50 protein-coding genes (1 of these 50 running past the window's edge) are annotated in these 57,671 nt (G+C 61.1%); 23 read left to right on the plus strand and 27 right to left on the minus strand.

Translation table 11 applies throughout. From position 1 onward, the window contains the following. Positions 1-459 precede the first annotated feature (459 nt). The 5 genes from ACTJLA_RS07455 to ACTJLA_RS07475 all read right to left on the minus strand — a co-directional run bounded on the left by ACTJLA_RS07455 (position 460) and on the right by ACTJLA_RS07475 (position 6,177). Positions 460-942 carry a CS1 type fimbrial major subunit gene (locus ACTJLA_RS07455; protein ID WP_054922516.1) on the minus strand — a complete coding sequence of 161 codons (483 nt, stop codon included), beginning with the start codon at positions 940-942 and terminating at the stop codon, positions 460-462. A 5-nt stretch (positions 943-947) separates the two neighbouring features. After that, the gene (locus ACTJLA_RS07460; protein ID WP_054922506.1) at positions 948-1,706 is read right to left on the minus strand and encodes a hypothetical protein; all 759 of its coding nucleotides are present in this window, start codon (positions 1,704-1,706) and stop codon (positions 948-950) included. A gap of 66 nt (positions 1,707-1,772) precedes the next feature. Further along, positions 1,773-3,020: a hypothetical protein gene (locus tag ACTJLA_RS07465; RefSeq protein ID WP_440840921.1), complete on the minus strand. Its 1,248-nt coding sequence runs from the start codon at positions 3,018-3,020 to the stop codon at positions 1,773-1,775. Between the two features lie 21 nt (positions 3,021-3,041). Further along, a complete protein-coding gene (locus tag ACTJLA_RS07470; protein WP_314548195.1) occupies positions 3,042-5,564 on the minus strand; it encodes a CS1-pili formation C-terminal domain-containing protein in 2,523 nt (840 codons plus the stop codon). 112 nt (positions 5,565-5,676) lie between these two features. Continuing rightward, a complete protein-coding gene (locus tag ACTJLA_RS07475) occupies positions 5,677-6,177 on the minus strand; it encodes a CS1 type fimbrial major subunit (protein ID WP_054897684.1) in 501 nt (166 codons plus the stop codon). Positions 6,178-6,639: 462 nt separating this feature from the next. On the opposite strand from ACTJLA_RS07475, the gene ACTJLA_RS07480 reads away from it, so the two are divergent. Next, positions 6,640-7,149 (plus strand): PadR family transcriptional regulator, encoded by a 510-nt coding sequence (locus ACTJLA_RS07480; RefSeq protein ID WP_034127994.1) that lies wholly within the window; start codon positions 6,640-6,642, stop codon positions 7,147-7,149. After that, a complete protein-coding gene (locus ACTJLA_RS07485; RefSeq protein ID WP_072447586.1) occupies positions 7,146-7,913 on the plus strand; it encodes a siderophore-interacting protein in 768 nt (255 codons plus the stop codon). Before ACTJLA_RS07480 ends, ACTJLA_RS07485 begins: the two co-directional genes overlap by 4 nt. A gap of 47 nt (positions 7,914-7,960) precedes the next feature. On the opposite strand, the gene ACTJLA_RS07490 is transcribed toward ACTJLA_RS07485, so the two are convergent. Further along, the gene (locus ACTJLA_RS07490) at positions 7,961-8,587 is read right to left on the minus strand and encodes a Pr6Pr family membrane protein (protein WP_054897682.1); all 627 of its coding nucleotides are present in this window, start codon (positions 8,585-8,587) and stop codon (positions 7,961-7,963) included. 4 nt (positions 8,588-8,591) lie between these two features. Further along, positions 8,592-8,825: a VF530 family DNA-binding protein gene (locus ACTJLA_RS07495; protein ID WP_054897681.1), complete on the minus strand. Its 234-nt coding sequence runs from the start codon at positions 8,823-8,825 to the stop codon at positions 8,592-8,594. A 169-nt stretch (positions 8,826-8,994) separates the two neighbouring features. Between ACTJLA_RS07495 and ACTJLA_RS07500 the strand changes: the two genes are divergently transcribed. The 4 genes from ACTJLA_RS07500 to ACTJLA_RS07515 all read left to right on the plus strand — a co-directional run bounded on the left by ACTJLA_RS07500 (position 8,995) and on the right by ACTJLA_RS07515 (position 16,371). Next, positions 8,995-11,013, plus strand: coding sequence for a TonB-dependent receptor (locus tag ACTJLA_RS07500; protein ID WP_314548203.1), 2,019 nt, complete (start codon positions 8,995-8,997; stop codon positions 11,011-11,013). A 467-nt stretch (positions 11,014-11,480) separates the two neighbouring features. Next, positions 11,481-13,898 carry a glucose/quinate/shikimate family membrane-bound PQQ-dependent dehydrogenase gene (locus ACTJLA_RS07505; RefSeq protein ID WP_014717088.1) on the plus strand — a complete coding sequence of 806 codons (2,418 nt, stop codon included), beginning with the start codon at positions 11,481-11,483 and terminating at the stop codon, positions 13,896-13,898. 168 nt (positions 13,899-14,066) lie between these two features. Further along, positions 14,067-14,912 (plus strand): 2OG-Fe(II) oxygenase, encoded by an 846-nt coding sequence (locus tag ACTJLA_RS07510; RefSeq protein WP_314548206.1) that lies wholly within the window; start codon positions 14,067-14,069, stop codon positions 14,910-14,912. Positions 14,913-14,946: 34 nt separating this feature from the next. Beyond that, a complete protein-coding gene (locus ACTJLA_RS07515) occupies positions 14,947-16,371 on the plus strand; it encodes a pyridoxal phosphate-dependent decarboxylase family protein (protein ID WP_314548208.1) in 1,425 nt (474 codons plus the stop codon). A 111-nt stretch (positions 16,372-16,482) separates the two neighbouring features. Here ACTJLA_RS07515 and ACTJLA_RS07520 read toward each other — a convergent pair whose 3' ends face one another. After that, the gene (locus ACTJLA_RS07520) at positions 16,483-18,819 is read right to left on the minus strand and encodes a putative bifunctional diguanylate cyclase/phosphodiesterase (RefSeq protein ID WP_200582744.1); all 2,337 of its coding nucleotides are present in this window, start codon (positions 18,817-18,819) and stop codon (positions 16,483-16,485) included. A gap of 332 nt (positions 18,820-19,151) precedes the next feature. Here ACTJLA_RS07520 and lon point away from each other — a divergent pair, with 332 nt between their 5' ends. The 5 genes from lon (at position 19,152) to cmoB (ending at position 24,550) form a co-directional block, all read left to right on the plus strand. Then, positions 19,152-21,572, plus strand: coding sequence for an endopeptidase La (lon, locus tag ACTJLA_RS07525; RefSeq protein WP_105225874.1), 2,421 nt, complete (start codon positions 19,152-19,154; stop codon positions 21,570-21,572). Positions 21,573-21,769: 197 nt separating this feature from the next. Further along, positions 21,770-22,159 (plus strand): protease inhibitor I42 family protein, encoded by a 390-nt coding sequence (locus tag ACTJLA_RS07530; protein ID WP_314548213.1) that lies wholly within the window; start codon positions 21,770-21,772, stop codon positions 22,157-22,159. A 1-nt stretch (position 22,160) separates the two neighbouring features. Continuing rightward, positions 22,161-22,817 carry a lysoplasmalogenase gene (locus tag ACTJLA_RS07535; RefSeq protein ID WP_197883761.1) on the plus strand — a complete coding sequence of 219 codons (657 nt, stop codon included), beginning with the start codon at positions 22,161-22,163 and terminating at the stop codon, positions 22,815-22,817. Between the two features lie 36 nt (positions 22,818-22,853). Further along, on the plus strand, positions 22,854-23,597 hold the full coding sequence (cmoA, locus tag ACTJLA_RS07540; protein ID WP_127880869.1) for a carboxy-S-adenosyl-L-methionine synthase CmoA: 744 nt from the start codon (positions 22,854-22,856) through the stop codon (positions 23,595-23,597). Continuing rightward, positions 23,594-24,550, plus strand: coding sequence for a tRNA 5-methoxyuridine(34)/uridine 5-oxyacetic acid(34) synthase CmoB (cmoB, locus tag ACTJLA_RS07545; protein ID WP_314548217.1), 957 nt, complete (start codon positions 23,594-23,596; stop codon positions 24,548-24,550). Before cmoA ends, cmoB begins: the two co-directional genes overlap by 4 nt. Positions 24,551-24,667: 117 nt before the next feature. Here the strand turns inward: cmoB and tadA are convergent, their stop codons facing one another. From tadA to lptF, 10 genes are all read right to left on the minus strand, one after another. Then, a complete protein-coding gene (gene tadA / locus ACTJLA_RS07550; protein WP_034128654.1) occupies positions 24,668-25,159 on the minus strand; it encodes a tRNA adenosine(34) deaminase TadA in 492 nt (163 codons plus the stop codon). After that, a complete protein-coding gene (locus tag ACTJLA_RS07555) occupies positions 25,159-26,541 on the minus strand; it encodes a multicopper oxidase family protein (protein WP_314548221.1) in 1,383 nt (460 codons plus the stop codon). The genes tadA and ACTJLA_RS07555 overlap by 1 nt, the downstream gene beginning before the upstream one ends. A gap of 229 nt (positions 26,542-26,770) precedes the next feature. Beyond that, positions 26,771-27,514 (minus strand): pyridoxine 5'-phosphate synthase, encoded by a 744-nt coding sequence (gene pdxJ / locus ACTJLA_RS07560; protein WP_034128655.1) that lies wholly within the window; start codon positions 27,512-27,514, stop codon positions 26,771-26,773. Between the two features lie 51 nt (positions 27,515-27,565). Beyond that, the gene (recO, locus tag ACTJLA_RS07565; RefSeq protein WP_116667267.1) at positions 27,566-28,255 is read right to left on the minus strand and encodes a DNA repair protein RecO; all 690 of its coding nucleotides are present in this window, start codon (positions 28,253-28,255) and stop codon (positions 27,566-27,568) included. A gap of 195 nt (positions 28,256-28,450) precedes the next feature. After that, positions 28,451-29,353: a GTPase Era gene (gene era / locus ACTJLA_RS07570; RefSeq protein WP_005785147.1), complete on the minus strand. Its 903-nt coding sequence runs from the start codon at positions 29,351-29,353 to the stop codon at positions 28,451-28,453. Continuing rightward, positions 29,346-30,035 carry a ribonuclease III gene (rnc, locus tag ACTJLA_RS07575; RefSeq protein WP_003188856.1) on the minus strand — a complete coding sequence of 230 codons (690 nt, stop codon included), beginning with the start codon at positions 30,033-30,035 and terminating at the stop codon, positions 29,346-29,348. The genes era and rnc overlap by 8 nt, the downstream gene beginning before the upstream one ends. A gap of 144 nt (positions 30,036-30,179) precedes the next feature. Next, positions 30,180-31,034, minus strand: coding sequence for a signal peptidase I (lepB, locus tag ACTJLA_RS07580; protein ID WP_003188855.1), 855 nt, complete (start codon positions 31,032-31,034; stop codon positions 30,180-30,182). 5 nt (positions 31,035-31,039) lie between these two features. Continuing rightward, entirely contained in the window at positions 31,040-32,839 is a 1,800-nt protein-coding gene (gene lepA / locus ACTJLA_RS07585; RefSeq protein WP_032877619.1) for a translation elongation factor 4, read from the minus strand. 257 nt (positions 32,840-33,096) lie between these two features. Then, positions 33,097-34,176, minus strand: coding sequence for an LPS export ABC transporter permease LptG (gene lptG, locus ACTJLA_RS07590; protein WP_089041327.1), 1,080 nt, complete (start codon positions 34,174-34,176; stop codon positions 33,097-33,099). Next, positions 34,169-35,287: an LPS export ABC transporter permease LptF gene (gene lptF, locus ACTJLA_RS07595; RefSeq protein WP_034128657.1), complete on the minus strand. Its 1,119-nt coding sequence runs from the start codon at positions 35,285-35,287 to the stop codon at positions 34,169-34,171. The genes lptG and lptF overlap by 8 nt, the downstream gene beginning before the upstream one ends. A 284-nt stretch (positions 35,288-35,571) precedes the next feature. On the opposite strand from lptF, the gene ACTJLA_RS07600 reads away from it, so the two are divergent. From ACTJLA_RS07600 to rlmF, 5 genes are all read left to right on the plus strand, one after another. Continuing rightward, a complete protein-coding gene (locus tag ACTJLA_RS07600; RefSeq protein WP_072447568.1) occupies positions 35,572-37,062 on the plus strand; it encodes a leucyl aminopeptidase in 1,491 nt (496 codons plus the stop codon). Positions 37,063-37,240: 178 nt separating this feature from the next. Next, positions 37,241-37,669, plus strand: coding sequence for a DNA polymerase III subunit chi (locus ACTJLA_RS07605; protein ID WP_034128659.1), 429 nt, complete (start codon positions 37,241-37,243; stop codon positions 37,667-37,669). Between the two features lie 7 nt (positions 37,670-37,676). After that, a complete protein-coding gene (locus ACTJLA_RS07610; RefSeq protein ID WP_034128660.1) occupies positions 37,677-38,051 on the plus strand; it encodes a hypothetical protein in 375 nt (124 codons plus the stop codon). Positions 38,052-38,245: 194 nt separating this feature from the next. Further along, entirely contained in the window at positions 38,246-41,092 is a 2,847-nt protein-coding gene (locus ACTJLA_RS07615) for a valine--tRNA ligase (RefSeq protein WP_054897749.1), read from the plus strand. Between the two features lie 238 nt (positions 41,093-41,330). Beyond that, positions 41,331-42,347 carry a 23S rRNA (adenine(1618)-N(6))-methyltransferase RlmF gene (gene rlmF, locus ACTJLA_RS07620; protein ID WP_034128662.1) on the plus strand — a complete coding sequence of 339 codons (1,017 nt, stop codon included), beginning with the start codon at positions 41,331-41,333 and terminating at the stop codon, positions 42,345-42,347. A gap of 168 nt (positions 42,348-42,515) precedes the next feature. Here the strand turns inward: rlmF and ACTJLA_RS07625 are convergent, their stop codons facing one another. Then, on the minus strand, positions 42,516-42,797 hold the full coding sequence (locus ACTJLA_RS07625; RefSeq protein ID WP_003188840.1) for an HU family DNA-binding protein: 282 nt from the start codon (positions 42,795-42,797) through the stop codon (positions 42,516-42,518). Between the two features lie 396 nt (positions 42,798-43,193). On the opposite strand from ACTJLA_RS07625, the gene yejK reads away from it, so the two are divergent. Further along, positions 43,194-44,198 carry a nucleoid-associated protein YejK gene (yejK, locus tag ACTJLA_RS07630; RefSeq protein ID WP_003171997.1) on the plus strand — a complete coding sequence of 335 codons (1,005 nt, stop codon included), beginning with the start codon at positions 43,194-43,196 and terminating at the stop codon, positions 44,196-44,198. Continuing rightward, on the plus strand, positions 44,198-44,548 hold the full coding sequence (locus ACTJLA_RS07635) for a glutaredoxin family protein (protein ID WP_252950670.1): 351 nt from the start codon (positions 44,198-44,200) through the stop codon (positions 44,546-44,548). The genes yejK and ACTJLA_RS07635 overlap by 1 nt, the downstream gene beginning before the upstream one ends. A gap of 205 nt (positions 44,549-44,753) precedes the next feature. Here the strand turns inward: ACTJLA_RS07635 and ACTJLA_RS07640 are convergent, their stop codons facing one another. From ACTJLA_RS07640 to ACTJLA_RS07660, 5 genes are read right to left on the minus strand one after another with little or no spacing between them, the layout of a single operon-like run. After that, positions 44,754-45,731, minus strand: coding sequence for a FecR family protein (locus ACTJLA_RS07640; RefSeq protein WP_314548241.1), 978 nt, complete (start codon positions 45,729-45,731; stop codon positions 44,754-44,756). After that, positions 45,728-46,306 (minus strand): RNA polymerase sigma factor, encoded by a 579-nt coding sequence (locus ACTJLA_RS07645; protein ID WP_089041331.1) that lies wholly within the window; start codon positions 46,304-46,306, stop codon positions 45,728-45,730. Before ACTJLA_RS07645 ends, ACTJLA_RS07640 begins: the two co-directional genes overlap by 4 nt. Before the next feature lie 7 nt (positions 46,307-46,313). After that, a complete protein-coding gene (locus tag ACTJLA_RS07650; protein ID WP_034128665.1) occupies positions 46,314-46,640 on the minus strand; it encodes a DUF3325 domain-containing protein in 327 nt (108 codons plus the stop codon). Next, positions 46,640-48,214, minus strand: coding sequence for a PepSY-associated TM helix domain-containing protein (locus ACTJLA_RS07655; protein WP_314548245.1), 1,575 nt, complete (start codon positions 48,212-48,214; stop codon positions 46,640-46,642). Before ACTJLA_RS07655 ends, ACTJLA_RS07650 begins: the two co-directional genes overlap by 1 nt. Beyond that, positions 48,211-48,513, minus strand: coding sequence for a DUF3649 domain-containing protein (locus ACTJLA_RS07660; RefSeq protein ID WP_014717062.1), 303 nt, complete (start codon positions 48,511-48,513; stop codon positions 48,211-48,213). The genes ACTJLA_RS07655 and ACTJLA_RS07660 overlap by 4 nt, the downstream gene beginning before the upstream one ends. Before the next feature lie 171 nt (positions 48,514-48,684). On the opposite strand from ACTJLA_RS07660, the gene ACTJLA_RS07665 reads away from it, so the two are divergent. From ACTJLA_RS07665 to fecA, 3 genes are all read left to right on the plus strand, one after another. Continuing rightward, complete coding sequence (locus ACTJLA_RS07665; RefSeq protein WP_014717061.1) at positions 48,685-49,173, plus strand: sigma-70 family RNA polymerase sigma factor; 489 nt, start codon at positions 48,685-48,687, stop codon at positions 49,171-49,173. Continuing rightward, complete coding sequence (locus ACTJLA_RS07670; protein ID WP_034128667.1) at positions 49,170-50,111, plus strand: FecR domain-containing protein; 942 nt, start codon at positions 49,170-49,172, stop codon at positions 50,109-50,111. The genes ACTJLA_RS07665 and ACTJLA_RS07670 overlap by 4 nt, the downstream gene beginning before the upstream one ends. Positions 50,112-50,332: 221 nt before the next feature. Beyond that, the gene (gene fecA / locus ACTJLA_RS07675; RefSeq protein ID WP_259038596.1) at positions 50,333-52,669 is read left to right on the plus strand and encodes a TonB-dependent Fe(3+) dicitrate receptor FecA; all 2,337 of its coding nucleotides are present in this window, start codon (positions 50,333-50,335) and stop codon (positions 52,667-52,669) included. 132 nt (positions 52,670-52,801) lie between these two features. Here fecA and ACTJLA_RS07680 read toward each other — a convergent pair whose 3' ends face one another. Beyond that, positions 52,802-53,674 (minus strand): LysR family transcriptional regulator, encoded by an 873-nt coding sequence (locus ACTJLA_RS07680; protein WP_054897742.1) that lies wholly within the window; start codon positions 53,672-53,674, stop codon positions 52,802-52,804. Positions 53,675-53,778: 104 nt separating this feature from the next. On the opposite strand from ACTJLA_RS07680, the gene ACTJLA_RS07685 reads away from it, so the two are divergent. Then, positions 53,779-55,290 (plus strand): MFS transporter, encoded by a 1,512-nt coding sequence (locus ACTJLA_RS07685; protein WP_314547900.1) that lies wholly within the window; start codon positions 53,779-53,781, stop codon positions 55,288-55,290. A gap of 56 nt (positions 55,291-55,346) precedes the next feature. On the opposite strand, the gene ACTJLA_RS07690 is transcribed toward ACTJLA_RS07685, so the two are convergent. Both ACTJLA_RS07690 and ACTJLA_RS07695 read right to left on the minus strand, forming a co-directional pair. Beyond that, positions 55,347-55,757, minus strand: a complete 411-nt coding sequence (locus ACTJLA_RS07690; protein WP_003188815.1) for an HPF/RaiA family ribosome-associated protein — start codon at positions 55,755-55,757, stop codon at positions 55,347-55,349. A gap of 213 nt (positions 55,758-55,970) precedes the next feature. Then, the gene (locus ACTJLA_RS07695; RefSeq protein ID WP_054897740.1) at positions 55,971-56,918 is read right to left on the minus strand and encodes a LysR substrate-binding domain-containing protein; all 948 of its coding nucleotides are present in this window, start codon (positions 56,916-56,918) and stop codon (positions 55,971-55,973) included. Positions 56,919-57,055: 137 nt separating this feature from the next. On the opposite strand from ACTJLA_RS07695, the gene ACTJLA_RS07700 reads away from it, so the two are divergent. Next, positions 57,056-57,671: the start of an L-serine ammonia-lyase gene (locus tag ACTJLA_RS07700; RefSeq protein ID WP_034128672.1), read on the plus strand. It continues 761 nt past the right edge of the window; only the first 616 of its 1,377 coding nucleotides appear in the window; it begins with the start codon at positions 57,056-57,058; the stop codon falls past the right edge of the window.

The following is a 57,671-nucleotide window of genomic DNA, read 5'->3' on the forward strand; positions in this document are numbered from 1 at the left end:
TGGGGCAAGAGCGTTTTGCTTACTTTTGCGCTTTTCAAAAGTGAGCCGCTGTAAAAGCGGAACCCTAAGTGGCCGTTACCGCAGAAATGGATATGTAGACGGATAACAGCTTCAGCTGTCAGGTCGCCTTCGCGAGCAAGCCCCCTCCCACAGGCCCGGCGTCGCACCAAAAAGTTGTGTAGATACCCATGCTTTCATGGACGTGATTAGGGTAAGTCATCTGACTTACAGACTACCCAACCCTGTTATTCGAGCCCCGCTACCCGCACGCAGCTGGACCAGCACCGGCTCACATCGGACGACGAGGCCGGTATTCATCTGGCCTCTCGCAGTACGCTGGTAGCCCGGTTGAGAAGGTTGGAAGCGTTACCTTGAGCAGCAGAACCCCACCGCCAAATGAAACAACGGCAACACCTTCGACCTGAAGTACCAGCAGCTCGATGAAATGGGCCCGAGCGGTCAAGGCGCCAGAAAATCAAACATCAGGTGCACCGTGCCGTAGTAGGACCCGCCCTGGTATCCACCCTGCGGCTCGATCGGAGCAATCTCCAGCTCGACGCGCCGGCCCATGCCCGCCTCGTCAGCGCTGAGTATCTGGGTCGAGTCCAGGGTCAGGGGCACCCGGTTGAACAGCACGCGCAAATCAATACGGTCGCGGCCGCTCAACAGATAGGGCACGTCCCCCAGCCGCGCAGCTACGCCGCCATTGAGGTTTTTCACGTCGAAGTTCTTGCGCAGGCGCCCGAGCCTGGAGGTCGCCAGGTCCCAGGCCAGCAGTTGGTCCTGCGCCATCCAGTCAGGTTCGGAGGGCAGCACATAGGCTTCGTGGATCGGAATGGTGACCGACACATCAAAACTCTGGCGCTCCTGAAACGCCTGTACCGGCCCGCCGATGAACAACGTTGCGACCAGCCCCGCCCATACCGTCAGTTGCTTGAACATTGTCATCACCCGTTGCTGTTGACCGTCATCGGTGTTTTGTCGCGGCCTTCGATCATCTGGAAGCGGTATTCACGTCCGGGCTTCTTCTCGAGCTGCCATTGGCGTCCCGGCAGGATGTGGTGTTTGGTGGTGGCTTCGCAGTCGGTTTTTTTCGCCGCTGAACAGTCCCGGAACTCATCGAGTACCACCACGCTGTTGCCGGCGTTGCGCAGTGTGTACTGGTCGGCGGTCTCGACGACCTTCGTATCGAAGCGGGTGTCCTTGGGCCGCACGAAAAACACCGTGCCGTAACCGGCCATGACGTTGACGCCGGCGGCGAGATCTTTTTTGTACTCGTCGCGCTCGGCGTCGGTCACGGCGAAGTCGTCTTCCTTCTCCGGCACCACCGGGATGAAGCGCACCCGGAAGTAACGCTCCTTGTCGCGCTCGCCCATGTACAGCAAGCGCGTCCCCTGGCGCCCGCCCGCCGGAACGATCAACCGCGCCGGGCTGGCCATCAGGCCGTCGCGGCTGGTGGCGGCGCCCTTGTCATCCGTCAGGGAGGCCACCGGGATTTCCCTGGACGTGCCGTCGGCGTTATAGACAATTTCCAGCACATTGACCTTGATAAAGGCGGTGCTGGTGCCGCCGTTGAACACCCGCTTGAGATAAGAACTGCGGTCGCCCTCCAGGTAGTCATACACCACGCCGACATTGATCGCCGGCCCGGCCTGCGCCGCCAATGACATCAGCAACAGCCCAGCCCCTAACACTGCATGTTTCATGTTTGATTACGCCTTATTGATTGAACGCGGCCCACCACAGGGAGCCGATATGCGAGCCGGGCTCGCCTAGACTTCCGAATCCCAGATCACCGTGGCCACGCCGGAATAGGTGCTGCCGGGTTTCTTGAGCATGTCGGCCACGTCATCCTTGCCCACCTCGAAATGCAACTCGCCCTCGCGGTTGTTCACGTACTGCAACGGCTGGAACAGTTCGGTGCCGACGCCGTCGAGGCGCAGGGGCAGTTTGTTCACGCCCTGGTCGTGCTGATCACGCAAGCCATAGGGCAGGCTCACGGCGACTTGAAGCGGCACTTCGTCACCGTCGTTGTTGCGCAGGCCACAGGTGTTGCCGATCACCAGCCCGCACTCCAGGGTCATCTTGAAACGTGAGCTGGCGGAGATTGCGAAGGTCTGGTCACGCCATAGCCGCGAGGGGCGCCGCCCCTGGTTGAGCCAGGCTTGCCAGCCGCCTTCGGGTAACAGCTCGATGCGATTGCCGCCCGCCGGCAGGTCAATCTTGAGCACGTGCTCCACCGACAAGATGAAGTTGAACGTCAGGGTGTTTTCGTCGGGGATCATGGTGGTGCCGAAATCCATATCGCCGCCCGGGCCCATGGTGTAAGTGATGGACCCCTCATAAGTACCAGCGTCCATACCCAGAGGGTTTGGTGTCTTGAGTTCGTAGCCGTACTCAAGCGTGCTGTAGCTCATCCGCCCGATTTCCATACCATTTGTAACGCTGCAGGCTCCGGCGTTCTCCGGAACGATCCAGAAAAAAAGCGCATACGCTTGTCCCGCCGCCATGTAATTGATCGGCAAGCACGGTGCCGGCGCCCCTCGCCAATAAGCGTTCCAGCCCACGCCTGGCGTGGCCCAGCCGGACACACCCGGTGGATAAGAGACATTCCACCGTCCCCCAATACCGGCAATGCGCATCTGTACCGTCTCCGCACGACTGGTGACGGTGTGAGTCACTTGCAGATCGCGAAATGCCGAGGGCACCTTGAAATAGGCGCTCTGGCGCGGATCCTCCGGAAACGCCGGTATCGGCCCATTGGAATAGGCCCGGAACGAACTGTTACGAATACTGAAGGTATTGACCGCCTCGCACCTGGCTGGAACGTGCCAGGGACACAAGCCACTTTGCGGCGTGGTATTGACGAATTTATTGCTCGTTGGGTTGGCCGGATCGGGGCGAAACACCGCCGTGATCTGCTCGACGATAGCCAGTGCCGGCAAGCTGTAGGTAGCGCCCAAAACCAGCGCGAATGCACAGAGCCCCAAGCGTTTTTTCATTGCGGTAATCAAGGTCATGAACTCCCGTTTCAACCGCCGTCAACCGGCGGTTTCGCCCTTGTGGTTAGCTTCGGCCAGCGTGTCCGGCGTGCAGCGCAGATCACCAATCATCAGCACGTCGTTTTCATCCGGCGCAGTGCTCGGGTCCAGGCGGAACTGGCAGAGCAACTGGTTCTGGTAGCGCACCTGCAGGGTCGGCGCGCTGGCGCTCATCTCCATGGAGAAGAACCCGTCCACTTCGCTGACCCCACGGCTGGCGTGATTGATTACGTGATGGCCTTTAAGCGGCGCGCCGCGTTCATCCAGCAGGCGGCCGAGTACGGTGACGGTTTTCATCACGGTGATCTTGCGGTAGTCCACGCCGCCCTTGTTCAGGTGGTAACTGGAGCGCGCGGGCTGGATGTTCGCCGCCGGCGGGTGGTTGCCTTCGAAGTCGAAGCTCACGCTGCTGCTCTTGTAGGCCGAGACCGGCACGTAGTTGCGCCCCGGACGCAGTACCGCGCTGCCGCCGCCCAGGTCGTCGGCGCGCAGGGCGATCTCGTCGAGGTCGGTTTCCACATCGATGATCATCCCCGCGCCGTTGCCCTGGTACTGGCTGCTGAGCAGCATTTTCCCGGCGCCCGCGACGAAGGTGCTGTTGAGGTTCAAGCCACCACTGAAATCGCCATTGAAGGAGCTGCGCTGCACAAAGCCGTCGCCGCTGACCACGTCGGTACTGAAGTTGGTCATGCCTGACAGGCCGACGCCGTAGGTATCAGTGATCGCCGTGGCCGAGACACTTTGCAGCACATGGTCGGTGAGGTTCTGCCGATACGTGATCGACGCATTGTTATCGCGGCCGCCATCACGGGCGGTGCGGGTGCCGATGCTGCCGGAAATCTGCCGGCCATCGCTGCCCAGGTTCACGCTCAGGCTCACATCCACGCCACGGTTGCGCTGGTCATTGGTGCCGGCGCTGCCGGGGCGGTCGAACACCGAGAAACGCCAGTTGGCATCACTGCCGAAAAAGCTGTCGTGACGGCTCCAGCCCAGGTCCAGCCCCGCACCTTCGACGTTGCCTTGGCTATGGGACACTCGCATGTTCAAGGTGTTTTTCGCATCAAGGCGATGGTTGACCGACAACGCCGAATTGCTGGCCTGGCCGACAAAGGTGTTGCGCCGCAGGCGCGTGCCGTCGGGCAGGGTTTCGTAGGTGTCGCGGGTGTCGAGCCAGCTGCGGTTGTGACTGAACACCAGGTTGGTCGCGCCGAAGCTGTAGAGCCCTTGCAGGTCAAGGCCCGTGCCATGTTCACGGGTTTGATAAACATTGGCATAGAGGCTGGTGTTGTCGGCAACGGTCCAGTCCACCGAGCTGCCATATTGCAGTTGCTCGCGCACCTGGCGGGCCGACAGGCCAAGAATCACCCGTGGGTGCAGCAGGTAATTGAGCGACGCGCCGGCCGTCACCACACCCGAGGCTTGCTCGTCCCAGTTGCTGAACAGCTTGGTTTCGCGCCCGGCGAACAGGTTGTAGCGCCAGCGGTCTTCGGCGTTGCGCCAGTTACCGGGTTTGTACACCAGCTCCTGGGTAGTGCTGGTGGTGAGGCCGTCTTCCACCAGGCGTACTTCCACTTCATAGATACCGCCGGGTAGTGGCCGGGTGTCCAGGGTTTGCAGGCCGGCGGCCACGGCCTGGGTGTTGATCAACAAGCCGTTGCGATAAATCTCTACCGCTGCCTGACGGTTGGCGGTGACGTAGATCGGGTACACGCTGGGCTTGGGGTTGTTGATCGCCAGGCTGTCGGAACTGCCGTACATGATGCCCAAGGCGGTGTCGGGGCTGGCGCCGAAGCTGCGCAGTTGACGGGTCAGGCCATCGGAATTGGGGGTGAAGTGGCCGAGGCGAAAAAATTGCCCTTCCAGTTCACGCTGGGTATACAGCTCATGAATCGCGTGGCGCATGGGTTGGTCATTACCGCTCTGGCGCGCCAGTTGCAGGTTGAACACCTGGCTCCAGTTGCCCACGCTGGAACTGGCTTGCAAACCATAACGGCCGCCGAGGCTGTCTTGCTGACCGCCATTTAGGTTGAGCTGGTTGTTGATGATCAACCCCAGGCTGCCGCCGTCGGGCTGGTCGTAAAAGCGCGGGGCTTCGCTACTCAGTTCAACGTCCTGCGTGAGGATCGACAACTGCGAGCTTTCCAGATTGTAGTAAGCAGAGATCATCTTTTGCGGGCAAGACTGGGTGCAGGCGCCCAACGCCACGCCTTTTTCCAGCAGGCCTTGCCAGGTGTCGCGGGTGGCAGCCGGCACCTTGCTGTCGCCGGTGTCGGTGAATTCGAGCAGGGTGACGCGGTCGTCCCGGGACAGCACGATCAGCGCTTCGCCAAGCAGTTGGTGGTCCAGGTCTACGCGCACCGCGAGGGGTACATCGAAAAAGTGATCGGCAAAGCCTGCGGGCAAGCCTTGGGCCTGAGTGATCAGGCTGCCGGGCGTGGCTGCACCGGAAGCAGCAGGTGCCGCCAGCGCACTCGTACATATCAGCAGCGCAAGCGCAGCCGCGATAGGCGTCATCGGGAACATGAACGGATACTCTGAATGCCAGGAGACCAGAATCAAAAACCAGGCCGGCGAACGGAGGAGGCATTCGCCGACCTGAAAAGTCATGCCCGCGCCAAGCGGGCATTAAGTGGCATCAAGGCGCTACTGGCAGTACCGCGTCGAAGACCACTGGCATCACGGAGGTGTACGAACCGCGCTGAGTCGCCGAAGGCTTGGCTGCGACGATGCGCATCTCCGCACCTACGCCTGGGGTGGAGTCGGCTTCGTTGACCACTTCCTGTGGGGTGCCGGTCAGGGTCACACCATTGAGGGTGGTGGTGAGCGGGATGTTCTGGCTTGGGTCACCGTTGAACAGCACGGCCGGGCCGCCTTCGATGTAGGCGTGAACCGAACCATTGGTGTTCTTGATGTCGTAGATGGCACTCAACGGCGCCAGCTCACCGCTGACCAGGTTGTAGGTCATGGTTTCATCGCGACCCCAGTTCGGGTCACGCGGCTGGGCGTGGAACACGGTAGTCGGGATGGTGGCCTTCATGTTGACGGTGTGGCTGGCTTCACCGGCAGCAAAAGCTGTTACCGAGGAGGACAGCGCCATAACAGCCAGGGGAACAGCAATCGCAAACTTCTTGAACATGGTCAATACCTGTAGTTATCAACATTGAGTGATTCGTCGCCAAGTAACCGCCTTAACAACGAACGCGCCGCCGTTAGTTGCAACGCCAAACAATGATCAACTCAAAACAACAGTAGGTATGCAGGCAACCTCTCACGCCTGCGTAGCCCTATTAATCAGGGATTGAGAGAAAAACATGGCACTTTGCCAAAACTTTTAAATTAGCTGTAAGAACAAGACTACAACACAAAAAACAGGGCCAACCAAAAGAACTTTCGCTCAGAAAAATACCACAAACAAGCTGCCGGACATAAACTTAACTGAGTTTAAACTCTAATTAAAGTTATGACTCTAAAATTAATCGTATTCCACGTATTCCAAGGTCCTCTGCCGGAAAAGGCGCCGACGACCGTTGGTCGCCAAGCTCTATCGTCACGTTAAGATATATCTTAAGTTATATCTAAACCTGTCTGGAGAGACTGCATGAGAAACGAACCTCGCGGTGAATTCGAAAAACGTGGCGGTCGCGGTCCTCGCGTCTTCGCACCGGGTGATCTGAAATTACTGCTGCTGGCGCTGATCGCCGAACAACCATGCCACGGCTACGACCTGATCCGCCGCATCGAAAGCCTGTTCGACGGCGCCTACAGTCCCAGCCCCGGCGTGATCTACCCGACCTTGACCTTCCTCGAAGAGAGCGAGCTGATCAGCGGCAATGCCGAAGGCGGGAAAAAACACTACACAATCACCGACGCCGGTCGTCTCTTTCTAAGTGAGCAGGCCGTTGCCCTGGACGGCGTGCGCATGCGCATCGATGTGAGCAAACGCTCGCTGCGCGGCCACGATCGCCCACCCGAGATTCATGAGGCGGTGCACAACCTGCGCCACGCCTTGCATTCGCACAACGGGCACTGGAGCCCGCAGGAAATCGTTCGTGTTGCGGCGCTGCTCAATCGCACCGCCCAAGCCATTGCCGACGGGACAGACCAATGAACACACAAGCTATTCACCGCGTAACCCATGAAATAAAACGCCGCCGCCTGGAAGTGCTGCGGGTGGTGGACATCACCCCGCGCATGCGCCGCATCACACTGGGCGGGCCTGAGCTGGCGGGCTTTGTCAGCCTGGGCAGCGACGATCACATCAAGCTGCTGTTCCCGCAGAACGCCGCCGAGCAAGCGGCGCTGGAAAGCCCGACGTTCGCCATCAAGGGCGACGGCCCGCAACCGGCCATGCGCGACTACACGCCACGACGCTACGACCTGAAAATCGGCGAGCTGGATATCGACTTCGTGCTACATGGCGATGGCCCTGCGTCTACCTGGGCCGAGCAGGCGCAGGTCGGTCAGCACCTGTATATCGGCGGGCCACGAGGCTCGATGATCGTGCCGGACATTTTCGACAGCTACCTGCTGATCGGCGACGAAACCGCCCTGCCCGCCATCGGTCGACGCCTGGAAGAACTGCCGGCCGGGCGCAAGGTGCTGGCGGTGATTGAAATCGCCGATGCGGCGGAGCAACAAGCGCTGCAAAGCGCGGCGGACGTCGAGATTATTTGGGTGATGCGCGGCCAGGATGACCTGCTCGACGTGGTGCGCAACCTGACGCTGCCCAGCGGCACGCTGTACAGCTTTGTCGCCACCGAAACCAAGTTGTCACGCCAGGTACGGCGGGTGCTGCTGGATACGCACAAGGTCAATGAGGAATACCTCAAGGCCGTGGGTTACTGGCGTGCTGAGGGCAGCGAAGAAGAATGAATAAGGTGGGAGCTGGCTTGCCTGCTCCCACCTTAATGGTGCTCACTTTAAATCGAGGGTGATTTGAGGCGCTTGTCCAGGCCAACGATCACCAGCCCAATGACGATAAACCCTGCCAAAATCCCTCCGGCATTCACAAACACTTGTGGATAACCGAGGCTGTCCACATCCATGAACGGGTACTGATACTGCCCGAGCATATGCCCCCGCAGCAGCACATAACCGAAGTACACCAATGGGTAGATCACCCAGCCGGCAATGTGTTTGAGCCGCAACGTACCCTTGGGCACGCACCGCCACCAATACACCACAAACAACAACGGCATGACGTCGTGCAGCAATTCATCGGCGATAAATTGAAAGCCTTGCGGGCTCCACAGATGCCGCAGCAGCAGGTTGTAGGCCAGGCTCACCACCACGATGCTCGCGGCAATCGCGCTACTGATGCGAGGCGCGAGGAAGAACCGCTTGGCGGCTGAGTCGCGCTTGACCAGTGAGTAGCTGAGCACCACGACCACCAGGGTATTGGTCAGAACGGTGAAGAAGCTGAAGAAACTGATCAGGCCGCCCAGCAAGCTCGCGCCACTGGCCCAGCGCGAATAGAGAATCAGGTATTGCTGGATAGCCAACCCCACCCAACCGGCCAAGGCTGCCGTCGCGACAAAGCGCTTCATGCTTTCAATCCAGGGGGCGCTTGGTACGCATCAGCTTGACGTACAAAGCTTCGACCTTTTCCCGCGCCCACGGGGTTTTGCGCAGGAAAGTCAGGCTCGACTTGATGCTCGGGTCACTCTTGAAGCAGCGGATATCAATGCGCTCGGCCAAGCCGCTCCACTCGTAATGTTCCACCAGGGTGGTGAGCACGTGCTGCAGGGTCACACCGTGGAGCGGGTCGTTGCTTGTCGCGGTCATGCCGGGCCTTTTGCAAAAAGAGGAACACAGCCGCGCACCTTAGCCGACGGGGCGAGCAGGTGGAAGCATCGCATTGAATATAGCCCGCCAGGAAAAGTTCCCCTTTTTCACAGAAAAGAGATGTTATATTGTAACTTAAGTTATCAGTCACTTTGCCCAGGAATATCCGATGTCGCTGCCTTCTCTCTGGCGCTTGTCGCCCCTCGCCGCCGCCCTGTTGATTGGCTCCCAGGCCCATGCCCTTGAACTGCCACCCCAAGTAGTCACCGGCAACCCGCTGGGCAGCACACAACTCGCCTCGCCCACCACCGTGCTGGAAGGCGATGACCTGACCCTGCAACAAAAAGGCAGCCTCGGTGAAACCCTGAACAAGCAGCCGGGCGTGTCGTCTTCGTACTTTGGCCCGGGGGCCAGCCGCCCAATCATTCGCGGCCAGGATGGCGACCGCATTCGCATCCTGCGCAACGGCGTGGGGGCGCTGGATGCCTCGTCGCTGTCCTACGACCACGCGGTGCCCCTGGACCCGATCAACGTTGACCGCATCGAAATCGTAAGGGGCCCGGCCGCCCTGCTGTACGGCGGCAGCGCCATCGGCGGCGTGGTCAACACCTTCGACAATCGCATCCCCACCGAGGCCATTGAAGGCATCCATGGCGCCGGCGAGTTGCGCTACGGCGGTGCCGACACCACCCGCAGCAGCGCGGGCAAGCTGGAAGCCGGCAACGGCAGCTTCGCCTTGCACCTGGATGCCAATGGCCGCGAGTTCAACGACCTGAAAATTCCAGGCTATGCCCGCAGCCGGCATGCACCGGAGAGCGAGAACGGCCCCGGCAAAAACGGGCGCCTGGGTAACAGCAATGGGCGCCAGGACGGCGGTGCGGTGGGCGGTTCCTACACTTGGGACGATGGTTATGCCGGGCTGTCCTACAGCAATTACGACAGTAACTACGGCTCACCCGCCGAGCAGGATGTGCGCATCCGCATGAAACAGGACCACTACGCCTTTGCGTCCGAGATCCGCAACCTGCAAGGGCCATTTACCTCGGTGAAAATAGACGCCGGTTACACCGACTACGAACACCGGGAAATCGAAGGCGGCGAAACCGGCACCACCTTCAAGAACAAAGGCTATGAAGCCCGCGTTGAAGCCCGACACCAGCCGATTGGCCCGTTCGATGGGGTGGTCGGTGCCCAAGTGACGCGCAACGAGTTCTCGGCCCTGGGCGAAGAAGCTTTCGTGCCACAGAGCGACACCAACGCCGGCGCGCTGTTTATCCTCGAAGAAATGCAAGCCACTGAACGCCTGAAACTCAGCCTCGGCGCACGCGTGGAACACACCAGCGTCGACCCGAACGCCAAAGGCAACGAGCGTTTTGCCAATGCCGACAAGAGCAATAACTTCACCGCCGGCAGCTTGTCGTCTGGCGCTGTCTACACCCTTACGCCGGTCTGGTCCCTGGCCGCCACCCTGGGCTACACCGAACGCGCACCGACCTTCTACGAGCTGTATGCCAACGGCGCCCACGTCGCCACCGGCACCTATGAGTTGGGCGATGCCAACCTGAAGAAAGAAAAAGCCGTGTCCAGCGACCTGGCGCTGCGCTTTGACAACGGCACCCACAAGGGCAGCTTTGGCGTGTTCTATAGCCGCTTCTCCAATTACATCGGTTTGCTCGGCACTGGCCGTACGCTAAACGACGAAGGTGAAGAGGACGCGGGCGGTATTCCCGAGTACGAATATTCTGGCGTACGAGCACGCTTCGCCGGCTTCGAAGCCCAGGATCACTGGAAGCTCGGCGAAGGCGCCTACGGCAAGTTTGCGCTGGAACTGTCGGGCGACTACACCCGCGCCACCAACCTGGACACCGGCGAAGCCTTGCCACGCATTGCGCCTCTGCGCATGAGCAGCGGCCTGCTGTGGGAACTGGATCGCTGGCAGGCGCGTATCGACGTGGAACATGCCGCAGGCCAAGGACGCGTGCCGGATAACGAAAGCGGCACCGATGGCTACACCACCCTCGGCGCCAGCGCGGGGTATCGCTTCAATGTGGGCGGCAGCCAGTGGCTGGCCTTCGTCAATGGCGAGAACCTGACCAACCAGACCGTGCGCTATGCCAGCTCGATCCTGCGCGATATCGCGCCGGCGCCAGGTAGAAGCGTGCAGTTCGGCGTTCGCACTACCTTCTAATCATCACCGAAAATCCCCTGTGGGAGCGGGCGTTGGGTCAGTCAACATCAATGTTTGCTGGGCCGACGTCTTCGCAGGCAAGCCAGCTCCCACATTTGAACGTCGTTGCGTTGAGCATTGCGTTCGCTTGACTGATCGGTATTGGGGCGACTATCTGTCACTGTTACCAAAACTGAAATGATGCATCTTGCGATTCACCCTTTCTCAAAACGCCCCGCCGCATTATCCTTCGCAACAATCTGAAACGCTTCAGCTCCCGGTCGACTCCTTTTGCCGAATCTCTTTTTGCTCAAAGACAGCGCTGTCTTAATCCGACCTGCGCTCGGGAGTTTATTGCCTGCCTGTGGATAACCCGGTTATCCACAGAAAAAATCAAAAATAACGATGAACCAAGCCCGAGCCGAATCGTCATCTACAGTGAGTGAAGCACGGGGTTACATAATTCCAACGTAACGGAGAAACACACTATGAGCACTGATGGTGCCTCAAGCCCAAGCCGCCTGTTGCCCAGGCTGCTAGGCGTCTTGCTGCTGATCATGGGGCTGGCCTTGCTGGCTGGCGGCGTCAAGCTGAGCATGCTCGGCGGGTCGCTGTACTACCTGCTCGCCGGTATCGGCATCACCCTGACCGGCGTGTTGCTGCTGGCCACCCGCCGCGCTGCGCTGGGCTTGTACGCCCTGGTGTTGTTCGCCAGCACCGTGTGGGCGCTGTGGGAAGTCGGCCTGGACTGGTGGCAGTTGGTGCCGCGCCTGGCCCTGCTGTTCGCCTTGGGCATCGTCATGCTGTTGCCGTGGTTTCGTCGTCCGTTGCTGCGTGGCCAAGCGGCCCCGCTGGGTACCGGCGCGCTGAGCGTTGCCGTGGTGCTGGCGGGCGCGACCGCCCTGGCCAGCCAATTCACCAACCCAGGTGAAATGGTCAAGACCGGCCAACTGGACCGCGACGCGGTGCCGGGTATGGCCAGCGCTGCGCCAACCCAGGCCGATGGCGACTGGAACTCCTATGGCCGCTCGGCCTTCGGTGACCGTTACTCGCCACTGGCACAGATCACCCCGGAGAACGCCCATAAACTGGTGCCGGCGTGGACTTATCGCACGGGCGACATCCCTGGCCCAGGCGATCCCGGTGAAACCACCGCGGAAAATACCCCGCTGAAAGTCAATGGCATGCTCTACGTGTGCACACCGCACAGCCAAGTGATTGCCCTGGACCCGGATACCGGCAAGGAAATCTGGCGTTTCGACCCGAAAATCACCACCCAGGGTGCTGAGAGCTTCAAAGGTTGGGCGCACATGACCTGCCGTGGCGTGTCGTACCACGATGACGCCGCCTACGCTTCCGAGCAGAGCCCGACTGGCACTGCCAGCCCGGCCGCCGCTCCGAATGCCTGCCCGAAACGCATCTTCGTGCCGACCGCCGACACCCGTCTGATCGCCCTGAACGCCGACACCGGCAAGATGTGCGAAGACTTCGGTGACAAAGGTCAGGTCGACCTGCGTGCCAACATCGGTAGCTTCGCCCCAGGCGGTTACTACTCCACGTCGCCACCGGCCGTGACCAAGAACCTGGTCGTGATCGGCGGTCACGTGACCGACAACGTTTCCATCGACGAGCCAAGCGGCGTGATCCGCGCGTTCGACGTGCACACCGGCAAGCTGGTGTGGAACTGGGACAGCGGCAACCCGGACGACACCACCCCGTTGGCCGAGGGCAAGACCTACACCCGCAACTCGCCGAACATGTGGTCCATGTTCGCCGTGGATGAAAAACTCGGCATGCTCTACCTGCCGATGGGCAACCAGATGCCCGACCAGTACGGCGGCGACCGTACCGATGAGTCCGAGAAGTACGCCGCGGGCCTGACCGCCCTGGACATCGACACCGGCCACGTGAAGTGGACCTTCCAGTTCACCCACCACGACCTGTGGGACATGGACGTGGGCGGCCAGCCTTCGCTGATCGACATCAAGACCGCTGCGGGCGTGAAGCAAGCGGTGATGGCGTCGACCAAGCAAGGCAGCATCTACGTGCTGGACCGCGCCACTGGCCAGCCAGTGGTGCCCGTCAATGAAATCCCGGTGCCACAGGGCGCAGTGGCGGGCGACCGCACCTCCCCTACCCAACCCAAGTCCGACCTGAACTTCATGCCGCCGCCGTTGAAAGAACGCGACATGTGGGGCGTGACACCGTTCGACCAGATGCTGTGCCGGATCGATTTCAAATCCATGCGCTACGACGGCCCGTTCACCCCGCCGTCCCTGCAAGGTTCGATCGTGTACCCAGGCAACTTCGGCGTGTTCGACTGGGGCGGTATCTCGGTTGACCCGGTGCGCCAGATCGCCTTCGTGAACCCAAGCTACATGGCGTTCAAATCGAAGCTGATCCCGGCTGCCGACATTGCCAAGCAAGGCCCACGCGTCAGCGAAACCGAAGGCGTGCAGCCGAACAAAGGCGCCCCGTATGGTGTGATCCTTGAAGCACTGCTGTCGCCGATGGGCCTGCCGTGCCAGGCACCGGCCTGGGGCTACGTGGCGGCGGTCGACCTGACCACCCACCAGACCATCTGGATGCACAAGAACGGCACCGTGCGTGACAGCTCGCCGGTTCCAATCCCACTGACCATGGGCGTGCCTAGCCTGGGCGGTACGTTCACCACCGCCGGTGGCGTCGCGTTCCTCAGCGGCACCCTGGACCAGTACCTGCGTGCCTATGACGTGAAAAACGGCAAGCAACTGTGGGAAGGCCGCCTGCCTGCAGGCGCGCAAACCACCCCGATGACCTACACCGGCAAGGACGGCAAGCAATACGTGCTGGTCATGGCGGGCGGTCACGGTTCCCTGGGGACCAAGCAGGGTGACTATGTGATGGCGTTCAAACTGCCAGATTAAGCAACGCTGGCGGTACAAAAAAGCGGCGGCCCGGTTGGGCAGCCGCTTTTTTTTGCCTGCTGAAAATGCCCCCGTGGTTTCCCCTCAACCCTTTAAAACTAATTTAGTGCGCACACCCTGCGTAATACAAAAGGCGTACGGATAAAACTTTAAAGGGAGCTTCACTGCATGACGGACCATGTCGCTACAAAACCGATTCTTTCCACCCCCACAAAAATCCTGGAACTTGACCACCTCAATACTGCAAGTTTGAAAAAACTCATCAGTGGCCAAGTGCTTGCCATTCGGGTACCTGAATTTGCCAACGCAACCACCAGCGCACGGTTGATTCAGGCCATCGACGATACCGCCACCCTGGAACACTATGGTCATGAAACCTATGAAGAGGGGCGCGTCGTTCAGCACTTCTATGGTGTGCATCGCTGGGGCACCCCGTTCAACTCCACGTACGGCAAGGCCGCCGGCGGTGACGCCCAACAGAAATATTATGCAGACGCGGCCCGTATGCGCGGCCTTATCGACAGCCTCTGTGCGCCGCAAAAACCGCCCATTCAACAGCTGATGGAACAGTTCCAGGCGCTCTGGCCGCAAGGTGCAACAGCCGCTTCGTTCCAGGGCCGACCGATGTTTTGCGGGATCATCCGCGTCATGTTCCCGGAGACGGCGCACCTCTCGGAAACGGTGCCCCATGTGGATTGCCTGCCCCGCACAATCGCTGAACTGCAGCATCAATTCAGCGCCAATATCTACCTGCAAACACCGCCTTCGGGGGGCGAGTTGATCATCTGGGATACCCAAGCCTTTAGCTATGATGAGGTCAAGCGCTTCGAAGGTGCCCAACTGCCCGAACAGTGTTTACAAAAACCGCTGCGCATCCGCCCACGCAAGAACGAACTGGTGCTCATCAATACCCGCCGCCCCCACGCCATCTGCGGGTTCGATTCGGGAAAACGCGTCAGCATGCAGTCGTTTATCGGCTATACCCCCGGCGAACCGTTTTACTTCTGGTGCTAATACTTTTATTGCTCGTGCACATGGACGTTTATCTATGACCCCCGAAGAATTCCGCCAACATGGCTATGCCATGATCGACCTGATTGCAGACTACCGACAGAACATCGAACAACGCGGCGTGCAGCCCACCACCCGACCTGGCGAGATCAAAGCTGCCCTGCCGGCCAGCCCGCCTGACACCGCCGAACCGTTCGAACAGATCATGGGCGACGTCGAAAAACTGATCATGCCCGGCTTGCTGCATTGGCAGCATCCCAGTTTCTTCGGGTTCTTCCCTTCCAATGTGGAACTGTCCTCAGTGCTGGGCGATTGCCTGAGCACCGGCCTGGGTGTGATTGGGTTGTCCTGGCAATCCAGTCCGGCTCTCACCGAAATAGAGGAAGTCACCACCGACTGGCTGCGCGACATGCTCGGCCTGGGCAACACGTGGAGCGGTGTGATCCAGGACTCTGCGTCCACCTCCACGCTGGTGGCGCTTATCAGCGCCCGGGAACGCAGCTCCGATTACGCGCTGATGCACAACGGCCTGCAAAACAGCAGCGCGCCCCTGATCGTCTACACCTCAGCCCATGCCCACAGCTCGGTCAACAAGGCGGCGATCCTGGCCGGGTTCGGCCAGAACCATATCCGCACCATCGCCACCGACGCACACCATGCAATGTCGCCCCAGGCACTGGCGCACGCCATCGAACAGGACCTGGCCGCCGGTAACACGCCCTGCGTGGTGATTGCCACCACCGGCACCACGGCCGCCATGGCGATCGACCCCCTGGAGGCCATTGGCGACCTCACCCAACGCTACAGCCTGTGGCTGCATGTGGACTCGGCCATGGCCGGCGCCGCAATGATCCTGCCAGAATGCCGGGCCTTGTGGGATGGCATCGAAAAGGCTGACTCCCTAGTGCTCAACCCGCACAAATGGCTGGGCGCGGCCTTCGACTGCTCGGTGTACTTCGTGCGCGACCCCGAGCATTTGATTCGCATCATGACCACCAACCCGAGTTACCTGCAGTCCAGCGCAGACGGCCAAGTGCGAAACTACCGTGACTGGCGGATCTCCCTGGGCAGCCGTTTCCGCGCCTTGAAGTTGTGGTTCCTGATACGCGAGCAAGGCGTCAGCGGCCTGCAAGCGCGGTTGCGGCGAGACCTGGCCAATGCGCGCTGGCTGGCAGAGCAGATCGAAGCCACTGAGCACTGGACACTGGTGGCCACGCCCGCCTTGCAAACCCTGTGCATTCGCCATGAACCGCCGGGTTTGGAAGGCCAGGCACTGGACCATCACACGCGAGCCTGGGCAGAAAAACTCAACCAGTCAGGCGATGCCTACGTCACCCCCGCCATCCTCGATGAGCGCTGGATGGTGAGGGTGTCCATCGGCGCGCTGGGCACCGAGCATCAGCATGTCCAAAGGTTGTGGGTGCGATTGCAAACCCTGGTCGCGGAAACGCGGCCGAAGTAGCCCCCCCTGTGGCGAGGGAGCTTGCTCCCGCTGGGCTGCGCAGCGGCCCCAAAATCCTGGGAGCGCTTCGCACTCCAGCGGGAGCAAGCTCCCTCGCCACAGTCAAACTGTCTAGGTTGGCACCTGCTCACGCCGCATCCACCGCTCGAACGCCATGGCATTGAGCGGCCGGCTGATCAGGTAGCCCTGGGCCGTGTCGCAGTTCCAGCGTTTGAGCAAGGTGAGGCTGTGTTCGAACTCCACGCCCTCGGCCACCACCTTGAGCCCCAGGCTATGACTCATCTCGATGGTGGAGCGCACGATCACCCCGTCGCCGCTGGTGCTGTCGAGGTTGCGCACAAAGGACTGGTCGATCTTCAGCTCTTGTACCGGCAGGCGCTGCAACTGTGCGAGGGACGAGTAACCGGTGCCGAAATCATCCACCGACAGGCTGATCCCGCAATTGCGCAACTGCTCCAGCACGCTGAGGGCCTGCTGCGGGTTGTGCATGATGGCGCTCTCGGTAATCTCGAAAATCAAATGCTCGGCGCCCACATGGTATTGGGCCAACAGCGCAGTGACGCGAATGGCCAAGTCATCATCCGCCAAGTCGTTCACGGAGATATTCACCGACAGCTGGATAACCAGCCCACGCTGCGCCCATTCGGCAATCTGGCGGATGGCTTCCTCGATCACCCACAGCGTTAGCGCGCTCATGCTACCGGTGCGTTCGGCCAGGGGAATGAACTCCCCGGGGGCCACTTGCCCCAGCGTCGGGTGCTGCCAGCGCAGCAAGGCTTCGGCCTGGCTCACATGGCCGTGCCGCAGATCGAGCTTGGGCTGGTAGCACAGGAACAACTCGCCTTCGATCACGGCGCGGCGCAAGTCGCGAATCAGGGTGATCTGGCGTTGGTGGGCGAGGTCGCGGTCCGGTTGGTAGATCTGCAAATGCCCCGGCAAGTTGGCCGCGTCGTGCCGGGCGATGGCCGCGCGGTTGATCAACTCTTCCACCTGCTGCCCATCAGCAGGGTACGCGGCGATGCCGATACTCACCTCATGGCGCACTTCGTCATTGCCGATGCGCAGGGGTTCGGTCAACGCCCCATGCAACTGGTCGGCGCGGGCCACGGCAGAGTCGATCTCGGTGTTTTCCAGCAACAACAGAAACTCACTGCCGGCGATGCGCGCGGCGGTGTCGCTGGCCAACAGGCTGCTGGACAAGCAGCGGCTGGCCTCGCACAACATGTGCTCGACACCTTCGGGGCCAAACCCTTCGTTGATGACTCGGTAGTTTTCGATCCCCACATACAGCAACACCACTGGCCGACGTGCGCTGACCGCACTGCCCAGGCGCTCCATGGCCAGGGCACGGTTGGGCAATCCGGTGAGCGGGTCATGCAAGGCATTGTGGGCCAGTTGCCGTTCGCGCAGGGCGATGCCGCTTTGCATGGCGTTGAACGCACGCGCCAGCAGGCCGAACTCGTCGTGGCTGCGCACCCGCACCGGGGTGCGGTAGTCACCGGCCCCGATCCGTTCAGCGGCTTGCACCAGCGCATTGAGCGGGCGTGACACTCGCCGCGCCAGGAATAAGGCCACCGCCAGCGAGACCAGCAGCACCGCCAGGGCAATCCCCATGAACTGCCGGTCCAGCGGCGCGAAGGATTCCAGCGCATGGTCCAGCGGACTTTGCAGCAACACGCGCACTTCATCGCCTTCGCCGCTGTTGGCCAAGGGCAACACTTGGCTGAGCACACGCTGGCCATGGAACAGCTGGATCTTCGCCTCAGGATCGACCTGCGTGCCATGCAAGAGGCTGATAATGCTTGGGCGCCAATTGCCAGGGTGGGTGGTGAACAGCTGACCGAGATGGCCGTCCTGCACACTGAGGAACGACACCTCCAGGTTGCTCATGGAGCGCAGTTCATGGGCGAATTGCGTGTCCATGGGAAAGCCCATGACCACGCGTGCGATCGGCACAGGCCCGAGCACATCTTTTTGCACCAGCAAATAGGGGCGCCCGGCCATGGCGACGATCAACATTTGCTGGCCGCTGCGCCGCGCCTTGCGCAAGGCATCGGCATACGGGAACAACTGGCCCCGCGTCTGCACCAGCAGGGTACTGACCATGACCCTGTCATCCAGGCCCAGCACCACCACTTCGCTGGAACTGACCCCGGTGCCATGGGTGCCCAGGGCCTCCAGGATCGGCACCGTCCGGCCGCCGGCCACCGCCTGCTTGAACGGCCCATCGGCGGTGAGCCAGTCCAACCCGTACTGCAAGCGCCGCCCGCGCAGGTCCAGCAGGCGCTCGAACACCTGCCGCCCGGTGTTCAACTGTACGTCGGCCTGGTTCTCCACCGCACGGGTGGTGGCAGCGTGCACGGCAAAATAGGTGGCGGCCACGACCACCAGCAACAACAGCGCCAGCACTCCGGCTATGCGGGTCTGAAACGTGTGGCGCCAGTGCATGGCCGCGCCCTCGGGCCGCGCTCGTCGCTCTTGGCCGTGCTTTCCTTGTGTCATACGCGTCCCTGCCGACTGCTAACCGGCGTCAAAAAAACATCCTTTTTTATGGGGAATTTTATTAAAGCAGGTTAGCTGGGACTGGCGATAAGTAAACCCAATAAAAGCTGGGTCTAGCCGTCACATTATTGACGATCAGTTCGAAAAGCGGAGGGGTAAAGTACGTTGACCGCAACCCTCCCGTTATTTCATGCAAATTGTTGCTAACGACGCCCCCCCATTGAAACCACCGCAACCCCGCCCCATCTAACCTGCATACTTACTGATGCAGGTGCCCCATGAGCGACCAGCAAGAATTTCCAGATTACGACCTCAACGATTACGCCGACCCCGAAAACGCTGAAGCCCCCTCGTCCAATACTGGCCTGGCCCTGCCTGGGCAAAACCTGCCGGACAAGGTCTACATCATCCCGATCCACAACCGGCCGTTTTTCCCGGCACAAGTGTTGCCGGTGATCGTCAATGAAGAACCCTGGGCCGAAACCCTGGAGCTGGTGAGCAAATCCGACCACCATTCCCTTGCGCTGTTTTTCATGGACACGCCGCCCGAAGACCCACGGCACTTCGACACCTCCGCCCTGCCGCTGTACGGCACCCTGGTGAAGGTGCACCACGCCAGCCGCGAGAACGGCAAGCTGCAGTTCGTCGCCCAGGGCCTGACCCGCGTGCGCATCAAGACCTGGCTCAAGCACCACCGCCCACCTTACCTGGTGGAAGTCGAATACCCGCATCAGCCCAGCGAGCCGACCGATGAGGTGAAGGCCTACGGCATGGCGCTCATCAATGCGATCAAGGAACTGCTGCCCCTCAACCCGCTGTACAGCGAAGAGTTGAAGAACTACCTCAACCGCTTCAGCCCCAACGACCCGTCGCCGCTCACTGACTTTGCCGCGGCACTCACCTCGGCGACAGGTAATGAACTGCAGGAAGTGCTGGACTGCGTGCCCATGCTCAAACGCATGGAAAAAGTGCTGCCGATGCTGCGCAAAGAGGTGGAAGTCGCGCGCCTGCAAAAAGAACTCTCCGCCGAAGTGAACCGCAAGATCGGCGAGCACCAGCGTGAGTTCTTCCTCAAGGAACAACTCAAGGTCATCCAGCAGGAGCTGGGCCTGACCAAGGACGATCGCAGCGCCGATGTCGAACAGTTCGAACAGCGCCTGCAAGGCAAAGTGCTGCCGGCGCAAGCGAAAAAACGCATTGATGAAGAACTGAACAAACTGTCGATCCTGGAAACCGGTTCGCCGGAATACGCCGTCACGCGCAACTACCTGGACTGGGCCACCTCGGTGCCGTGGGGCGTGTACGGAGAAGACAAACTCGACCTCAAGCACGCGCGCAAAGTGCTCGACAAGCACCATGCGGGCCTGGATGACATCAAGAGCCGCATCCTCGAATTCCTAGCGGTGGGCGCCTACAAGGGCGAAGTCGCCGGTTCCATCGTATTGCTGGTAGGCCCGCCGGGCGTGGGCAAGACGAGTGTGGGCAAGTCCATCGCCGAATCCCTGGGGCGGCCGTTCTATCGCTTCAGTGTCGGCGGCATGCGCGACGAGGCCGAGATCAAGGGCCACCGGCGCACCTACATCGGCGCCCTGCCTGGCAAGCTGGTGCAGGCGTTGAAAGACGTGGAAGTGATGAACCCGGTGATCATGCTCGACGAGATCGACAAGATGGGCCAGAGCTTCCAGGGCGACCCGGCGTCGGCGCTGCTCGAAACCCTGGACCCGGAGCAGAACGTCGAATTCCTCGACCACTACCTGGACCTGCGCCTGGACCTGTCCAAAGTGCTGTTCGTGTGCACCGCCAACACCCTGGACTCAATCCCCGGTCCGTTGCTGGACCGCATGGAAGTGATTCGCCTGTCGGGCTATATCACCGAAGAAAAAGTCGCCATCGCCAAGCGCCACTTGTGGCCCAAGCAGTTGGAAAAAGCCGGCGTGGCCAAAAACAGCCTGACCATCACCGACGGTGCCTTGCGCGCCTTGATCGACGGTTATGCGCGAGAGGCCGGCGTGCGTCAGTTGGAGAAACAGCTGGGCAAGCTGGTGCGCAAGGCGGTGGTAAAACTGCTGGATGAGCCGGACTCGGTGATCAAGATCGGCAACAAGGACCTGGAAAGCTCCCTGGGCATGCCGGTATTCCGTAATGAGCAAGTGCTGTCCGGCACCGGCGTGATTACCGGCCTGGCGTGGACCAGCATGGGCGGCGCCACCTTGCCGATCGAAGCGACGCGCATCCACACGCTCAACCGCGGCTTCAAGCTCACCGGGCAGTTGGGTGAAGTGATGAAAGAGTCCGCCGAAATCGCCTACAGCTACATCAGTTCCAACCTGAAGTCGTTTGGCGGCGATGCGAAGTTCTTCGACGAAGCCTTCGTGCACTTGCACGTGCCGGAAGGCGCCACGCCGAAAGACGGCCCGAGTGCCGGCGTGACCATGGCCAGTGCGTTGCTGTCCCTGGCCCGCAACCAACCGCCGAAAAAAGGCGTGGCGATGACCGGCGAACTGACCTTGACCGGGCATGTACTGCCGATTGGCGGGGTGCGCGAGAAGGTGATTGCGGCGCGGCGCCAGAAGATTCACGAGTTGATCTTGCCGGAGCCCAACCGTGGCAGCTTTGAAGAGTTGCCGGACTATTTGAAGGAAGGGATGACGGTGCACTTTGCCAAGCGGTTTGCGGATGTGGCGAAGGTGCTCTTCTGAGAAATATCCAGACCTGATCATTCCCACGCTCTGCGTGGGAATACATCCCGTGACGCTCCGCGTCACAAAGCGGACGCGGAGCGTCCAAGGCAACGTTCCCACGCGTGGGAACGATCGGCCAACGCAAACCCCTCCTTGTCACACCTTGTCTCATCTTCGGTTATGCTCCCCCTTCGTCGTGTATTAACGGAGCCTTCATGACCGCTGCCCGCCTGCTTCTTCCCTTGAGCCTTGTCTTGCTGGCCGCATGCGCCAGTGCCCCCAAGCAAAACGTCAGCGTGGACAAACAGAGCGCCTGCCCGCTCCAGCTTAAAAACGGGCAAAACCTGATCCTCACCCTGCCCAGCAACCCCACCACCGGTTACCGCTGGGCCATCCAGGACTCCGCCGGCGGCGTGTTGCGCGCCTTGAGCCCCGAGGTCTACAGCAGCACCGAGTCCGGCGTGATCGGCGGGGGCGGCCAGTCCACCTGGCGCTTCCAGGCGTTTGCCGCAGGGCAAGGGCGTTTGCGCCTGACATCCCAGCAACCTTGGGAGCCGGAGGCCGAACCTGTCGAAACCTTTGACTGCGCCATTACGGTGAACTGATATGCCATGGCTGATCCTTGCCTTGATGGGCGCCGGCACCTTTGTCTATGGCCTGGCGACCCATGCGACGCTGCTGTGCCTGCTGGTCAAGCCACTGCCGGTGCTGGCGCTGCTGGGTTGGCTGCATGACGCGCCGCCCACCGAGTATCGACGCTGGATCAGCCTGGGGTTGATTTTTTCCGTGGTGGGCGACGTGCTACTTGCCTGGCCAGGCGACCTGTTTATCTTTGGCCTGGGCGCGTTTCTGTTCGCGCACCTGGCCTATCTCAAAGCTTATTTCAGTGACTGTCGGCGCTTGGCGCTGCTGCCGCTGGTGCTGGCCCTCGGCGTAAGCGCAATCTTGCTGAGCATCCTGATCTCCCACGGCCTCGGTGAACTGCTGATACCGGTGGTGGTTTACGCGCTGGTGATCAGCGCCATGCTCTGGCGTGCGTTGGCGCGACTGGGCAGCGAGGTGCCCAAGCGTTCAGCGTGGCTGGCGGCGGCGGGTGCGGTGTCGTTTGTGGTTTCCGACGCGCTGATCGGCATCAATCGGTTTGTGCTGGCGTTCGAGGCAGCGCCGTATTTGCTGATCGCCACTTACTGGCTCGGGCAGTGGGGCATCACCGCCTCGGCTTTCCATCAGACAACCCGCGCATCCGAGGGCCAACTTGGCTAAAATGCCGGCCTTTCCCCCACCGTCGCCGGAACAGCCGTGAGCAAAGAACCCGATCGCCTATTCGCCCAGCCCCTGCCCCAGGTGCCGGACTTCGCCTTTAACGAGGATGTGGTGCGGGTGTTCCCGGACATGATCAAGCGCTCGGTGCCGGGCTACCCCACCATCGTCGAGAACCTCGGCGTGCTGGCCGCGCAATTTGCCCAACCGGGTAGCGTGCTGTATGACCTGGGCTCTTCCCTGGGCGCCGTGACCCAAGCCCTGCGTCGCCATGTACGCACCGAGGGTTGCCGGGTGATCGCCGTGGATAACTCCGCCGCGATGGTCGAGCGCTGCCGCGAATACCTCAATGGCCAGGACTCGATGTTCCAGGAGTTGCTGCCGGTGGAGGTGATCGAGGGCGACATCCTCGCCCTGCAATTCAAGCCCGCCTCGGTGGTGGCCCTGAACTTCACCCTGCAATTTATCGCCCCCCAGGAGCGCCTGGCGTTGCTGGGGCGCATTCGCCAGGCGCTGCTGCCGGGAGGAGCATTGATCCTCTCGGAAAAGCTGCGCTTCAACGATGTTGATGAACACGCGCTGCTGACCGACCTGCATATCGCCTTCAAGCGCGCCAACGGCTACAGCGAGCTGGAAATCGCCCAGAAGCGCAGCGCCATCGAAAACGTCATGAAGCCCGACAGCCTCGAAGAACACCGCGAACGCCTGCTGGCGGCGGGGTTCTCGAAAGTCGTGCCGTGGTTCCAGTGTCTTAACTTTGCCTCGTTGATTGCCTTGCCATGATTGATTTGTCCCCCCTCGCCCGCCATCTGGTCGGCACTCCCCTGGCCGTGTGGGCCCAGGGCCTGCAAGCGCAGCTCGATAGCAAGATGGAAAAAGGCCATGGCGACCTGGAGCGCTGGCAGAGCGCCTTGGATGCACTGCCGAAGATCCAGCCCAACAGCGTAGATTTGCTCAACGGCCTGGTGCTGGACACCGATTGCGACAACGCCACCCGCGAACAGATGCACACGGCGCTGATGGGCCTGAGCCCCTGGCGCAAAGGCCCGTTCCATCTGTTCGGCGTGCATGTGGACACCGAGTGGCGTTCGGACTGGAAGTGGTCGCGGGTGGCGCCGCACCTGGACCTCAAAGGCAAGCGCATCCTCGACGTGGGCTGCGGCAACGGCTACTACATGTGGCGCATGCTCGGCGCCGGGGCCGACAGCGTGATTGGCGTGGACCCCAACTGGCTGTTCTTCTGCCAGTTCCAGGCGGTGCAACGCTACTTGTCCGAGCCCAAGGCCTGGCACCTGCCGTTCCCGTTCGAAGACTTGCCGGCGAACCTGGAAGGCTTTGACACGGTATTTTCCATGGGCGTGTTCTACCACCGCCGCTCGCCGATCGAGCATCTACTGGCGTTGAAGGACACCCTGGTCAAGGGCGGCGAGTTGGTGTTGGAAACATTGGTGGTGGAAGGCGACCAACAACAAGTGCTGGTGCCAGAAGACCGTTACGCCCAGATGCGCAACGTGTGGTTCCTGCCGTCGGTACCGGCGTTGATGCTGTGGCTGCGCCGGGCCGGGTTCAGTGATGTGCGGTGCGTGGATGTGAGCGTGACCACGGTTGAGGAGCAGCGTGGGACGCAGTGGATGAAGTATCAGTCGCTGAGTGATTTCCTGGACCCTGAGGATCACAGCAAGACCATTGAAGGGCTGCCGGCGCCGATGCGGGCGGTGATCATCGCTCGTAAATGACACCACTATGATCGTTCCCACGCTCTGCGTGGGAATGCCTCTTGTGACGCTCTACGTCACGCTTTGGGACGCAGAGCGTCCTGTGCTGCGTTCCCACGCAGAGCGTGGGAACGATCATCACGGTTTAGCTCGTCGGGCTTTGAAGAACTCGCTCAGGACAGCCCCACACTCCTCGGCCAATACCCCGCCTTCAAACAACACCCGATGGTTAAGAAAACCCTGGGTAAAAAACTGCCCCTGGCTTTGCACGATGCCCGCCTTCGGCTCCAGCGCGCCATACACCACCCGCGCAACCCGCGAATGCACGATCAAACCCGCGCACATGCTGCACGGTTCCAGCGTCACATACAGCGTGCTGCCCACCAGCCGATAGTTGCTGATCGCTTGTGCAGCGGCGCGGATCGCGACCATTTCGGCATGGGCGCTGGGGTCGTTGCCACTGATGGGGCAGTTGAAGCCGCGGCCGATGATTTCACCGTCCTGCACCAGCACCGCACCCACCGGCACTTCGCCCAATGCAGCGCCTTGGGCGGCGAGCGCCAGGGCTTCGCGCATAAAGTCCTGGTCGCGGCTGCGGTCGATAATCGCGGCGGGGCGAATCTGGCGCATCACGCCACCTCGATGGCGGCCATCAGGCCGGTTTCCATGTGGTCGATCACATGGCAATGGAACATCCACACTCCTGGGTTATCCGCCACCAAGGCCACGCGGGCGCGTTCGTTCTTGCCCAGCAGGTAGGTGTCGGTGAAATACGGGATCACCTTGTGGCGGTTGGACGCAAGCACCTTGAAGCTCATGCCGTGCAGGTGGATCGGGTGCTGGTACTGGGTCATGTTCTTCAATTCGAAAATGTAGCTCTTGCCCTTCTCCAGCTTGGCAATCGGGCGGTCGGCGCAGGTCTTGTCGGTGATGTCCCAGGCCTGGCCGTTGATCTGCCACAGGCTCGGCGGCTTGCCGTTTTCGACATTGACCGACACTGAACCGACCCATTCGAAATTGAAGTTTAGTTTCTCGGCATTGGCCAGGTCTGGCTCGGCAACCGGGTTGGCCGGCAATGCCGGTGGCCATGCGGTAGGCGCGTCGGTATTGGCGACAGAGCGGAAGGTGCCAAGGCGCACCGGGCCGTTGCGCAGCGACAGTTCTTCGCCCGCCGGTGGCGCCTTGATCGCCAGGCAAATGCGCATACCCGGGCCCAGCCAATATTCCTTGCCCAACGGGCGCGGCTCGATGGGGTTACCGTCCAGGGCATAGATCTGCGCTTCGACGCCAGGAATATTGAGGCGATAAGTCAGGGTGTTGTCGAGGTTGAGTAGGCGCACGCGGGTGATTTGCCCAGCCGGCAGGTCGATCACCGCCTGGGGCACGCCGTTGATAGTCGAGAGGCGCCCGGCCGTGCCGCCACGCGCCGCTTCACGGGGGATGCTGAACTCGACAAATGCGCCCTCTTCGTCGATGTGCCAGTTCTTCAGGCTCAAGGTGCGCTCGTACTGGAAACCGGTGGGTTCGCGCTCTTCCACGATCAACGGGCCGACGAGGCCACGGCCGAGTTCTTCGCTGCTGCTCACGTGAGGGTGATACCAGTAACTGCCGGCATCGGGCACGCGGAATTTGTAGTCGAAGTATTCGCCAGGCAGCACCGGCAATTGCGAGACGTAGGGCACGCCGTCCATTTCCAGCGGCAGGCGGATGCCGTGCCAGTGGATGGTGGTGGCGACCGGCAGATGGTTGATAAAGCGCACCCGCAGCCATTCGCCTTGGCGCACGCGCAACTCGGTGCCCGGCGCCGATGACCCGAACGCCCAGGCCTGGGTCTTGTGCCCCGGTACCAACTCTACGTCCAGGGGCGCGGCGATCAGCTCGTAATCGTGCCCCGCCTCGGACTCAGCGACTTTCCCCAGCCAGTAGCGGTAGCCACCGCCGACACCGACGCCTACTACGGCCAGGCCAGCAAGACCACCCAGGATTTGTCGACGGGAAAAGGATCGGGACACAACAACCTCGCGTATCTGCCGCAGGCCAAGGGCCCGCAAAGGGCTGATACGATACACCTGCGCCGGCTAAACAGTAAGGCTTCGCATTGCCGCACAGATGAAAGATGGCACAAACCTGTAGGAGCGAGCTTGCTCGCGAAAGACCTGAGAACAACTCGGAGAGCCAGACTCCCCGCGTCATCGTTAACGACCTTCGCGAGCAAGCTCGCTCCTACAGGTTAATTTGCGGTCAGGGCTTCGCAGCGGCCAGAATCAGGGCTTTCATCTCGGCCACTGCGCCTTTGAAACCGACAAACAACGCGTGCGCCACCAGGGCGTGGCCGATATTCAGTTCGTTGATGCCCTTGATCGCAGCCACGGCTTCGACGTTGTGGTAATGCAAGCCATGGCCAGCATTGACGATCAAGCCTTCGTTGAGCCCGCAGTTCACGCCGTCGATGATGCGTTGCAGTTCGTCGGCCACTTCGGTCGGCGTGGTGGCATCGGCATAACGACCAGTGTGCAACTCGATCGCCGGGGCGCCGACACGGCGTGAGGCTTCGATCTGGCGCTCGTCGGCATCGATAAACAGCGAGACTTCGCTGCCGATCCGCGACAGGCGCTCCACCGCGGCCTTGATCCGCGCTTCCTGGCCGGCGACGTCGAGGCCGCCTTCGGTGGTCAGCTCCTGGCGAGTTTCCGGTACCAGGCAGATATGCGCCGGGCGAATGCGCTCGGCGAACGTCATCATTTCTTCGGTGACGCCCATTTCGAAGTTCATGCGGGTTTGCAGCACGTCCTTGAGCAGCAGCACATCGCGCTCCTGGATGTGACGGCGGTCTTCGCGCAGGTGCACGGTGATGCCGTCGGCGCCCGCTTCTTCGGCGTCCAGCGCGGCCTTGACCGGGTCAGGGTAACGGGTGCCCCGGGCCTGGCGCAGGGTGGCGACGTGGTCGATGTTGACGCCAAGAAGAATGCGATTGCTGGTGGTCACGGAAGCGCTCCTGAAAAGGGAAAGAATCGGTGCACAGCATACACGGGGACGTCAGGGCTTTCGAAACAACTCGCGACTGACCAGCGGCCGTCCGCCCAGGTGCACGGCCAGGGCCTGGCGCATCAGGCGCTTGGCGGCGGACAGCGCACCGGGAGCGTGCCAGTCGGCTTCGCTCATGGCCAGCAGTTCGGTGCCCTGAAACAGGCCGGGCTGCAGCAGGTACACACGCTCAAGCCCCGCATCGACTTGCAGGCGATACATGCCATCGGCGGCGATGGGCTCCCCGTGCAGGTCGTTGGCCAGTTCGAAGCCGTAGCCAAGGTCGTCGAGCAAACGCCATTCGAAAGCGCGCAGCAGCGGTTCCAGCGGACGGCCTTCAGCGAGGGCCAGCAAGGTAGCAGCGTAGTGATCGAAGACCGCCGGGTGCGGGTCTTCGGCGGGCAACAGGCGAATCAGCAGTTCATTGAGGTAAAGGCCGCTGAACAGCGCATCGCCATTCAGCCAGGCCGAGGTGCCAACGCTTTCCAGGCGGCCGACGTTTTTCAGCTCGCCCTTGCCGCGAAACTCCACGTCCAGCGCCACGAACGGCCGCGCCAAGGTACCCGCCTTGCCCCGTGCGCTGCGCAAGACTGCGCGCAGTCGGCCTTGGGGCGTGAGGAAGTCCACCAACGCACTGGTTTCGCGGTAGGCGCGGCTGTGCAGGACGTAGGCAAGTTGGCTGGGGGGTGGGGATTGCGACATGAGACGGGGAATCTCTAAAGAAGGAGAGCGCTTGTGTGGCGAGGGGAGCTTGCTCCCGCTGGGCTGCGAAGCAGCCCCTCTAGCAGCCACCGAGTTATACCTGAAAAACCTCGTCGACCTTGTTGGGGCCGCTCCGCGGCCCAGCGGGAGCAAGCTCCCTCGCCACAGCAAGCCCGCCAGTCACTGTGCAACCCGTTACAGGTCGCCATAGCCCAGAGAGCGCAACGCACGCTCATCATCGGACCAGCCACCCTTAACCTTCACCCACAGGTTGAGCATGATCTTGGAGTCGAACAGCAGCTCCATGTCCTTGCGCGCTTCGGTGCCGATGCGCTTGATACGCTCGCCCTTGTCGCCAATGATGATTTTCTTCTGGCCGTCGCGTTCGACGAGGATCAGCGCATGAATGTGCAAGGTCTTGCCCTGCTGCTTGAACTCTTCGATTTCGACGGTGATCTGGTACGGCAGCTCGGCGCCCATCTGGCGCATGATTTTCTCGCGGACCAGTTCGGCGGCAAGGAAGCGGCTGCTGCGGTCGGTGATCTGGTCTTCCGGGAAGAAGTGCTCGTTTTCCGGCAGGTAACCGGCGATCACGCGCTCCAGGGCTTCGAGGTTGTGGCCGTGCTGGGCCGAGATCGGCATGATCTGGGCGTTCGGCAGTTGTTCCTGCAACCAGGTCAGGTGCGGCATCAGCTCGGCTTTGTCTTCGATACGGTCGGTCTTGTTCAGCGCGACGATCAACGGGCCGGTCACGTATTGCACACGCTCGAGGACCATCTGGTCTTCGTCGGTCCACTTGGTGCGGTCGACCACGAAGATCACCACGTCGACGTCTTTCAACGCGGCCGAGGCGGTCTTGTTCATGTAGCGGTTCAGGGCTTTCTCGCCACCTTTGTGCATGCCAGGGGTATCGACATACACCGCTTGCACGTTGCCTTCGGTCTTGATGCCCAGCATGTTGTGGCGGGTGGTCTGGGGCTTGCGCGAGGTGATCGCGAGCTTCTGGCCGAGGATGTGGTTGAGCAGCGTGGACTTGCCCACGTTCGGGCGGCCGACGATGGCAACATAGCCACAGCGTGTTGCGGTTGAATCAGTCATGGCCATTCTCCACGCCCAGGGCAATCAGTGCTGCAGCGGCCGCTACCTGTTCGGCAATACGACGGCTCACACCCTGACCTCGGCTTTTTTCGTTCAATAAAGTGATTTCACATTCCACGAAGAACACCCGGCAATGGGGCTCGCCCTGGATATCCACCACTTCGTAGCGTGGCAGTTCGCAACCTCGGGACTGCAGGTACTCTTGCAGGCGGGTCTTGGGATCCTTGTTGGTATCTACCAGCGTCAGGCTTTCGATTTCCGAGGCCAGCCAGGCGACAACGCGCTCCTTGGCCGTCTCCATGCCTGCATCGAGGTAGATCGCACCGATCAAGGCTTCCAGCGCATCAGCCAGGATTGACTCGCGACGGAAACCGCCGCTTTTCAACTCACCGGAACCCAGCCGCAGATACTCGCCCAGGCCAAAGCCTCGGGCCAGCACGGCCAGGGTCTCGCCTTTCACAAGGCGTGCGCGCAGGCGCGACAGCTGGCCTTCTCGCGCTTGGGGGAAGCGCTCGAACAGCGCCTCGCCGGCGGCGAAATTGAGGATAGCGTCACCGAGGAATTCCAGGCGCTCGTTATTGCGCCCTGCAAAGCTGCGATGTGTGAGGGCAAGGACCATCAATTCCTGGTCCTTGAAGGTGTAGCCGAGCTGACGCTCGAGACGACTTAGAGAAACGGTCACGGTTTATCCATATCTAGTTGATGGCACCGGCGGCCATCGACGATTGACGCAGTGTTCAAATTCAAATCCTGATGGGTACCGGGCATCGGAAAATGTCCAAGCCCCAGAAAAGCATTCGGCGCTGTGTTCACAGCGCCGCTTGTATTACTTGATCAGCCCGACCCGCGAGAAGTTCGGCAGGTGGCTGAGCTTGGGTTCCGGCCAACTCATCCAGACCGCGAAGGCTTTGCCGACAATGTTCTCGTCCGGCACCATGCCCAGCAGATCCTTGGGAATGTTGGGGTCATCCCAGTAGCGGCTGTCGTTGGAGTTGTCCCGGTTGTCGCCCATCATGAAGTAGTGCCCGGCAGGCACTTTCCACTGGCCATCCGGCATCGCACGGTAGCGGCTCATTTCCTTGCGGATTTGGTGCTCCACCGCACCGAGTTTTTCCTGGTACAGCTCGGCGCTGCCCAAGGTATTCGGCTCGGCGCCCAACAGCTTCTCGGCCACCGACTCACCATTGATGAACAGGCGCTTGTCGCTGGTGTAGCGCACCACGTCGCCCGGCAGGCCGACGACTCGCTTGATGTAGTTGACGTTCGGGTCGCTTGGGTAGCGGAACACCATCACATCGCCGCGCTGCGGGTCACCTACCGGGATGACTTTCTTGTCGATCACCGGCAGGCGAATGCCGTAGGAAAACTTGTTCACTAGGATGAAGTCGCCCACGTCCAGGGTGGGTTTCATCGACCCCGAAGGGATCTGGAACGGCTCTACCAGAAACGAGCGCAGCACCAGCACGATGAACAACACCGGGAAGAACGACTTGCCGTACTCAACCAGCAAGGGCTCTTTGTTCAGCTTCTCGACCACCACCGCATCGGGCTGGCTGACGCTGCCCTGATAGGAAGCGATGGCCGCCCGACGACGCGGGGCGAAGAACACCAGATCGAGCAACGCCAGGAGACCACAGACGGCAACGGCAATGACCAGCAACAGCGGGAAATTTAGTGACATAGGACCTAACTATCCAACCTGAGCACCGCAAGGAAGGCTTCTTGTGGAACTTCCACGTTGCCTACTTGCTTCATGCGTTTTTTACCGGCCTTTTGCTTCTCAAGCAGTTTGCGCTTACGGCTTACGTCACCGCCGTAGCATTTGGCCAGTACGTTCTTTCTGAGAGCCTTGACGGAAGTCCGTGCAATGATCTGCCCGCCGATGGCGGCCTGGATCGCGACGTCGAACATCTGGCGCGGAATCAGTTCTTTCATCTTCTCGGTCAGTTGGCGACCTTTGTAATGCGCGTTGTCCTTGTGCACGATCAGTGCCAGGGCATCTACCTTGTCGCCGTTGATCAGCACATCCAGTTTCACCAGATTAGCCGATTGGTAACGATCGAAATGGTAGTCCAGCGAAGCATAGCCGCGACTGGTGGACTTGAGACGGTCGAAGAAGTCCAGGACCACTTCGTTCATCGGCATATCGTAGGTCACTTGTACCTGAGTACCGAGGAACAGCATGTCGCGCTGCACGCCACGCTTTTCGATACACAGTGTAATGACGTTGCCCAAGTGTTCCTGCGGTACCAGGATATTGGCCCGCACGATCGGCTCGCGCATGTCTTCGATGGCCGACAGGTCCGGAAGCTTGGAGGGGTTGTCGACGTAAATCGTTTCACCGGTTTTGAGCAGCAACTCAAAAATAACGGTTGGCGCGGTGGTGATCAGGTCCAGGTCGTATTCGCGCTCGAGGCGCTCCTGGATGATCTCCATGTGCAGCATGCCCAGGAACCCGCAACGGAAGCCGAAGCCCAGGGCGTCGGAGCTTTCCGGGGTGTACTGCAACGACGAGTCGTTGAGGGTCAGTTTTTGCAGGGCTTCGCGGAAATCTTCGAAGTCATCGGAGCTGACCGGGAACAGGCCGGCGTAGACCTGTGGCTGGATGCGCTTGAAGCCGGGCAGCACGTCGACGTCTGGCGTGGAGCTCAGGGTCAGGGTGTCACCCACTGGTGCACCGTGAATATCCTTGATGCCAGCGATGATGAAGCCTACTTCACCGGCTTTCAGATCAGTGGTCGCGGTGTGTTTCGGGTTGAATACACCGACGCTGTCCACCAGGTGGATCTTGCCAGTGGACTTGACCAGGATCTTGTCGCCCTTCTTCACACGGCCATGGCGCACGCGTACCAGGGAAACAACGCCCAGGTAGTTGTCAAACCAGGAGTCGATGATCAACGCTTGCAGCGGATCTTCGTAGTTGCCGGTCGGTGCGGGAATGGTATGCACCAGGCGTTCGAGCACTTCGTCGACACCCAGGCCGGTCTTGGCGCTGCAGGTGACGGCGTCGGTGGCGTCGATGCCGATGATCTTCTCGATCTCTTCCTTGACGCGCTCAGGCTCGGCCTGGGGCAGGTCGATCTTGTTGAGCACGGGCATGACTTCCAGGCCCTGCTCGATCGCGGTGTAGCAGTTGGCAACCGACTGCGCCTCGACGCCCTGGCCGGCATCGACCACCAGCAACGCACCTTCACAGGCCGCCAGCGAACGGCTGACTTCGTAGGTGAAGTCAACGTGGCCAGGGGTGTCAATGAAGTTCAGTTGGTAAGTGATGCCGTCTTTGGCCTTGTAGTACAGCGTGACGCTGTGGGCCTTGATGGTGATCCCGCGCTCGCGTTCGAGGTCCATGGAATCCAGTACCTGGGCTTCCATTTCACGCTCGGCAAGGCCGCCGCACATCTGGATAAATCGATCGGCCAGCGTCGACTTGCCATGGTCAATGTGGGCGATGATGGAGAAATTGCGGATATGACTCAAATCACTCACGGATCAACACTCAAAAAGGCTGCAGGCAGATTGCCCGCTGAAAAATAGCCGGGAATTGTACCTGATGCTCAGGCCAGACGTCATCTTTGCTGACCAATACAAAAAAGCCCCACTTTAATGGGGCTTAAAATTGTAGGAGCGAGCTCGCTCGCGAAAATCGCCAACGATAACGCGCTTATTCTGGATAAACGCTGCGTTTCGCAGACTTTCGCGAGCAAGCTCGCTCCTACAGTGAGTGGCATTTAGCGAGCGCGGCTTCAACCCGCCCGGCGCAGCAGCCAGAACCCGGCCACGGCACAAATAGCTGTTGGCACCAGCACCGCAAACAGCGGCGAGAAGCCGAATACCAGGCTCGACGGCCCAAGCAAGTCCTGGGCGATGCGGAAGGTGAAGCCCACCAGCACGCCGGTAAATACCCGTTGGCCCAGGGTCACGGAACGCAATGGCCCGAAAATGAAGGAGATCGCCATCAACACCAAGGCCGCGGTAACCACCGGCTGCAAGACTTTCACCCAGAACGCCAGCCAGTAGCGGCCATTGTTCAAACCCTGCTCCTTGAGGTAGTGGATATAGCTCCACAAACCGGAGATCGGCAGGGCTTCCGGCACCATGACCACGGTGTTGAGCAACTCCGGCTTGAGGGCGATATCCCACTGTTCGGTCGGCACATTGACCACTTCGGTGCTGGACTGAGTGCCCTTACCCACGTTACGGAAGTGCGTGGTGGTGACGTCGCTCAGTTGCCATTGCTCGCCACTGTACTGCGCGCGCTTGGCGAAGCTGGACGACAACATGTGCCGTTCTTTGTCGAAGGTGTAGCGGGTCACCCCGATCAACAGGCCACCCGGTTGCACGGCGTTGATGTGGATGAACTCGTCACCCTGGCGGTGCCACAGGCCGTGCTTGGCGCTTTGCGCATCGCCCGAACCCTGGGCCAGGGCGCGATTGGCCTGGGCGGTGGCTTCGGCCGGTGGCGCGACGTATTCACCGATCAGCACACTGCAGGCCATCAGCAGCAGCATCGGCTTCATCACCGCCCAGACGATACGGCCGATGGAAACCCCGGCGGCGCGCATGATGGTCAGCTCGCTGTTGCTGGCCAAGGTACCCAGGCCGATCAGACAGCCAATCAGCGCGGCCATTGGCATCATGTCGTAGAGGCGGCGCGGCGCGGTCAGTGCGACGTAGCTCAGCACGTCCGTGACTGTGTAAGTGTCAGTAACGTTGCCCACTTCATCAATGAAGGCGAACAGCAAGGCCAGGCCGAGAATGATGCCCAGTACCGCCAGGATGGCGATCAGTACGCTAATGCCGATGTAGCGATCAAGCTTAGCCACGGGCCAACTCCTTCAGGCCACGACGGCTCTTCATTTTCAAACGGATAGGTTCCCAGTAGAGCAGCCCCAGGCCGATCATCAGGAAAACCCCGTGCACCCACCACAGGCCCAAGGCCGGTGGCAACTTGCCCTTCTCCAGGGAACCACGGGCAGAAATCAGGATGGTCAGGTAGGCCATGTACAGCAGGATCGCTGGCAGCAACTTGAGGAAACGCCCTTGGCGCGGGTTGACGCGCGACAGCGGCACGGCCATCAGGGTCACGATAAACACCAGCAGCGGCAGGGACAGGCGCCATTGCAACTCGGCGATGGAGCGCAACTCCGGGCTGCCGAACAGCGATGAGGTGGGCAGTGCGTCGCGGTCGGTGACCTCGTCACTGATCTCGGCCTTGGGCAGCATGACGCCATAGGTGTCGTACTTGATCGCCCGATAATCCGCCAGGCCAGGGCTGCCGTCGTAGCGGTAGCCGTTTTCCAGGATCAGGTAGCGATTGCCATCAGGACGGATTTCCTGACGACCGCTGTCGGCCACCAGAATCGAAATACCCCGATCCTTCTGGTTCTGACCTAGGTTCTTCTGGGAGATGAACACGCCGCCAAGGTTGGAGCGGTCGTCGGTCATGGTTTCGGTGTAGGTCACCCGCGAACCGTCGCTGAGCGACTGGAAGCGACCGGGCTCGAGGGTGTCGAACTCAGTCATCGCATCCTGCTTGTTCAGCAGGAGCTGGAATTGCATGGCCCCCTGGGGCGCCAGGCTCATGCTCAACCAGGCCACCACCAGGGCAACACCGGCGGCAGGCACCATGGTCATGGCCAGCAGGCGCTGCTGGCTCATGCCGGTGGCCGACAGCACGGTCATCTCGCTTTCCAAGTACAGCCGGCCATAGGCCAGCAATATGCCGAGAAACAGGCCAAGCGGCAGGATCAACTGGAGCATGCCGGGCATCCGGTAGCCCATGATCAGGAACAGTGAGCCCGGGTCCAGGGCGCCAGCGGCGGCTTGGGCCAGGAACTTGACGAAACGACCACTCATGATGATGACCAGCAACACCGCACTCACGGCACTCAGGGTCAACAGAACTTCGCGGGACAGATAACGGAAGACAATCAAACCAGACACTCCAGGGTTGTCAGGCTAAGGCGGCCAAACAAGCAAGCATACCGAGTCGACCCGCTTACCACGGGCCGGCTAAAAAGATGGCGCATTATCCTGTGATTGACCTCGCCTGTCACGGAGCTTACTCATGCGCACGCACAAAGCGTGCGCCAAGGGTTGTCAGGCTCCGTTGGCGAGGTTCAAACTGCGGCCTTTGTCGCTGGCGGTTTACAACGCTGCCGAGCTTTAAAGCCGGAGTACAAGCTCCCGGCTCACAGACCTTGATAAGGGACCCGAAAATGGAATTGGTTGTAAAAAGCGTTAGCCCCGAAACGTTGAAAACCGCCACCCTCGTGGTCGCTGTCGGCGAAGGCCGCACACTCGGCGTCGCCGCCAAGCAACTGGACGAACTGAGCGGCGGCGCTATCAGCGCAGTGCTCAAGCGCGGCGACCTGGCCGGCAAGGTCGGTCAGAGCCTGTTGCTGCAGAGCCTGCCCAACCTTAAAGCCGAGCGCGTTTTGTTGGTGGGCGTGGGCAAGGATGCCGAACTGGGCGACCGTCCGTTTCGCAAGATCGTCAGCGGCATCCTCACCACCCTCAAGGGCCTGGGCGGCAGCGATGCGGTGCTGGCGCTCGATGAAATCGTGGTCAAGGGCCGCGACAGCTACGGCAAGACCCGCCTGCTGGCCGAGTCGCTGGTGGACGGCGGCTATATTTTCGACCAGTTCAAGAGCCAGAAAACCGAACCGCGCGCCCTGAAGAAAATCACCCTGCTGACCATCAAGGCCGCCCAGGCTGAAGTCCAGCGCGCCGTCACCCACGCCCAGGCCATCGCCAACGGCATGTCGTTCACTCGCGACCTGGGCAACCTGCCGCCGAACATCTGCCACCCGACATTCCTGGGCGAACAGGCCAAGGCATTGGGCAAAGAGTTCAAGGGCTTGAAGGTTGAGGTACTGGACGAGAAGAAGATCAAGGACCTGGGCATGGGCTCGTTCTATGCCGTGGGCCAGGGCAGCGACCAGCCGCCACGCCTGATCGTGATGCAATACAACGGCGGCAAGAAGTCCGAGAAGCCTTACGCCCTGGTAGGTAAAGGCATCACTTTCGATACCGGCGGCATCAGCCTCAAGCCCGGTGCGGGCATGGACGAGATGAAGTACGACATGGGCGGCGCCGCCAGCGTGTTCGGCACCCTGCGTGCCGTGCTGGAACTCAAGCTGCCGATCAACCTGGTGTGCATTTTGGCCTGCGCCGAGAACATGCCGAGCGGCGGCGCGGCTCGCCCAGGCGATATCGTCACCACCATGAGCGGCCAGACTGTGGAGATCCTCAACACCGACGCCGAAGGCCGCCTGGTGCTGTGCGATGCCCTGACCTACGCCGAGCGCTTCAAGCCCCAGGCCGTGATCGACATCGCGACCCTGACCGGCGCGTGCATCGTTGCCTTGGGTTCCCACACTTCGGGCCTGCTGGGCAACAACGACGAACTGATCGAGCAACTGCTCAGCGCCGGCAAGGCCGCCGACGACCGCGCCTGGCAACTGCCGCTGTTCGATGAGTACCAGGAACAGCTCGATAGCCCGTTCGCCGACATCGCCAACATCGGTGGCCCGAAAGCCGGCACCATCACTGCGGCCTGCTTCCTGTCGCGCTTTGCCAAGAACTTCAACTGGGCTCACCTGGACATCGCCGGCACGGCCTGGACCAGCGGCGGCAAGGACAAGGGCGCCACTGGCCGTCCGGTACCCCTGCTGACCCAATACCTGCTGGATCGCGCCAAAGCTTAAGCGGCCCCTGCGCCTCTCTGTAGGAGCGAGCTTGCTGTGGCGAGGGAGCTTGCTCCCGTTGACTGCGTAGCAGTCCCCGGCTTTTTAGGGGCACTGCGCACCACAGCGCAAGCAAGCTTGCTCGCCACAGCAAGCTCGCTCCTACAGAGGGGCAACCAGGCCAGCCCCAGGATTTCCAATGCCCCAAGTCGACTTCTATATATTGCCCAGCGCCGATCCTCTCGCGCGCCTGGACTTTGCCTGCAAACTCACTGAAAAAGCCTGGCGCATGGGCCATCGCATCTACCTGCACTGCAGCGATGCCGCCCAACGTGAAGAACTTGATGCCCGTCTGTGGCGATTCAAGGGCGAAAGCTTCGTGCCCCACGGCCCCGCCGAATCCGAACCTGAAAGCCTGGTAGTCCTGGGCTTGGGGGACAATTGCGGCGATCACCATGACTTGCTGGTCAACCTCGACCTGAAAGTACCGGCCTTTGCCCAAGCGTTCGCCCGTGTGGCGGAAGTGGTAGTGGAAGACCCGGCTATTCGTCAGGCTGCGCGGGAGAGTTTCCGTTTCTACCGTGAACAGGGCTATCCTCTGCAAGATCACCGGCTACAACGACTTTGAGTACATGATGGACACTCCCAACCCGCTGAAAAAAGACGACCACCTGCTGGATGACCTGGAGTCGATCCGTCAGTTGCTGGGTGATGACAACCTGCAACCGCCGCTGCTGACCGAGACGGTGGAGGGTGAGGTTCAGATTCCGCTGTTGTTCGACATGGTCGGCGGCAAGCCTGCCGCGCCGGCACCTGCGATTGCAGAACCCGCTCCAGCCGCCGAAAAAGCCCCCGACGCCCTGCTGCTGCACCTGGACAATGAACTGCGCGCCGCTGCGCAATTGATCATGCAGGATGTGATCGATGACTTTGCGCCGCATATCGAGGCCGAGATCAAGCGTCGGATGGATGCGCGGATGGAGCGGTTGCTCAGCCAATACCAGTCTTAAACCTTGCATAGACCCCTGTGGGAGCTGGCTTGCCTGNTCGCCGAAGATGCTGACTGAAACACCGCCATCGCAGGCAAGCCAGCTCCCACATTAATTCTGCATCGGTCTTAACCGTCTTCGCCTCGCCCTCGCCCCTATCCCCCGTTATACTTGCCGGCTTTCCTGAATAAATGCCAACTAGGGTCCCGCCGCGCATGGATAAGACCTACCAGCCCCACGCTATCGAAACTTCCTGGTACAACACCTGGGAGTCCGAGAACTATTTCGCCCCACAAGGTGCGGGCGACTCGTACACCATCATGATTCCGCCACCGAACGTCACTGGTAGCCTGCACATGGGCCATGGCTTCAACAATGCGATCATGGATGCATTGATCCGCTTCCGCCGCATGCAGGGTCGCGACACCCTGTGGCAACCGGGCACCGACCACGCCGGTATCGCCACCCAGATGCTGGTGGAACGCCAACTGGAAGCCACCGGCCAGAACCGTCACGACCTGGGTCGCGAGAAATTCCTGGAGAAAGTCTGGGAATGGAAAGACCAGTCCGGCGGCAATATCAGCCGTCAGATCCGTCGCCTGGGTTCGTCCGTAGACTGGAGCCGCGAGCGCTTCACCATGGACGACGGCCTGTCCGAAGCCGTTAAGGAAGCCTTCGTGCGCTTGCATGAAGACGGCCTGATCTACCGCGGCAAGCGCCTGGTCAACTGGGACACCAAGTTGCACACGGCCATTTCCGACCTTGAAGTGGAAAACCACGACGAGAAAGGCTTCCTGTGGAACCTAAAGTACCCGCTGGCCGACGGCGCCAAGACCGCTGAAGGTAATGATTACCTGATCGTCGCCACTACCCGTCCGGAAACCATGCTCGGCGATGCCGCCGTGGCCGTTAACCCGAACGACGAGCGCTATCAGGCGCTGATCGGCAAATTCGTCGAACTGCCACTGGTTGGCCGCCGTATCCCGATCATCGCGGATGACTACTGCGACCCTGAGTTCGGCACCGGCTGCGTGAAAATCACCCCGGCCCACGATTTCAACGACTACGAAGTCGGCAAGCGCCATAACCTGCCGCTTCTGAACATCTTCGACAAAAATGCCGCCGTATTGCCAGCCTGCCAGGTGTTCAACCTGGACGGCACGCTCAACGACAGCATCGACGGCAAGATCCCGGCCGAATACGCAGGCCTGGACCGTTTTGAAGCGCGCAAACAGATCGTTGCCGCCTTCGACGCTGCCGGTTTGCTGGTCAGCGTTGACGACCACGGCCTGAAAGTGCCGAAGGGCGACCGCTCCGGCACCGTGATCGAACCGTGGCTGACCGACCAGTGGTACGTGTCCACCAAGCCGCTGGCAGAACCTGCTATTGCCGCCGTGGAAGATGGCCGCATCCAGTTCGTGCCTAAACAGTACGAAAACATGTACTTCTCGTGGATGCGCGACATCCAGGACTGGTGCATCAGCCGTCAGCTGTGGTGGGGCCACCGTATTCCGGCCTGGTACGACGAGTCGGGCAAGGTCTATGTAGGCCGCGACGAAGCCGAAGTGCGTGCCAAGCACAACCTCGGCGCGGACATCGCGCTGCAACAGGACAACGACGTACTGGACACCTGGTTCAGTTCGGGCCTGTGGACCTTTTCCACCCTGGGCTGGCCGCAGCAGACCGAGTTCCTGAAGAAATTCCACTCCACCGACGTGCTGGTCACCGGCTTCGACATCATTTTCTTCTGGGTTGCCCGGATGATCATGCTCACCATGCACCTGGTGAAGAACGAAGACGGCACCCCGCAGGTACCGTTCAAGACCGTGTACGTACACGGCCTGGTACGCGACGGCCAGGGCCAGAAGATGTCCAAGTCCAAGGGCAACGTCCTGGACCCGCTGGACATCATCGACGGCATCGACCTGGAAACCCTGGTGCAGAAACGCACCTCGGGCCTGATGCAGCCGAAACTGGCGAAAAAGATCGAGAAGCAGACCCGCGACGAATTCGCCGACGGCATCGCCAGCTACGGCACCGACGCCCTGCGCTTCACCTTCTGCTCGCTGGCCTCCACCGGTCGCGACATCAAGTTCGACATGGGCCGCGTCGAAGGCTATCGCAACTTCTGCAACAAGATCTGGAACGCGGCGCGCTACGTGCTGGACAAAGGCGAAGACTGCGGCCAGAACGGCGAAGCCTATGAGCTGAGCCTGGCGGATCGCTGGATCATCTCGCAGTTGCAGCGCACCGAAGCCGAAGTGACCCGCCAGCTCGACCAGTTCCGTTTCGACCTGGCCGCACAGGCCCTGTACGAGTTCATCTGGAACCAGTATTGCGACTGGTACCTGGAACTGTCCAAGCCGGTACTGTGGGACGAAAACGCGCCGGTCGAACGCCAGCGCGGCACCCGTCGCACCCTGGTGCGCGTGCTGGAAGTGGCGTTGCGCCTGGCGCACCCGTTCATGCCGTTCATCACCGAAGAAATCTGGCAGCGCCTGGCGCCGCTGGCCGGTATCGAAGGCAAGACCATCATGCTGCAACCTTGGCCGGTGGCCAACGAAGCGCGCATCGATGAGGCCGCCGAAAGCGATATCGAATGGCTCAAGACTCTGATGCTCGGCACACGTAACATCCGCGCCGAGATGAACATCGGGCCGGGCAAGCCGCTGGCCGTGTTCGTCAAGAACGCCAGTGCCGAAGACCAGCGTCGCCTCAGCGAGAACGATGCGCTGCTCAAGAAGCTGGCCAAGCTGGAGTCGATCACCGTATTGGCTGCCGATGCCGAAGCACCGTTGTCTGCCACCGCGTTGGTGGGTGATATGGAAGTGCTGGTGCCGATGGCCGGCCTGATCGACAAGGGCGCGGAACTGGCCCGCCTCGACAAGGAAATTGCGCGTCTGCAAGGCGAAGTGCAGCGAGTGGGCGGCAAGCTGTCCAACGCGGCGTTCGTTGACAAGGCGCCGGCTGAAGTGATCGAGAAAGAACGCGCCAAGTTGGCCGAGGCTGAACAGGCCTTGGGCAAGCTGGCGGAGCAACATGCGCGGATTTCCAGCCTGTAAGGGGAAACCGTGTAGAGAAAGAGGCCTTCGGGCCTCTTTTTTTGTCCAGGAAAACCACACCATTTCCCAATCAAAACCCTATCCCTGTGGGAGCTGGCTTGCCTGCGATACTGACGACTCGGTGTATCAGGCAGACCGAGGTGATGCTATCGCAGGCAAGCCAGCTCCCACATTTGACCGAGTTGTGTTCAGGAATGTGTGACAATGCCCACCACATTGAGCCAACACCAGAATCATCATGACCGCCCCCACTACGCCCAAACCACCGCGCAAGAAGCCTAAAACCGCCGCCACGGCCAAACCCGTCGCGCCACGCAAAGAGGCCACCCTGCATCCGCGCAACCGCCACACGGGCCGTTACGACTTCCCGGCGCTGATCAAGACCACGCCGGAACTGGCGCAGTTCGTGATCATCAACCCCTACGGCAAAGAGAGCATCGACTTCGCCAGCCCGGATGCGGTGCGGGTGTTCAACCGGGCACTGCTCAAGTCGTTCTATGGCATCCAGCATTGGGACATCCCTGCCGACTACCTGTGCCCGCCGGTGCCGGGGCGTGCCGACTACGTGCACTTCCTCGCCGACCTGCTGGCCAGCGTCAACGACGGCAAGATCCCGCGGGGCTCGATCGTCAAGGTGCTGGACATCGGTATGGGCGCCAACTGCGTGTACCCGCTGATTGGCTATATGGAGTACCGCTGGAACTTCCTGGGCTCGGAGGTCGACCCGATCGCCGTGTCCGCCGCCAAGGCCATCGTGCAGTCCAACGACCTGAGCAAGGTCATCCAGTTGCGCCAGCAACCCAACCCCAAGCAGATCCTGTTGGGCCTGCTGGAGCCGGGTGAGCGCTTTGACCTTACGATGTGCAACCCGCCGTTCCATGCATCCATGGACGAAGCCACCAAAGGCAGCGAGCGTAAATGGCGCGCCTTGGGCAAGGCAGACCCGAAACGCAAGTTGCCGGTGCTTAACTTCGGTGGTCAATCGGCCGAACTGTGGTGTGAAGGTGGCGAAGCGCGATTTGTGACGCAACTGATCGCCGAGAGCGCGCATTTTGCGCATAAAGTGCTGTGGTTCAGCACCCTGGTGTCCAAAGCGTCCAACCTGCCGGCGATCGAAACCGCGCTGAAAAAAGCCGGCGTGCTGGAAAGCCAGGTGGTGGAGATGTCCCAGGGGCAGAAGCAGAGCCGCTTTGTGGCCTGGACATTCCAGACCAAGAACGAGCAGCAGATCTGGCGCCAGCGCTGGGTTCGATAAGAATCATTGTGGCGAGGGAGCTTGCTCCCGCTGGGCAGCGCANTGGGAGCGCTGCGCACTCCAGCGGGAGCAAGCTCCCTCGCCACAATAACCGCGCTCTACAATAAAATCGCAGGCAATAAAAAACCGTGCCCGGATCACTCCGAAGCACGGTTTTTTTGCTGCGTCTTACTTGTTAACAGCGTCGGTCAGGCCTTTAGCCACAACCAGCTTGATAACTTTCTTGGCAGCGATTTCGATGGCAGCGCCAGTCGAAGGGTTACGGCCAGTACGGGCAGGACGCTCGGTCACTTTCAGTTTGCCAACGCCTGGCAGAGTGATTTCGCCGCCATTTTCCAGCTGATCAGCAACAACTTGGCTCAGTTGGTCCAGCAGAGCGCGCACGGTAGTTTTCGGTGCGTCTACTGCTTCAGCCAGGTCAGCGATCAGTTGGTCTTTAGTAATAGCCATTGTGGTGTTCCTTCCCTATCAAATTCATATGGATTGCAGAGTGCAGTGTCAGCCGTCGAGCCCGACCGTCATGGCCTGGCATCCCCGGCCATAACCACGGAGATCGGGGTTATAGATGCTTGAAACGGGGATTGGTTCGACCTGACAAATGCTGAATGCACGCTTAACGCCGAGACTTGGCGTAAGACGGGGCAAAACTAGCACAGAGACGGGGAAATATCCGCCTCAACATACCCATTTGGTCAGCTTTATCGCTCTAAACCGTGAAAAAAAGGCATATGGCCAGTGGGAGGGCGTGCAAAATGCCGTTCGGGGCACGTCTTGACCAATGGGTGCGGTACACTGGGCGACTTTTCGGGGAGGCCAACCGCTCCCCTTCAACCAGCCGAGAAGCCTATGCCGATCCGTCATTGCATCGTCCACCTGATCGACAAAAAACCCGACGGCACACCCGCAGTTCTTCACGCCCGCGACTCGGAGCTGTCCGAGTCCGCCGCCATCGAGAACATGCTTGCCGACCTCAACGAGAGCTACAACGCCAAACAAGGCAAGGCCTGGGGCTTCTTCCATGCCGAGTCCGGCGCGCACCCGTTCAGCGGTTGGTTGAAGGAATACTTTGACGGTGGCCAGGACTTCACCACCTTCAGCCGCACGGCGGTAGAGCACCTGCAAAAGCTGATGGAGGAATCCAACCTCTCCACCGGCGGCCATGTGCTGTTTGCCCATTACCAGCAAGGCATGACCGACTACCTGGCTATCGCCCTGCTGCACCACAGCGAAGGCGTGGCAGTGACCGACGAGCTGGATGTGACGCCCTCGCGCCATCTGGACCTGGGCCAACTGCACCTGGCGGCGCGTATCAACGTCTCCGAGTGGCAGAACAACAAGCAGTCCAAGCAGTACATCTCCTTCATCAAAGGCAAGAACGGCAAGAAGGTCTCGGAGTACTTCCGCGACTTTATCGGCTGCCAGGAAGGCGTGGATGGCCCGGGCGAAACCCGCACCCTGCTCAAGGCGTTCAGCGATTTCGTTGAAAGCGAAGACCTGCCCGACGAGTCCGCCCGCGAAAAAACCAAGACCCTGGTGGACTACGCCAGCAGCCAGGCCAAGCTCGGCGAACCCATGGGCCTGGAAGAGCTCTCCGGGCTGATCGATGAGGATCGGCCAAAAGCCTTCTACGACCATATCCGCAACAAGGATTACGGCCTGTCGCCGGAGATTCCGGCCGACAAACGCACCCTCAACCAGTTCCGGCGTTTCACCGGGCGCGCCGAGGGCCTGTCCATCAGCTTTGAAGCGCACCTGCTGGGCGACAAGATCGAGTACGACGAAGCCGCCGGCACCTTGATCATCAAGGGCCTGCCGACCCAACTGACCGACCAGCTCAAGCGCCGTAACTGATGCTGGGCGGGGTGCTCAAGAAAGTCCTGCTGGTGTTGCTGGTGGTGGTTGCGATCCAGAACTGGGGCAAGGTGGAGCGGCTGTTCAACCCGTCCCAGGTGGCGCCCGAGCACGTACGTGCCTCTGCGCGGGTGGTGCTCTATGCCACCGAGTGGTGTGGGTACTGCAAGCAGATCCGGCGTTTTCTGGACCAGAAGGGTATCCCGTACCAAGCCGTCGATATCGAGAAGGATGCCAAGGCGCGCAAGGCGTATGAGGCGCTGGGCGGTGGCGGGATTCCGTTTGTAGATGTAAACGGCACCTTGATTCGCGACTACGACCCCGAAGCAATCATGGCCGCCCTGAAGTAACACCCAATCAAATGTAGGAGCTGGCTTGCCTGCGATGGNCTGACACACCGCTATCGCAGGCAAGCCAGCTCCCACACAAGTCTGCTCTGCGCATCGAGCTCTGGGGTGTGATTGAAAATTGGCCTCCAGCGACACCATCGCCGAGCGTGTCGAGCTGAGGTATTTCTTGCCTGACAGGTTCAGCAGCGAAAACCGCAACGCAGGCCTAGCGCAGCACAATCATGCGGCCCAACAGGCTGTGCTGTTCAAAACCCAGCACCGCTTGCAAGGCGTTCAAGACCGCTACAGGGTCCTGGCTCGGAAAGCTGCCGCTGACGCGTTTGGCGGCCATGTCCTCGTTAAGCAGAAGAATTCGACCGGGGTAATAACGCCTCAGGTCCTCGACCACATCGGCCAGGGGGGCCTTGTAGTAGTTGAGCCAACCCTCGCGCCAGGCCAGGCGTGAGGCGCTGTCGACCCCATGCAAAGGGTCGGCAATACCATCGGCGTAGGCCACTTGCTGGCCCGCCGTCAGCACCTGTTGCTGGCCCTGTTTGGAGGGCGTCACGCCCACACGGCCGGACAACACAGTGACCTCGGCGCCATCAGGTTGCAGGCGCACTTCGAACTGCGTTCCCAGTACCCGCGTTTCACCTCCGCTCGCCTCCACCACGAAGGGTTGGCCGGTGTGGGTCACGCTGAAAAAACCTGCACCACGGCGCAGTTGGATGTGCCGTTCGCCCTGGCTGAAATCCACGGCGATGGCGCTGTCGGCATCGAGGGTGACCTTGGATTGATCGGCCAGGGTGATGGTCCTCACCTCCCCCGGCGCCGTCACATAATCGGCGCCCCATTCATCGACCCAGCGTGACGGCTGCCAACCGACGCCCATCGACACCATCAGTAGCAAGCAGGCGGCGACGGCCAGGGCACTGGACCAACGCGACACCCGGGAGCGTTTGGAGGCGTTGATCCTATTGAGGTAGCCCTGCAAGGCGAACGCGTCCTCATCGGCCAGTTGGCGCGCCGGCACTTCGCTCAATTCCCAGAGCACCTGGGCTTGGGAGTAGGCCTCGACGTGTGCAGGATCTGCGCGCAACCAGCGGCTGAACGTGGCCTGGTCGCCGCTGCTGGGCTGGTCATGCAGCAGGCACAACCAATCGAGTGCGGCCTGTTCCTGGGCGGGCGTGGGCGTGGCGTTCACGGGGCGTTCCCTGGCGTGCGTGGAGGCGATGGTTCGCGAAGGCTGGCCTTGCAGGCTTCGAGGGCGCGCATCATATGTTTTTCCACGGCGCTTTGGGACAGGCCCATGGCCTTGGCAATTTCGGCGTACTTGCGGCCATGGATGCGGTTAAGCAGAAAAATCTGGCGAGTGCGTTCGGGCAAGCTGCGCAAGGCGGCTTCCACATGACGCAGATCATTGCCCGCCTCCAGCGCCGCCTGGGGTTCGCAGCCTTGGTGGTCGGATTGTTCCGGTAGCCAGCCTTCGCTGCTGCGCGCCCGTGCGCTTTCGCTGCGCAGGTGGTCGATGGCGATGTTACCGGCGCAGCGCAGCAGGTAGGTGCTCAGCTCTTCGACCTGCACCAGCGGGCGACGCCAGAAGCGCAGGAACAGATCCTGCACCAGGTCGGCTGCCGTGGCGCGGCAACCCACACGGCGGCTGACCAACGCTTCCATTTGCGAGCGCTGGGACAAAAACACCTGCAGGAAATGCGCGCGTCCACCCGCTGCATCCGGGTGCGGAGTGTCCTGAGAAGATTGCGGTGGTTGGGTCCTCATGGCCGGCTCAAGAGAGGGCGAACGCCGCAACAGGGCTGGCCAGAAGAGCGAGCCCCGCGAGGATCAAGGCCAGCCTCGGCCGATACGGCAACAGCAACACCAGTAGCAAGGCGCTGAGCATCAACACCGCGCACCACTCCACCAGGCCCTGACTCCAACCGGCGCCCAGCACCGATGGCCAGATCGACACGCCCAGCAGCAACCAACCGCCCACCCGCAACCCCAGGCGCCGAATGGGCGTGGGTTTGCTGTGCAGCAGTTCGCCGTGGTGACGGTCGGTGGACAAGCACAGTGCCATGAACCCGGCGTAGCACATCAATAGCGCCAGAAGCATCAGTTGGCCTGCTGCTTGAGTGTTAACCCGCGGGCACGCTCAGCCTTGGGTAGCGGCGCGCTGCGGTGGTGCATCTTCCAGGCTGCCCAGGCGAGGAACGCGCCACTGGCCAGGCAGGTGAGGTCGAAGCCGGCCATCGCCCAGTCGCCGCTTGGCACAGAGACACCCAAGTGATGCGAGGTGGTGATGGCGTTGAGCAATGGAATGGCGGCAAACAACAGCGCGCCGAAGCTCAGTTGCTCGACCCAGCCCTGGCGACCGCGCCGCAGCAAGGCGTGCAACAGGCTCAGGGCCCAGGCGATAAAGAACGCCTGCACTTCCCAGTCGGAACGCGCGGTGAAGCTCACCGGCAGCAGGCGGTTGGTCCAGAAAAACGCTGCAATGGCGATCATCAATCCGGGCATGTTGGCGATATTCAGCACCTCCACCAAACGCAGTTCAAAGGGCATCACCGAGGCCTTGGCGTGTTTGAGCTGGCGTTTGCCCAGCCAGATCACCAAGCCTGTGCCGATCATCGCCGTGCCCGCCAGGCCGCAGATAAAGTACAGCCAGCGCAGCGCCGGACCGGCGAAATGGCCCATGTGCAAACCGTAGAAACTCCCACCAACGACCGCTGGCAACGATGGCTCGGCACTGGCCCGCAACAGCTCGCCAGTGGTGCCGCTGAACGACAACGTACTGCCCGACGCATGCACTACGCTGTCGGAGCCGGCGCGGAACACATTGACCGAGGCGTTGACATCGCCGGGGTTGTTGACCGCCACACGCCCTACATGACCACCCGCCCACTGCTCCCGCGCCTGCTGGTACATCGGCATCAACGGCAGCAGTTTGCCCGGCTGGCCGAGGGCCGGCGCATTGTCAGTAGCGGGGAACAGCTCACTGAAAAACGCCCGGCTGTCGTCACCGTAGGACGCCACGATGGGCGCAGGCATGACCATGCTCATGAAAATCACCAGGCTGCTGTAGGTGATCATCAGGTGAAACGGCAGCACCAGCACCCCCACCGCGTTGTGCCCGTCCAGCCAGGAGCGCTGGCCTTTGTGCGGGCGGAAGGTGAAGAAGTCCTTGAAGATTTTCTTGTGGGTGATGATGCCGGTGATCAGCGCGACAAACATCACCATGGCGGCGATGGTCGACAGCCAGCGGCCCCACGGGTAAGGCATTTGCAGTTGGAAGTGGAAACGATAGAAGAACTCGCCGCCCTTGCTTTCCCGGGCCTGCACCGGTTGGCCGGTGACGGGGTCGAGCACTTTCTGGATGAAAGTACCGCGCTTGCCGGGCTCGACCTTGTCTTGCCACATCACCGACAAGCCGGGGTCGCGGCGGTTCGGCAAGGTAATGAACCAGCGTGCGGCGGTAGGCGCCTGCTGTTGCAGATAGTTTTGCGCGACGGTGAGGCTGCGCCCATCGTCCAGAGGGTGGACCTGCACTTCGGGCTGCATCCAGTGGGTTATTTCATCTTTGAAATAGGCCAGGGTGCCCGTCAGGAAAATCGCGAACAGCAGCCAGCCGAAGATCAAGCCGGCCCAGGTGTGCAGCCATGCCATGGCCTGGCGAAAGCCCTCTTTCATGTGCGAGCCATCCAGAAACCAATGCCGGCCAGGGTGGCCAAGAGTGCGCTCGGCACCATCACCCCTGCCCAGGCGCGCCATGCCGTGCGGCAGGCAAAACACCAGAGCACCGCCAGCAGGTAGAACACAAAGGAACTCATCATGCCGGTGACCACCGCATCGGCACGGGAGGTGGGCAGCCAGAGCGCCAGGCAGATGGCGGCCAGGGAGGCCATCAGATAACCGCCAATCACCGCCGCCAGCACGCGCGAGGTGACGGCGAGGCGGTAGGAAACGGGCAATGAGGTTTTGCTTTTCATGCGGCAGGCGCCTGGTTCATCAGCGCGCAATATTAATGATAAATATTCTCATAAGCAAAAGAGAACGGATGAATCACCTGCCCTGGCCGATTGCCGAACCTTGTCATGCACCCTACAATGCGAACAATTCTTGTTCTCTAAAGCATGTCGAATGCTTGCGGAGTGATCGCGTTGCAGCCGTCCAACCCCGTCGAAGTGTTGTACAACGACCATCACCACTGGCTCACCGGCTGGTTGCGACGCAAGCTCGGCTGCCCGGAAAACGCCGCCGACCTGGCTCAGGACACCTTTATCCGCGTGCTCAGTGCCCGGGAAGCGCCAACGCTGATCGAGCCGCGCGCCTTCCTCACCACCGTGGCCAAGCGCGTGCTGTTCAACTTCTACCGTCGCCAAGACCTGGAGCGCGCCTACCTCGAGGCCTTGGCGCAGATGCCCGAACACGTGGCGCCGTCGGAAGAAGACCGCGCAATCATCCTGCAGACCCTGCTGGAACTGGACCAACTGCTCGACGGCTTGCCCAAGCAGGTCAAACGCGCCTTCCTGCTGGCCCAACTCGACGGCCTGACCTACGCGCAAATCGGCGCGCAACTGGGCATCTCCATCGCCACGGTCAAACGCCACCTGACCAAAGCGGCCATGCGCTGCTACTTCGCCCTATGAACGTCTCCAGCCAAGTCGCCGAACAAGCCGTGCACTGGTTGCTGGAAATGCAGCAAGGCGCGCTCAACCCACGCCAGCAGGCGGCCTGGCAGCAATGGTTGAATGCCCACAGCGAACACCAACGCGCCTGGGAGCAGATCCAGCGCGTCAACCAACGCCTGCGCGGCGTGCCCTCGCCCCTGGCCCACGCAGCGTTGAACGCGCCCACCTCCAGCAGCCGACGTCAGGCGCTTAAATTGCTGTTGATTCTGGGTGCCGGTTCGGCCGCCGCCTGGAGTCTGCGCCAGCAACATATCTTGCCGCCGTTGACGGCTGACTATCGCAGCCCGGTGGGCCAGCGCCGCACAGTACAACTGGCCGACGGCAGCCAGTTGCAGCTCAACACCGGCAGCGCGGTGGATGTGCATTTCGACGGCCAACAGCGCCTGGTGCGCCTGCTTGAAGGTGAAATCCTGCTCACCGCCCGTGCAGGCCAGGCGCCGTTGCACGTGCTGACCGGCCAGGGCCTGCTCAGCAGCCAGGCAGCGCGCTTGACTGTGCGCCAGTTCAACGACCACACCCAACTGGCGGTACTGGCCGGCCAGGTCGAGGTGATGCCCAACCGCTACAACGGCCTGCCGCTTAGTGTCGACGCCGCGCACCAAGTCAATTTCACCCGCAAAGGCTGGGACACCCCGCGCCCCACCGACGCCAACAGCGGCGCCTGGGCCGACGGCATGCTGGTGGCCGCACACATGCGCCTGGAAGACTTCCTCAATGAATTGGGACGCTACCGTCGCGGCCAGCTCCATTGCGATCCACAAGTCGCCAACCTGCTGCTGTCCGGCAGTTACCCACTGGATGACAGCGAACGCATCCTTGACCTGCTGGAGATCAGCCTGCCGGTGAAAGTGCGGCGCTTTACCCGTTATTGGGTGACCGTGCAGGCACGTGCGTGATGCATAGCGCTTTTTGTAGGAGCGAGCTTGCTCGCGAAAAACCTCAACCCACCGCGTTAAACCAGACAACCCGCGTGATCGTTGACGACCTTCGCGAGCAAGCTCGCTCCTACAGTGGGCGGTGAGCTCGAAATATTTTTTGCAGCTGTGAGCCGTTTTCCGCACCTGGCGTGACAGAGAAGGAAAGCCACCTTGATCCTTCCTTCTCAGGACCGCCCTTCATGCCCCAGCACCCGACGCTTCTCGCCCGTACACTGCGCCAACTCCTGCTCGGTGCCAGTCTCAGCCTGACCACACTGCCGGCGGTGATGGCAGCCGACGCCAAGGCGTACCATATCGCCCCGACCACCCTGGAAGCGGCCCTGAATCAATTCGGTCGCGAAGCCGGCGTACTGGTGTCCTTCGGCTCCGCCGTGACGGCAGGGATGCAAAGCCCTGGGTTATCGGGCAGCTACAGCACTGCCGAGGGCCTGCAAAAACTACTGGAGGGCACCGGCCTGCAAGCCCGCGCCGAGGGGGATAACGCCTACAGCCTGCAACCGGCCGGCGCCCCCTCCACACTGGAGTTGCAGACCTCCAACGTGGTCGGCGACTGGCTCGGTGACGCGGCGCAAACCAACGTGTTCGAACACCCCGGCGCCCGAGATGTGATCCGCCGTGAAGAATTCGAACGCCAGGGCGCCACCCAGGCCCGCGATGTGCTCAACCGCATCCCTGGCGTCAACGCCCCGGACAACAACGGCACCGGTAGCCACGACATGGCACTGAACTTCGGCATTCGCGGGCTCAACCCGCGCCTGGCGTCGCGCTCCACCGTGCTGATGGATGGCATCCCGGTGCCCTTCGCGCCTTACGGCCAGCCGCAACTCTCCTTCGCGCCGATCAGCATGGGCAATATGGACGCGGTGGATGTAGTACGTGGCGGCGGTGCGGTGCGCTATGGCCCGCAAAACGTCGGTGGCATCGTCAACTTCGTCACCCGTGCCATCCCGGATGCGCCGACGGTCAAGGGTGGTTTGCAGACCGAGACCAGCCCCTCCTCCAGCCACGACGGCTTCAAGACCACCGGCAACTTGCTGGCTGGCGGCACCGCCGACAATGGGTTGGGTGGCGCGCTGCTGTACTCCGGCACCCGCGGCGGCGACTGGCGCGAAAACAGCAACACGCGCATCGACGACCTGATCCTCAAGGGCAAATACCAGTTGGACGACGCCAATAGCTTCAACGCCATGGCGCAGTACTACGAAGGCCAGGCCGACATGCCGGGCGGTTTGAACGTCAAGGACTACAAGGCTGATCCGTACCAGTCCACCCGCCCGTATGACAAGTTCTGGGGCCGCCGCACGATGTTCAATGTGGGCTATCGCTACGAGCAGGACCGCCGCGAATTCACGGTCAACAGTTTCTTCACCAAGACCCTGCGCAGCGGCTACCTGGACCAAGGCAGCTTCCTGTCGCTGTCGCCACGGGAATATTGGGTACGTGGCCTGGAAACGCGCTTCGCCCAGGGCTTCGACTTCGGCCCCACCAGCCACGAAGTGGGTGTTGGCTACCGCTACATCAATGAAGCCGGCCACGAGCTGCGCTACCGCACGCCGATTGCCGTCAACCAGCAAATCCCCACCACCAACAGCCGCAACGACCGCGACACGCGCGGCGGCACCGAAGCCAATGCGTTCTTCATCGACGACCGCATCGACATCGGCAAGTGGACCATCACCCCAGGCATTCGCTACGAGATGATCGAGTCCCAGCAGACTAACAACCTGAGCAACGTCAAATACAAGGGCGACTACAACACCGCACTGCCAGCGCTGAACGTGCTCTATCACCTCACCGATGATTGGAACCTCTACGCCAACACCGAAGGCTCGTTCGGCAGCGTGCAGTACAGCCAGATGCCCAACCGTGTGAACAGTGGCGAAGTGAAACCGGAAAAAGCCCGCACCTGGGAACTCGGCACGCGCTACGACAACGGCAGCTTGCGCGCAGAAATCGGCGCATTCCTGATCAACTTCGACAACCAGTACGACAGCAACCAGACCAACGACACCGTGATCGCCCGCGGTGAAACTCGCCACCAAGGCATCGAGTCGAGCATCAACTACGCCCTCGACGGCCTGAGCCCCGCACTGGCCGGCTTCGATGTGTACGCCACCTACGCCTATGTGGATGCGACCATCCGCGAAGACGGCCCCAACAAAGGCAACCGCGTGCCCTTCTCCTCCAAGCACAAAGGCACCCTCGGCGTGGGTTACACCGAAGGCCCTTGGAAGCTGAATGTGGACAGCAGTTACCAGAGCAGCCAGTTCGCCGACAACGCCAACACCCAGGCCGAAAGCGCCGACGGTGCCAATGGGCGCATCCCCGGCTACATGCTGTTCAGCAGCCGCGCAGCCTACGATTTCGGCCCGCAGTTGTCGGACTTGAATGTGGCGGTGGGGGTGAAGAACATCTTCAACAAGCAGTACTACACCCGCTCGTTCGATGACAACAACAAGGGCAAGTACGTGGGTGAGCCGCGTACGGTGTATGTACAAACCTCTATCGCGTTCTAACTGTATTTTGTAGGAGCGAGCTTGCTCGCGAAAAACTCACAGGCGCCGCGTTCATTCAGCAAACACGCGTTATCGTTGACGTTTTTCGCGAGCAAGCTCGCTCCTACAGATGGTTTTCAGTATGTTCAGGATCTAACTGCCCGCCAGGCAACTCGGGGTGGCCGCCACCAACGCGTCAATGGCACACCGCGTCTTGGCCGGCATATGCGCCGCCGTCGGCCAGATCACATGGATCGGCGCAGGTTGCTCACGGTAGCTGGGCAGCACGGCCTGCAACTGCCCGCGCAGCGCATAGTGGGCAATCAACCAACTCGGCAACCAGGCCAGGCCTACGCCCGCGATGGCGGCATCGGCTACCGCCTGGAGGTCGTCCACGATCAAGGGCGAAGCCAGGCGCGAGCGCTGCGCGGTGTTGCTGCGGTAGGCAATGCCACGATGAGCGGCCAGGTCTTCGATACTGCCAATAGCACCCTTGCGCTGCAAATACGCCGGCGACGCTGCCAGCCCCATGACCTGCTGACCCAGGCGCCGTGCGCTCAGGCGGTCGGTGTCGGGCAACGGGCCGATGCGCACGGCCATATCGAAGCCCTCCTGCACCAAGTCGATCATGCGGTCGGAAAAACAAAGGTCGATTTCCAGTTCCGGATAACGATCCAGCAAGGCCCACAACGCTGGCGCGGCATAGTGATGCCCAAACGCCAGGGGCACGCTCACTCGCAAACGCCCCCGAGGTTGCTGGCGGCCGCTTTCCAACACGGACTCGGCGGCCTCCAGCTCTGCCAATGCGCGCAGGCAATGCTCGTAGTACGCCTGCCCGTCCTCGGTCAACCGCTGGCGCCGGGTGGAACGCTGTAACAGGCACGTGCCCAGGCGCGCCTCCAGACGCGCCAGGCCCTTGCCCACCGCAGAACGCGTGAGGTTCAGGCGTTCGGCGGCTTCGGTGAGGTTGCCGCTTTCAACAATCTGCAGAAAGAGTTCGACACCATCAAAACGTGGGGTAGCCATGCTTAATTGTCGCCCTGTATTCCCTTGTTAACGGAAAAATTATCGCCAATAAAGAACCTGATTCCCGAGAGAATAGCCCCTCTCGCTTTCGAAAGGAATGTCGTATGCCCCGCGCCGGCGCACTCTCGGCCCTCACTCCCCCGCGCACCGCCAGGAACGGCCTGGCCCTCACCGCCGTCTGCCTGGTGGCCCTGATGTTCGGCCTGGAAATCTCCAGCGTGCCGGTCATCCTGCCGACGCTGGAACAGGAACTGGGCACGGGTTTTCAAGACGCCCAATGGATCATGAATGCCTACACTCTGGCCTGCACCAGCGTGCTGATGGCGGCGGGGACCTTGGCGGATCGCTTCGGTCGTCGGCGTGTGCTGGTGGTGTGTCTGTGGGTATTCGCCCTGGCCTCGCTGGCCTGTGGCTTGGCCAACGATGCGCCGACAGTGATCGCGGCGCGTTTCGTCCAGGGCATTGGCGCCGGGGCCATGATGATTTGCCAATTTGCGATCTTGTCCCATCAGTTCCGCGAACCGGCGGCGCGTGCGCGGGCCTTTGCGATATGGGGCGTGATCGCTGGCGTGGGCCTGGGTTTCGGACCGATGGTGGGAGCCATGATCCTGGCCGTGGCGGACTGGCGCTGGGTGTTCCTGGTGCATGTACCGCTGACCCTGCTCACCTTGGCGTTGTTGCACATCAGCGTGCAGGAATCCCGCGACCCGGCCAACCATCGCCTCGACATCGCCGGCATGCTAACCATGACACTCACGGTGTTTGCGCTGGTTTATTTCATCACCCAGGGCAGCGAAATCGGCTTTGGCGCCCCGGCGATGCTCGGCTGGGCTGGTTTGTCGGTCTTCGGGCTGCTGCTGTTTATCTTGATTGAGCGGCGCAGCGCCCATCCGATGTTCGACTTCTCGGTGTTCCGCATCCAACGTTTCAATGGCGCGTTGATGGGCTCGATCGGCATGAACTTCAGCTTCTGGCCGTTCATGATTTACCTGCCGTTGTACTTCCAGGCGGGCCTGGGTTACGACACGCTGACCACAGGCGCCGCCTTGCTCGCCTACACCTTGCCGACTTTGCTGGTACCGCCGCTGGCCGAACGCCTGGCCCTACGCTTTGGCGCCGAACGCATCATTCCCCTGGGCCTGGGGGTAATGGGCGCAGGGTTCATGGGAATGGCCGCCGTTAATTACGCCGAACAACCCAACGTGGCGCTGGTGCTGCTCAGTTGCGTGATCGCCGGTATCGGACTGGCGTTGACCAATTCGCCGACCACCAACACCACCACCGGCGCCGTCTCGAATGACCGCGCAGGCATGGCCTCGGGCATCGACTTCAGCGCACGGCTGATCACCCTGGCGCTCAATATCGCGCTGATGGGCCTTGTGTTGTTGTTAGGGATCAGCCACAACCTGGCCCATGTGCTGCCTGACAGCACGGCAATGGAGTGGGCAAGCCTCAGCCAGCATATTGCCGCCGGCAAGTTGGATGCCCCGGGGCTGACCATCCTGGATGCGCAAACAGCACTGCGCAGCGGCGCCGGCTGGGCCATGCTGTTTGCGGGGTTGGGCGCCTGCGGGCTGGCGCTGCTGAGCCGGCATTTCTTCCGGCGTGAGCGCTGAACGAAAAACGGGCCTGCATGTGCAGGCCCGTTTTCAGTGGGGGAATGAAAAAACAATCAGCCGTTAATGGCAGCGTTTTCGTTTTCCAGGAATTCCTCTTCCAAAGCGTCTTCGTTCACTTTGTTGATTGGCTGGTTTTTACCGGCAGCGCGCGGCTTGCCTTGCAGTTTGCCAAACAGATGTTCCAGTGCGTGGTCGAGCTTGACTGCGGCGCCATCGATCGCTTGCTCCAGCGTATCGGCTTTATGGCACACGGAAACTGGTTGATGGCCCTTTGGCCGTGCTTCCAGACGGCAACTCAAATCGTGGGGGCCGGGCTTGTCGCCGTTCTCGTCCCGCAGGTAGACCTCTACACGGGTCAGGTCTTCTTCATAGCGTTCGAGCGTGCTCTCAATGGTAGTACGTACCCACTCCTCCAGTCGGATGCTGCTTTCAATATGGTTATCGCTATTGACTTGGATTTGCATAGTTCTTCCCTTATTTCAGCTAGCTCGCCAGAGGTCACAAACTGCAACACCGGGGTGGTGAAACCATGACCTCTTGATTACACAATTGAGCACCTGCTGAAACATTTCAACCCCTTTGCAAAGATAAATCCTACATTACAAATTAACCCTGACGACGAGCAAAAACGCTGGTAGGGTGGGGAGTTAGTTACAACTTCTTACGTTCTGTTTTCCTCACAATTGCCCCTCTCCCAACGGGTGCAAGCTGCGAAAAATACCCGCTTCCTCCACCAGCCAGTCATGCACCGCACGCACGCCCGGATGGTTCAACGCGCCCGGCGCATACAGCAGCACGTAGCGTTTATGGTTGGGCACGGCCAGGCCGAACGGCACGATCAAGGTGCCGCGCTCCAGCTCATCGTTCAGCAAGGTGCGCCGCGCAATCGCCACGCCCATGCCGGCGATGGCGGCTTCGATGGTCAAGTGGTTGCGGTTGAAGGTGTGCCCGCGTCGTACGTCGGCACCGTGGTAGCCGATGGCATTGAGGTAAAACTCCCACTCGGCATATTCATAACTCCCACGCCAGGCCGTGATGTCGTGCAGCAGCGGGAAATGCGCCAGATCCGCCGGGCCATGCAAGGGTGGGCGGCCACGCAACAGGCTGGGGGCGCACACCGGGAATATCTGTTCGTCCAACAGGGCTGTGGATAACAAGCCAGGGTAGCTGCCGTCGTTGAGGTCGATGGCCAGGTCGAAGTCGCCTTCATGCAGGGCGATGCTGCTGTCTTCGGCGACCATGCGCAGTTGAATGTCCGGAAAACGCTGCTGAAAACGCGGCAGACGCGGGGTCAGCCACTTGCCCAGAAACGAGGGGATCGAACGCAGGCGCAAGGTGCCGCTGATCATCCCGGCGTCCAGGCGCTGCAGTTCGGCATCAATGCTGCCATAAGCCTCCCCCACAACGGCCGCCAGGCGCTGCCCCTCGGCGCTGAGTTCAACGCCTCGCGCACGCCGATGAAACAGTCGAAAGCCCAGGCGCTCTTCTAACTGGCGAATTTGTTGGCTCACCGCTCCCGGCGTGATGTGCAGTTCTTCGGCGCAGCGGGTGAACGATAGATGCCGCGCAGCGCAGGAAAACACATGCAGCCAGACATAGGTCTGGCCGTGGAGGGGGCGAGTCATAGCGTTTAGTCCTGCTAAAGGGTGTCTTAGGATAATTCGTTGGTCAGTACTGATCCAGAGGCTCAGTATCGCGCCAATTCCGCCTGCTCTACAAAACATGGCAGCGATTTCTACTCCATTGCTTGTAAGGCTTTAGCATGGCTATCAGTGTTTTCGATCTATTCAAGGTGGGCATCGGCCCTTCCAGTTCCCACACCGTCGGCCCGATGCGCGCTGCCGCGACATTCGCCCAAGCCCTGACCGACCTGCATTTGCTCAGCCAAACCCGTCGCGTCGAAGTGCGCCTGTATGGCTCGCTGTCCGCTACCGGTGTTGGCCATGCCACCGACCGCGCCTGTGTCATGGGCTTGATGGGTGAATGGCCAGACCGCGTCGACCCCACCTCGATCAATGCGCGTATCCAGCAACTGCGCGAGTCCGGCCAATTGCTGCTGGCGGGCTCTCAGGCAATTGCTTTCAACTGGCACACCGACTTGCTGCTGCTGGACGAAAGCCTGCCGTACCACCCCAACGCCATGTCCTTGCACGCCTATGGCGACAGCGGCCTGCTGAGCGAACAAACCTATTACTCGGTGGGCGGTGGTTTCATCATCGAAGCCGCCGAAGCTGCATCAGGCATTGCGCCGACCAGCGACGTGCAATTGCCCTACGACTTTTCCAGTGCCGTAGAACTGTTGGCCTTGTGCAACAAGCACGGCCTGCGGGTATCCGAACTGATGATGGCCAACGAACGGGCGTGGCGCAGCGACGAAG

It is taken from the genome of Pseudomonas sp. 22072, assembly GCF_052046095.1.
GTDB lineage: Bacteria > Pseudomonadota > Gammaproteobacteria > Pseudomonadales > Pseudomonadaceae > Aquipseudomonas > Aquipseudomonas paracarnis.

Bases quoted from the DNA above. Each gene is read 5' to 3' on its own strand.
- ACTJLA_RS07455 (WP_054922516.1), bottom strand. From the start codon at position 942: ATGTTCAAGCAACTGACGGTATGGGCGGGGCTGGTCGCAACGTTGTTC.
- ACTJLA_RS07460 (WP_054922506.1), bottom strand. From the start codon at position 1,706: ATGAAACATGCAGTGTTAGGGGCTGGGCTGTTGCTGATGTCATTGGCG.
- ACTJLA_RS07465 (WP_440840921.1), bottom strand. From the start codon at position 3,020: ATGACCTTGATTACCGCAATGAAAAAACGCTTGGGGCTCTGTGCATTC.
- ACTJLA_RS07470 (WP_314548195.1), bottom strand. From the start codon at position 5,564: ATGTTCCCGATGACGCCTATCGCGGCTGCGCTTGCGCTGCTGATATGT.
- ACTJLA_RS07475 (WP_054897684.1), bottom strand. From the start codon at position 6,177: ATGTTCAAGAAGTTTGCGATTGCTGTTCCCCTGGCTGTTATGGCGCTG.
- ACTJLA_RS07480 (WP_034127994.1), top strand. From the start codon at position 6,640: ATGAGAAACGAACCTCGCGGTGAATTCGAAAAACGTGGCGGTCGCGGT.
- ACTJLA_RS07485 (WP_072447586.1), top strand. From the start codon at position 7,146: ATGAACACACAAGCTATTCACCGCGTAACCCATGAAATAAAACGCCGC.
- ACTJLA_RS07490 (WP_054897682.1), bottom strand. From the start codon at position 8,587: ATGAAGCGCTTTGTCGCGACGGCAGCCTTGGCCGGTTGGGTGGGGTTG.
- ACTJLA_RS07495 (WP_054897681.1), bottom strand. From the start codon at position 8,825: ATGACCGCGACAAGCAACGACCCGCTCCACGGTGTGACCCTGCAGCAC.
- ACTJLA_RS07500 (WP_314548203.1), top strand. From the start codon at position 8,995: ATGTCGCTGCCTTCTCTCTGGCGCTTGTCGCCCCTCGCCGCCGCCCTG.
- ACTJLA_RS07505 (WP_014717088.1), top strand. From the start codon at position 11,481: ATGAGCACTGATGGTGCCTCAAGCCCAAGCCGCCTGTTGCCCAGGCTG.
- ACTJLA_RS07510 (WP_314548206.1), top strand. From the start codon at position 14,067: ATGACGGACCATGTCGCTACAAAACCGATTCTTTCCACCCCCACAAAA.
- ACTJLA_RS07515 (WP_314548208.1), top strand. From the start codon at position 14,947: ATGACCCCCGAAGAATTCCGCCAACATGGCTATGCCATGATCGACCTG.
- ACTJLA_RS07520 (WP_200582744.1), bottom strand. From the start codon at position 18,819: ATGCACTGGCGCCACACGTTTCAGACCCGCATAGCCGGAGTGCTGGCG.
- lon (WP_105225874.1), top strand. From the start codon at position 19,152: ATGAGCGACCAGCAAGAATTTCCAGATTACGACCTCAACGATTACGCC.
- ACTJLA_RS07530 (WP_314548213.1), top strand. From the start codon at position 21,770: ATGACCGCTGCCCGCCTGCTTCTTCCCTTGAGCCTTGTCTTGCTGGCC.
- ACTJLA_RS07535 (WP_197883761.1), top strand. From the start codon at position 22,161: ATGCCATGGCTGATCCTTGCCTTGATGGGCGCCGGCACCTTTGTCTAT.
- cmoB (WP_314548217.1), top strand. From the start codon at position 23,594: ATGATTGATTTGTCCCCCCTCGCCCGCCATCTGGTCGGCACTCCCCTG.
- tadA (WP_034128654.1), bottom strand. From the start codon at position 25,159: ATGCGCCAGATTCGCCCCGCCGCGATTATCGACCGCAGCCGCGACCAG.
- recO (WP_116667267.1), bottom strand. From the start codon at position 28,255: ATGTCGCAATCCCCACCCCCCAGCCAACTTGCCTACGTCCTGCACAGC.
- era (WP_005785147.1), bottom strand. From the start codon at position 29,353: ATGACTGATTCAACCGCAACACGCTGTGGCTATGTTGCCATCGTCGGC.
- lepB (WP_003188855.1), bottom strand. From the start codon at position 31,034: ATGTCACTAAATTTCCCGCTGTTGCTGGTCATTGCCGTTGCCGTCTGT.
- ACTJLA_RS07600 (WP_072447568.1), top strand. From the start codon at position 35,572: ATGGAATTGGTTGTAAAAAGCGTTAGCCCCGAAACGTTGAAAACCGCC.
- ACTJLA_RS07605 (WP_034128659.1), top strand. From the start codon at position 37,241: ATGCCCCAAGTCGACTTCTATATATTGCCCAGCGCCGATCCTCTCGCG.
- ACTJLA_RS07610 (WP_034128660.1), top strand. From the start codon at position 37,677: ATGGACACTCCCAACCCGCTGAAAAAAGACGACCACCTGCTGGATGAC.
- ACTJLA_RS07615 (WP_054897749.1), top strand. From the start codon at position 38,246: ATGGATAAGACCTACCAGCCCCACGCTATCGAAACTTCCTGGTACAAC.
- rlmF (WP_034128662.1), top strand. From the start codon at position 41,331: ATGACCGCCCCCACTACGCCCAAACCACCGCGCAAGAAGCCTAAAACC.
- ACTJLA_RS07625 (WP_003188840.1), bottom strand. From the start codon at position 42,797: ATGGCTATTACTAAAGACCAACTGATCGCTGACCTGGCTGAAGCAGTA.
- yejK (WP_003171997.1), top strand. From the start codon at position 43,194: ATGCCGATCCGTCATTGCATCGTCCACCTGATCGACAAAAAACCCGAC.
- ACTJLA_RS07635 (WP_252950670.1), top strand. From the start codon at position 44,198: ATGCTGGGCGGGGTGCTCAAGAAAGTCCTGCTGGTGTTGCTGGTGGTG.
- ACTJLA_RS07645 (WP_089041331.1), bottom strand. From the start codon at position 46,306: ATGAGGACCCAACCACCGCAATCTTCTCAGGACACTCCGCACCCGGAT.
- ACTJLA_RS07650 (WP_034128665.1), bottom strand. From the start codon at position 46,640: ATGCTTCTGGCGCTATTGATGTGCTACGCCGGGTTCATGGCACTGTGC.
- ACTJLA_RS07655 (WP_314548245.1), bottom strand. From the start codon at position 48,214: ATGAAAGAGGGCTTTCGCCAGGCCATGGCATGGCTGCACACCTGGGCC.
- ACTJLA_RS07660 (WP_014717062.1), bottom strand. From the start codon at position 48,513: ATGAAAAGCAAAACCTCATTGCCCGTTTCCTACCGCCTCGCCGTCACC.
- ACTJLA_RS07670 (WP_034128667.1), top strand. From the start codon at position 49,170: ATGAACGTCTCCAGCCAAGTCGCCGAACAAGCCGTGCACTGGTTGCTG.
- fecA (WP_259038596.1), top strand. From the start codon at position 50,333: ATGCCCCAGCACCCGACGCTTCTCGCCCGTACACTGCGCCAACTCCTG.
- ACTJLA_RS07680 (WP_054897742.1), bottom strand. From the start codon at position 53,674: ATGGCTACCCCACGTTTTGATGGTGTCGAACTCTTTCTGCAGATTGTT.
- ACTJLA_RS07685 (WP_314547900.1), top strand. From the start codon at position 53,779: ATGCCCCGCGCCGGCGCACTCTCGGCCCTCACTCCCCCGCGCACCGCC.
- ACTJLA_RS07690 (WP_003188815.1), bottom strand. From the start codon at position 55,757: ATGCAAATCCAAGTCAATAGCGATAACCATATTGAAAGCAGCATCCGA.
- ACTJLA_RS07695 (WP_054897740.1), bottom strand. From the start codon at position 56,918: ATGACTCGCCCCCTCCACGGCCAGACCTATGTCTGGCTGCATGTGTTT.